General features: G+C 64.3%; 54 protein-coding genes, 1 tRNA gene and 1 pseudogene (1 of these 56 running past the window's edge). 36 read left to right on the top strand and 20 right to left on the bottom strand.

Annotated features, from left to right (window positions below):
- The 3 genes from ACT3TS_RS07010 to ACT3TS_RS07000 all read right to left on the bottom strand — a co-directional run.
- Positions 1 to 840, bottom strand: partial view of an inorganic phosphate transporter gene (locus tag ACT3TS_RS07010; RefSeq protein WP_444530784.1) — the 5' portion only. 171 nt of this gene lie to the left of the window's left edge; the window shows 840 of its 1,011 coding nt (coding positions 1-840); it begins with the start codon at positions 838 to 840; the stop codon falls past the left edge of the window.
- Between the two features lie 3 nt (positions 841 to 843).
- Positions 844 to 1,461: a DUF47 domain-containing protein gene (locus ACT3TS_RS07005; RefSeq protein WP_444530783.1), complete on the bottom strand. Its 618-nt coding sequence runs from the start codon at positions 1,459 to 1,461 to the stop codon at positions 844 to 846.
- Between the two features lie 194 nt (positions 1,462 to 1,655).
- On the bottom strand, positions 1,656 to 2,303 hold the full coding sequence (locus tag ACT3TS_RS07000; protein ID WP_444530782.1) for a hypothetical protein: 648 nt from the start codon (positions 2,301 to 2,303) through the stop codon (positions 1,656 to 1,658).
- Between the two features lie 269 nt (positions 2,304 to 2,572).
- Between ACT3TS_RS07000 and ACT3TS_RS06995 the strand changes: the two genes are divergently transcribed.
- The 8 genes and pseudogenes from ACT3TS_RS06995 to ACT3TS_RS06960 all read left to right on the top strand — a co-directional run bounded on the left by ACT3TS_RS06995 (position 2,573) and on the right by ACT3TS_RS06960 (position 7,670).
- Positions 2,573 to 2,645 (top strand) — tRNA-Lys (locus ACT3TS_RS06995).
- Between the two features lie 374 nt (positions 2,646 to 3,019).
- Positions 3,020 to 3,252, top strand: a pseudogene (locus tag ACT3TS_RS06990) (ATP-binding cassette domain-containing protein); the annotation flags it as partial.
- Positions 3,253 to 3,434: 182 nt separating this feature from the next.
- On the top strand, positions 3,435 to 3,839 hold the full coding sequence (locus ACT3TS_RS06985) for a GNAT family N-acetyltransferase (RefSeq protein WP_444530781.1): 405 nt from the start codon (positions 3,435 to 3,437) through the stop codon (positions 3,837 to 3,839).
- 20 nt (positions 3,840 to 3,859) lie between these two features.
- The gene (locus ACT3TS_RS06980; protein WP_444530780.1) at positions 3,860 to 4,228 is read left to right on the top strand and encodes a hypothetical protein; all 369 of its coding nucleotides are present in this window, start codon (positions 3,860 to 3,862) and stop codon (positions 4,226 to 4,228) included.
- 14 nt (positions 4,229 to 4,242) lie between these two features.
- A complete protein-coding gene (locus ACT3TS_RS06975) occupies positions 4,243 to 5,313 on the top strand; it encodes an LLM class flavin-dependent oxidoreductase (protein WP_444530779.1) in 1,071 nt (356 codons plus the stop codon).
- On the top strand, positions 5,310 to 5,978 hold the full coding sequence (locus tag ACT3TS_RS06970) for an NADPH-dependent F420 reductase (RefSeq protein ID WP_444530778.1): 669 nt from the start codon (positions 5,310 to 5,312) through the stop codon (positions 5,976 to 5,978). The genes ACT3TS_RS06975 and ACT3TS_RS06970 overlap by 4 nt, the downstream gene beginning before the upstream one ends.
- Before the next feature lie 34 nt (positions 5,979 to 6,012).
- Positions 6,013 to 7,251, top strand: a complete 1,239-nt coding sequence (locus tag ACT3TS_RS06965) for a glutaminase (RefSeq protein WP_444530777.1) — start codon at positions 6,013 to 6,015, stop codon at positions 7,249 to 7,251.
- A 68-nt stretch (positions 7,252 to 7,319) separates the two neighbouring features.
- Positions 7,320 to 7,670: a MerR family transcriptional regulator gene (locus ACT3TS_RS06960; RefSeq protein WP_444530776.1), complete on the top strand. Its 351-nt coding sequence runs from the start codon at positions 7,320 to 7,322 to the stop codon at positions 7,668 to 7,670.
- A gap of 66 nt (positions 7,671 to 7,736) precedes the next feature.
- Here the strand turns inward: ACT3TS_RS06960 and ACT3TS_RS06955 are convergent, their stop codons facing one another.
- Complete coding sequence (locus ACT3TS_RS06955; RefSeq protein ID WP_444530775.1) at positions 7,737 to 8,486, bottom strand: SDR family NAD(P)-dependent oxidoreductase; 750 nt, start codon at positions 8,484 to 8,486, stop codon at positions 7,737 to 7,739.
- Positions 8,487 to 8,578: 92 nt separating this feature from the next.
- Here ACT3TS_RS06955 and ACT3TS_RS06950 point away from each other — a divergent pair, with 92 nt between their 5' ends.
- The 4 genes from ACT3TS_RS06950 (at position 8,579) to ACT3TS_RS06935 (ending at position 11,674) form a co-directional block, all read left to right on the top strand.
- Positions 8,579 to 9,178, top strand: a complete 600-nt coding sequence (locus ACT3TS_RS06950; protein ID WP_444530774.1) for a TetR/AcrR family transcriptional regulator — start codon at positions 8,579 to 8,581, stop codon at positions 9,176 to 9,178.
- 302 nt (positions 9,179 to 9,480) lie between these two features.
- The gene (locus ACT3TS_RS06945) at positions 9,481 to 10,221 is read left to right on the top strand and encodes a hypothetical protein (protein ID WP_444530773.1); all 741 of its coding nucleotides are present in this window, start codon (positions 9,481 to 9,483) and stop codon (positions 10,219 to 10,221) included.
- A 63-nt stretch (positions 10,222 to 10,284) separates the two neighbouring features.
- Complete coding sequence (locus ACT3TS_RS06940; protein WP_444530772.1) at positions 10,285 to 11,286, top strand: lysostaphin resistance A-like protein; 1,002 nt, start codon at positions 10,285 to 10,287, stop codon at positions 11,284 to 11,286.
- A gap of 31 nt (positions 11,287 to 11,317) precedes the next feature.
- Positions 11,318 to 11,674 carry a TetR family transcriptional regulator gene (locus ACT3TS_RS06935; protein WP_444530771.1) on the top strand — a complete coding sequence of 119 codons (357 nt, stop codon included), beginning with the start codon at positions 11,318 to 11,320 and terminating at the stop codon, positions 11,672 to 11,674.
- Between the two features lie 56 nt (positions 11,675 to 11,730).
- Here ACT3TS_RS06935 and ACT3TS_RS06930 read toward each other — a convergent pair whose 3' ends face one another.
- Entirely contained in the window at positions 11,731 to 12,384 is a 654-nt protein-coding gene (locus ACT3TS_RS06930; RefSeq protein WP_444530770.1) for an NAD(P)H-binding protein, read from the bottom strand.
- Positions 12,385 to 12,465: 81 nt separating this feature from the next.
- Entirely contained in the window at positions 12,466 to 15,201 is a 2,736-nt protein-coding gene (locus ACT3TS_RS06925) for an ATP-binding protein (RefSeq protein ID WP_444530769.1), read from the bottom strand.
- Between the two features lie 454 nt (positions 15,202 to 15,655).
- Here ACT3TS_RS06925 and ACT3TS_RS06920 point away from each other — a divergent pair, with 454 nt between their 5' ends.
- Complete coding sequence (locus ACT3TS_RS06920) at positions 15,656 to 16,423, top strand: helix-turn-helix domain-containing protein (protein ID WP_444530768.1); 768 nt, start codon at positions 15,656 to 15,658, stop codon at positions 16,421 to 16,423.
- Positions 16,424 to 16,498: 75 nt separating this feature from the next.
- On the opposite strand, the gene ACT3TS_RS06915 is transcribed toward ACT3TS_RS06920, so the two are convergent.
- Positions 16,499 to 17,191: an NAD(P)H-dependent oxidoreductase gene (locus tag ACT3TS_RS06915; RefSeq protein WP_444530767.1), complete on the bottom strand. Its 693-nt coding sequence runs from the start codon at positions 17,189 to 17,191 to the stop codon at positions 16,499 to 16,501.
- A 12-nt stretch (positions 17,192 to 17,203) separates the two neighbouring features.
- A complete protein-coding gene (locus ACT3TS_RS06910; protein WP_444530766.1) occupies positions 17,204 to 17,338 on the bottom strand; it encodes a hypothetical protein in 135 nt (44 codons plus the stop codon).
- 973 nt (positions 17,339 to 18,311) lie between these two features.
- Between ACT3TS_RS06910 and ACT3TS_RS06905 the strand changes: the two genes are divergently transcribed.
- Genes ACT3TS_RS06905 through ACT3TS_RS06895 form a run of 3 tightly spaced genes read left to right on the top strand, consistent with a single transcriptional unit; the run spans position 18,312 to position 20,297 of the window.
- Positions 18,312 to 19,145: a hydroxymethylpyrimidine/phosphomethylpyrimidine kinase gene (locus ACT3TS_RS06905; protein WP_444530765.1), complete on the top strand. Its 834-nt coding sequence runs from the start codon at positions 18,312 to 18,314 to the stop codon at positions 19,143 to 19,145.
- Between the two features lie 54 nt (positions 19,146 to 19,199).
- Positions 19,200 to 19,535 carry a GNAT family N-acetyltransferase gene (locus ACT3TS_RS06900; protein ID WP_444530764.1) on the top strand — a complete coding sequence of 112 codons (336 nt, stop codon included), beginning with the start codon at positions 19,200 to 19,202 and terminating at the stop codon, positions 19,533 to 19,535.
- Positions 19,536 to 20,297, top strand: a complete 762-nt coding sequence (locus ACT3TS_RS06895) for an SDR family NAD(P)-dependent oxidoreductase (RefSeq protein WP_444530763.1) — start codon at positions 19,536 to 19,538, stop codon at positions 20,295 to 20,297.
- Between the two features lie 44 nt (positions 20,298 to 20,341).
- Here ACT3TS_RS06895 and ACT3TS_RS06890 read toward each other — a convergent pair whose 3' ends face one another.
- The 7 genes from ACT3TS_RS06890 to ACT3TS_RS06860 all read right to left on the bottom strand — a co-directional run bounded on the left by ACT3TS_RS06890 (position 20,342) and on the right by ACT3TS_RS06860 (position 30,532).
- Positions 20,342 to 21,946 carry an MFS transporter gene (locus ACT3TS_RS06890; protein ID WP_444530762.1) on the bottom strand — a complete coding sequence of 535 codons (1,605 nt, stop codon included), beginning with the start codon at positions 21,944 to 21,946 and terminating at the stop codon, positions 20,342 to 20,344.
- 181 nt (positions 21,947 to 22,127) lie between these two features.
- Complete coding sequence (locus tag ACT3TS_RS06885) at positions 22,128 to 22,403, bottom strand: HPr family phosphocarrier protein (protein ID WP_444530761.1); 276 nt, start codon at positions 22,401 to 22,403, stop codon at positions 22,128 to 22,130.
- Between the two features lie 64 nt (positions 22,404 to 22,467).
- On the bottom strand, positions 22,468 to 24,186 hold the full coding sequence (locus tag ACT3TS_RS06880; protein WP_444530760.1) for a phosphoenolpyruvate--protein phosphotransferase: 1,719 nt from the start codon (positions 24,184 to 24,186) through the stop codon (positions 22,468 to 22,470).
- A gap of 30 nt (positions 24,187 to 24,216) precedes the next feature.
- Positions 24,217 to 26,337: a PTS fructose transporter subunit IIABC gene (locus ACT3TS_RS06875; RefSeq protein WP_444530759.1), complete on the bottom strand. Its 2,121-nt coding sequence runs from the start codon at positions 26,335 to 26,337 to the stop codon at positions 24,217 to 24,219.
- 1 nt (position 26,338) lies between these two features.
- Positions 26,339 to 27,301 carry a 1-phosphofructokinase family hexose kinase gene (locus ACT3TS_RS06870; protein ID WP_444530758.1) on the bottom strand — a complete coding sequence of 321 codons (963 nt, stop codon included), beginning with the start codon at positions 27,299 to 27,301 and terminating at the stop codon, positions 26,339 to 26,341.
- A complete protein-coding gene (locus ACT3TS_RS06865) occupies positions 27,298 to 28,086 on the bottom strand; it encodes a DeoR/GlpR family DNA-binding transcription regulator (RefSeq protein ID WP_444530757.1) in 789 nt (262 codons plus the stop codon). Before ACT3TS_RS06865 ends, ACT3TS_RS06870 begins: the two co-directional genes overlap by 4 nt.
- A gap of 319 nt (positions 28,087 to 28,405) precedes the next feature.
- On the bottom strand, positions 28,406 to 30,532 hold the full coding sequence (locus ACT3TS_RS06860) for a PhoX family protein (RefSeq protein ID WP_444530756.1): 2,127 nt from the start codon (positions 30,530 to 30,532) through the stop codon (positions 28,406 to 28,408).
- 151 nt (positions 30,533 to 30,683) lie between these two features.
- Here ACT3TS_RS06860 and ACT3TS_RS06855 point away from each other — a divergent pair, with 151 nt between their 5' ends.
- From ACT3TS_RS06855 to ACT3TS_RS06835, 5 genes are all read left to right on the top strand, one after another.
- Complete coding sequence (locus ACT3TS_RS06855; RefSeq protein WP_444530755.1) at positions 30,684 to 31,325, top strand: alpha/beta hydrolase; 642 nt, start codon at positions 30,684 to 30,686, stop codon at positions 31,323 to 31,325.
- Between the two features lie 10 nt (positions 31,326 to 31,335).
- Entirely contained in the window at positions 31,336 to 31,569 is a 234-nt protein-coding gene (locus ACT3TS_RS06850) for a hypothetical protein (protein WP_444530754.1), read from the top strand.
- A gap of 154 nt (positions 31,570 to 31,723) precedes the next feature.
- The gene (locus tag ACT3TS_RS06845) at positions 31,724 to 32,173 is read left to right on the top strand and encodes a DUF2871 domain-containing protein (RefSeq protein WP_444530753.1); all 450 of its coding nucleotides are present in this window, start codon (positions 31,724 to 31,726) and stop codon (positions 32,171 to 32,173) included.
- Between the two features lie 195 nt (positions 32,174 to 32,368).
- The gene (locus ACT3TS_RS06840; protein WP_444530752.1) at positions 32,369 to 33,295 is read left to right on the top strand and encodes a hypothetical protein; all 927 of its coding nucleotides are present in this window, start codon (positions 32,369 to 32,371) and stop codon (positions 33,293 to 33,295) included.
- Positions 33,296 to 33,899: 604 nt separating this feature from the next.
- Positions 33,900 to 34,133: a hypothetical protein gene (locus ACT3TS_RS06835; protein ID WP_444530751.1), complete on the top strand. Its 234-nt coding sequence runs from the start codon at positions 33,900 to 33,902 to the stop codon at positions 34,131 to 34,133.
- 17 nt (positions 34,134 to 34,150) lie between these two features.
- On the opposite strand, the gene ACT3TS_RS06830 is transcribed toward ACT3TS_RS06835, so the two are convergent.
- A complete protein-coding gene (locus ACT3TS_RS06830) occupies positions 34,151 to 35,440 on the bottom strand; it encodes a DUF445 domain-containing protein (protein WP_444530750.1) in 1,290 nt (429 codons plus the stop codon).
- 22 nt (positions 35,441 to 35,462) lie between these two features.
- On the opposite strand from ACT3TS_RS06830, the gene ACT3TS_RS06825 reads away from it, so the two are divergent.
- The 4 genes from ACT3TS_RS06825 (at position 35,463) to ACT3TS_RS06810 (ending at position 39,380) form a co-directional block, all read left to right on the top strand.
- Positions 35,463 to 36,332: a glycerophosphodiester phosphodiesterase gene (locus ACT3TS_RS06825; protein WP_444530749.1), complete on the top strand. Its 870-nt coding sequence runs from the start codon at positions 35,463 to 35,465 to the stop codon at positions 36,330 to 36,332.
- A gap of 32 nt (positions 36,333 to 36,364) precedes the next feature.
- On the top strand, positions 36,365 to 38,212 hold the full coding sequence (locus tag ACT3TS_RS06820; protein WP_444530748.1) for a glycoside hydrolase family 15 protein: 1,848 nt from the start codon (positions 36,365 to 36,367) through the stop codon (positions 38,210 to 38,212).
- A gap of 68 nt (positions 38,213 to 38,280) precedes the next feature.
- Entirely contained in the window at positions 38,281 to 39,072 is a 792-nt protein-coding gene (locus tag ACT3TS_RS06815) for an AzlC family ABC transporter permease (RefSeq protein WP_444530747.1), read from the top strand.
- Positions 39,069 to 39,380 (top strand): AzlD domain-containing protein, encoded by a 312-nt coding sequence (locus ACT3TS_RS06810; protein ID WP_444530746.1) that lies wholly within the window; start codon positions 39,069 to 39,071, stop codon positions 39,378 to 39,380. The genes ACT3TS_RS06815 and ACT3TS_RS06810 overlap by 4 nt, the downstream gene beginning before the upstream one ends.
- Here ACT3TS_RS06810 and ACT3TS_RS06805 read toward each other — a convergent pair.
- A complete protein-coding gene (locus tag ACT3TS_RS06805; protein WP_444530745.1) occupies positions 39,357 to 40,148 on the bottom strand; it encodes a DUF5684 domain-containing protein in 792 nt (263 codons plus the stop codon). The genes ACT3TS_RS06810 and ACT3TS_RS06805 overlap by 24 nt on opposite strands.
- A 134-nt stretch (positions 40,149 to 40,282) precedes the next feature.
- Here ACT3TS_RS06805 and ACT3TS_RS06800 point away from each other — a divergent pair, with 134 nt between their 5' ends.
- From ACT3TS_RS06800 to ACT3TS_RS06780, 5 genes are read left to right on the top strand one after another with little or no spacing between them, the layout of a single operon-like run.
- Positions 40,283 to 40,615, top strand: a complete 333-nt coding sequence (locus ACT3TS_RS06800) for a thiamine-binding protein (protein WP_444530744.1) — start codon at positions 40,283 to 40,285, stop codon at positions 40,613 to 40,615.
- Positions 40,616 to 40,627: 12 nt separating this feature from the next.
- Positions 40,628 to 41,239, top strand: coding sequence for a glycosyltransferase (locus tag ACT3TS_RS06795; protein WP_444530743.1), 612 nt, complete (start codon positions 40,628 to 40,630; stop codon positions 41,237 to 41,239).
- Positions 41,240 to 41,293: 54 nt separating this feature from the next.
- Positions 41,294 to 41,986, top strand: a complete 693-nt coding sequence (locus ACT3TS_RS06790) for an O-methyltransferase (protein ID WP_444530742.1) — start codon at positions 41,294 to 41,296, stop codon at positions 41,984 to 41,986.
- The gene (locus ACT3TS_RS06785; RefSeq protein ID WP_444530741.1) at positions 41,983 to 42,483 is read left to right on the top strand and encodes a GNAT family N-acetyltransferase; all 501 of its coding nucleotides are present in this window, start codon (positions 41,983 to 41,985) and stop codon (positions 42,481 to 42,483) included. Before ACT3TS_RS06790 ends, ACT3TS_RS06785 begins: the two co-directional genes overlap by 4 nt.
- Positions 42,483 to 43,334, top strand: coding sequence for a spermidine synthase (locus ACT3TS_RS06780; protein WP_444530740.1), 852 nt, complete (start codon positions 42,483 to 42,485; stop codon positions 43,332 to 43,334). Before ACT3TS_RS06785 ends, ACT3TS_RS06780 begins: the two co-directional genes overlap by 1 nt.
- Positions 43,335 to 43,394: 60 nt before the next feature.
- Here ACT3TS_RS06780 and ACT3TS_RS06775 read toward each other — a convergent pair whose 3' ends face one another.
- Positions 43,395 to 44,834 carry an amino acid permease gene (locus ACT3TS_RS06775; protein WP_444530739.1) on the bottom strand — a complete coding sequence of 480 codons (1,440 nt, stop codon included), beginning with the start codon at positions 44,832 to 44,834 and terminating at the stop codon, positions 43,395 to 43,397.
- Between the two features lie 192 nt (positions 44,835 to 45,026).
- Here ACT3TS_RS06775 and ACT3TS_RS06770 point away from each other — a divergent pair, with 192 nt between their 5' ends.
- The gene (locus ACT3TS_RS06770; RefSeq protein WP_444530738.1) at positions 45,027 to 45,884 is read left to right on the top strand and encodes an IclR family transcriptional regulator; all 858 of its coding nucleotides are present in this window, start codon (positions 45,027 to 45,029) and stop codon (positions 45,882 to 45,884) included.
- Positions 45,885 to 46,023: 139 nt separating this feature from the next.
- Here the strand turns inward: ACT3TS_RS06770 and ACT3TS_RS06765 are convergent, their stop codons facing one another.
- A complete protein-coding gene (locus ACT3TS_RS06765) occupies positions 46,024 to 46,992 on the bottom strand; it encodes a hypothetical protein (RefSeq protein ID WP_444530737.1) in 969 nt (322 codons plus the stop codon).
- A 418-nt stretch (positions 46,993 to 47,410) separates the two neighbouring features.
- Between ACT3TS_RS06765 and hutH the strand changes: the two genes are divergently transcribed.
- The gene (hutH, locus tag ACT3TS_RS06760) at positions 47,411 to 48,982 is read left to right on the top strand and encodes a histidine ammonia-lyase (protein ID WP_444530736.1); all 1,572 of its coding nucleotides are present in this window, start codon (positions 47,411 to 47,413) and stop codon (positions 48,980 to 48,982) included.
- 98 nt (positions 48,983 to 49,080) lie between these two features.
- Here the strand turns inward: hutH and ACT3TS_RS06755 are convergent, their stop codons facing one another.
- Positions 49,081 to 49,392, bottom strand: coding sequence for an ArsR/SmtB family transcription factor (locus ACT3TS_RS06755; protein WP_444530735.1), 312 nt, complete (start codon positions 49,390 to 49,392; stop codon positions 49,081 to 49,083).
- A 106-nt stretch (positions 49,393 to 49,498) separates the two neighbouring features.
- On the opposite strand from ACT3TS_RS06755, the gene ACT3TS_RS06750 reads away from it, so the two are divergent.
- From ACT3TS_RS06750 to ACT3TS_RS06735, 4 genes are all read left to right on the top strand, one after another.
- A complete protein-coding gene (locus ACT3TS_RS06750) occupies positions 49,499 to 50,590 on the top strand; it encodes an NADH:flavin oxidoreductase/NADH oxidase (RefSeq protein ID WP_444530734.1) in 1,092 nt (363 codons plus the stop codon).
- Between the two features lie 52 nt (positions 50,591 to 50,642).
- A complete protein-coding gene (locus ACT3TS_RS06745) occupies positions 50,643 to 51,311 on the top strand; it encodes an NAD(P)-binding oxidoreductase (protein WP_444530733.1) in 669 nt (222 codons plus the stop codon).
- 120 nt (positions 51,312 to 51,431) lie between these two features.
- On the top strand, positions 51,432 to 53,162 hold the full coding sequence (locus ACT3TS_RS06740; protein ID WP_444530732.1) for an ABC transporter ATP-binding protein: 1,731 nt from the start codon (positions 51,432 to 51,434) through the stop codon (positions 53,160 to 53,162).
- Positions 53,162 to 55,192 carry an ABC transporter ATP-binding protein gene (locus tag ACT3TS_RS06735; RefSeq protein ID WP_444530731.1) on the top strand — a complete coding sequence of 677 codons (2,031 nt, stop codon included), beginning with the start codon at positions 53,162 to 53,164 and terminating at the stop codon, positions 55,190 to 55,192. The genes ACT3TS_RS06740 and ACT3TS_RS06735 overlap by 1 nt, the downstream gene beginning before the upstream one ends.
- The last annotated feature ends 49 nt before the right edge of the window (positions 55,193 to 55,241 follow it).

Raw genomic sequence — 55,241 nt, 5'->3', positions numbered from 1 at the left:
CAGCGGCATGTGCAGGCCGATCGCGCCAATGAACAACAGCCCCGCAGCCACCATCTGCGCCACGAAACCGCGCATGGGATCGATCCGGACGATCCGGTGCCCCAGGGTGTAGGAGATCCGCCAGCCGCCAAACAAGGTCCCGAGGGTGAGCAGCCCGGCGGTAAAAATCGGCACCCACAGTGGCATTTCCCCGGCCCCGATGGTGCCGGCCGCTATCAGCGCAAACAAGACGACCGCCGTCGTGCGCTGGCCGTCCTGGAGGCCGTGCCCAAATGCCACGGCGGCACCCGCCACCGACTGCAGCTGCCGGGTGCGCTTGTTCACCAGGTTTGGCGCGGAGTTCCGGGCCGCCCAGGACGTGGGGTAAACCGCGGCGAAACCAAGCACGAAGGCAACGACGGGGGAGACCAGCAGCGGCAGAAGCACCAGCACCAGCATGGTGTTGTTGATGCCCTCCAGCGGGGGGTGGCCCATGATGGTCGACCCCAGGGACGCCCCGACCAGCGCGCTGATCAAGGCATGCGTGGACGAGGACGGGAAGCCGCGCCACCAAAGGTACACGCCCCACAGGCTGGCCCCGACCAGCGCCGCCAGCAGCAGAATCAGCCCATTGCGCCCCGGTGGAACGGTGAACAGCTTCTCCGCAAAGACCGCCGTCAGCGGCACACTGGCCAGCGCGCCAACACAGTTGAACAGACCTGCCAGCAGGAGGGCGGCCGCAGGAGTCAGGGCGCGGGTGCGCACTGAAAGCGCGACGGCGGACGAGGCATCGCGGAAACCGTTCAGGAACGCGAATATCGCCGCAGTGACGATCACGGCACTGAGCAGGGCGGCGACCAACAGTCAGGATTCCTTGACGATGATGCTGCCGACCTGCGTGGCAACCGTCCGCATCTGGCGGCTGGCCGCCGCGAACTGGTCGGCCAGCATCCGATACTTCGTGAAGGTGGTGGCGCTGTGGGCCGCCAGCAATTCGGCAACGACGGCGCGGTGGGTGTGGTCGGCCCGCTTCGCCAGGCGCAGGACCTCCAGCCAATAGTCCTCCAGGCTGTCAAGGTCGTTCAGCGACCGCATGGCCGCGACTGTCAACTCGGCTTGGCGGGACAGGATTTCCAGCTGGTCGCTGACCCGGGCAGGAATGCGGTCAAGGGTGTACAGCTCAATGAGTTCCCCGGCGCCCGTGAGGACCTCGCTGGTCTCGTTCAGCAGCCGCCCCAGGACATACAGATCCTCGCGCGGCAGCGGGTTGATGAAGCTGGTGCGCATGGTCGTCAGGAGCGTGGCGAAACTTGCCGTGGAGGCGGCTTCGTGTTGGCGCAGCGATTCGGCCAGGGAAGAAAAGTCGGCCCGGCCGGCGCCCAGAAGCTCGGCCAGGGTGTGTGTTCCTGCGAGGGCCTGTTCGGCCATGCCGGCCAGTGCCTGAAGCCCGGCAGTCTCCTGGGGGAAAAGTCGAAGCTTCACTTTTGCGGCCTTTTTGTTGGCGGATCGAACGGGATATCCGGTTAGATTCACGGCATAAAAGTGGTGCCGAACCGGGAGCGCCTCTCGGCACTGGGCCGCTCAAAGCGGCTATAAAATGGAGCCCGGGGGTTCCACGGTTCGACACCGCTTTCAGTCTCGTACGTCTTGGCCCGACTGTCAACCGGAGCCTGTGGTTAGTCGAGTTCGCCCTTGCGCCACGACTTGGCAGCGCCCTCGAGATCTTCCGCTGTTCGCACCAACTGGTGGGCTTTTTTCGTCAGGGCGGCCGAATGCTCGGGGTGAGCGACTTCACGCTCAACAGCCAGCGTCGCCTGGCCCAGCGCAATGACCCGGCAAAACGCCGCGGAACGTTCAAGCGCAACGTCAAAATCGCCGTCGAACGCGCCGGAGAGAATGGCGTCAGCCATGACGGTGACTTCCTCGGCGCCCGGAGGCTCCGCTACACCGGCGACGGCGTTGGCGACCTGGGCTTTTTGCTGGCCCGCACGGAAGAAGACGCTGATGCCCTCGGGGTCCTGCAGCGTTGCCGCACGCAAGGCGTAGAGGCGCCAGAGCGCGCCGGGCAGGGAGCGGGCGGGGCTGGCCGCCCACATCTCGGCGATGGCCTCAAGGCCCTGCTTGTCGGCAAGTTTCACCAGGCGCTTGGTGATCTCGGGGTCGTTGCTGGCCCGGCCGCTGTGCACAAGTGCGCGGGCGGCGAGGTGGGCGGCCTCCGAGACGCGTGCGGGGTCGGTGCCACCTGCAAACGGCTCAAAGTCGGCCGGTGCAAAGGGCACTGGCTTGTGCGGTCGGGGGGCGTTGCTGACTGGTCGATCATTCATGACACGACACTACCCCCGCTGTCCGGCGTGGTCGAGAGACGCCGGGCACCGTGCGGGAATCGGTGGATTTCGGCGGGGCCTGTGTTGCGGTGCTGGGCGGTCTGGCCACTGCAGTTCTTGGGCCGGCAATTGGCCGGTTGCGACACCAGCGGAAGGGGCAGCGGCCGGAATTCGGGCCGCAATTGCGTTCTGGTGTGGACCGTGCGGTAGTCTGATATGCGTCAACTTTTGCAGGGATGAATTCATCGTTGTGCAGTTGGCATTAGGTCGGGCCTTTAGCTCAGTTGGTAGAGCATCGGACTTTTAATCCGTGGGTCGCGGGTTCGAGCCCCGCAGGGCCCACCTGTAAATAACGAAGAACCCCTGGATCCAGCCGATCCAGGGGTTCTTTTTGTTCAAAGTTGGACAATTTTGCATTCTCCGACGTGGTTGCCACGACTCCAAGTGAATCGAATAGTGGTGCTGCCCCAGTGGCGCTCCGCACACGCGCAGGAAATCGTACGGCCGAGGCGACATAATCGTCCTCCTGATCGGCACATCCTCACAGACACTCCAATACGCAGCGTCAATCGTGGTGCCTTTCCGCGCGATCGCAGCGGTTCCTCGGCTGCCTTGACCATGTGCCGACAACACACTGTGTAATTGCGACAGCGGGAACCAAGCGGATGACTTCCCGGTGCCGCAGCTCAGCACATCCAAGATATGGAGTCCAGTTCGTGATGGAAGCTAAATCCTTGATCAGGCGGTACGGCAATAAAACAGCCGTATTCAGTGTCAACTTCGTCGTCCGTCCCGGAATAAAGACGGGGCTCTTGGGCCGAACGGCACCGAAAAATCCACCATTATGCGAATGATCGTGGGGCTGGATCGCCCATCAGGTGGCTCTGTCACCGTGAACGGCAAGAGGCATGCCAATCAACGCGCCCCCCTCCCCGCGGTCGGCGGACTCACCAGGCTCGCCCCGGAGGGCGTGGCATGGGTGCGGCTGCTTGCACGACGTCCTGCCGCCGAGGGGCGCACACCGGATTTTGCACGCCTCCTGCCTATCGCGACGGTTGCACTGCTCAAGCACGATATGTGATTCGTGCCGAAGAAATGCTGAAGGCAATGTCCCAACGGAAAGGCAATCCAATGACTGAAGGAATAGCGGCAGGAATGACGGACGACACCGACGCGAGCGCCACGATCGGGGTCGAGATCGCTGACCCGATCAGCGCGTACACCGTGGCTGTCGACGGTGGAACACCGATCGGCAGGGCGGAGTATGTCGACCCTCCGGGAGCAGCTATGGAACGGATCTTCTTCCACACCGAGGTGGATGCGGCGTTCGCGGGGCGGGGCCTGGCTGCCCAGCTGCTCAAGGAGGCGCTCACGGACAGCGTTCGCGTCGGCCGAACAGTCGTGCCTGTGTGCCCGCTGTTCGCGCGCCACCTCAGCAAACACGGCGATGAGTTTGTCGCGGCCGGAGGAGCGTTCCGCACTCCGACACGCGCGGACATTGCTCTGGTCATGCGCCTCTCGCGGGACCGTTCCTGAGCGTCGGGCTGTGCGGGTGCGTGGGGCAGGTTCCGAACGTCTGGCGCTGGCTCGAAACCGGGCCCATCCGTATCAACGAAATCCCGGAGATGCCGATCGCGCAGCAGTCCATCGGCTTCATCGCCGAGACCGATGAGCAGGCCAGGGAATTGCACTGGCCGTACTGGGGGCCGGTCGTGACCCAGATTGGCCGGGAACGAGGCTTCTATCCGCCCACCAAGGAACGGTATTTGCAGGAGCTTGACGAGGGGGCGTTGTACGTCGGCGGCGTGGAGACGGTGGCGCAGAAGATGACGCGCACCGTCCGGACCAACCACCTGTCCCGCTTCGACCTGAAGTACGACGTGAGACACCTGCCACGCCAGGCGCGGACAAGACAAGGACTTTGAAGGAGTCACGCACTATGGATATTTCGAAGATCGAGTTCGGTATCGACAGTTTCGGTGATCGCCCCCGTGATGACCGCGGGGAGATCGTCTCGCACGCGCAGGCGATCCGCGCCGCGGTGGCGGAGGCGGTGCTGGCCGATCAGGTCGGCATCGACGTGGTCGCCCTGGGTGAGCATCACCGGCCGGAGTTCGCGATCTCCACTCCCGAGACGGTACTGGCAGGTATCGCGACGGCCACGAAGCGCATCCGACTCGCATCAGGGGTGACGGTGCTGTCCTCGGATGATCCCGTGCGCGTGTTCCAACGGTTCGCCACAGTTGACGCGCTCTCCAACGGTCGTGCCGAGGTGATCCTCGGGCGAGGATCGTTCACCGAGTCGTTCCCGCTGTTCGGGTACGACAGGAAGGACTATGAGGTGTTGTTCGAGGAGAAGATCGACCTGTTCCACCGGCTCCTGGACGAGACGCCGGTGACTTGGGAGGGCACAGTTCGTGCCGCCCTGCACGACGCGGATGTGTACCCGAAGACAGACTCGGGACGTCTGAAAACCTGGGTGGGGGTCGGCGGATCACCCCAGTCGGTGGTCCGTGCCGCCAACTACGGATTCCGGCTCATGCTCGCCATCATCGGCGGCGCCCCAGATCGCTTCGCGCCGTATGTGGACCTGTACCGGCGTGCGCACCAGGAGCTCGGCACGGCCGCGCATTCTGTCGGCATGCACTCGCCCGGCTTCGTCGCAGCGACTGACGAGGAAGCCAAAGAGCTGTTCTATCCCGGATATAAAGAAACTCGCGACCGGATCGGCGCCCTGCGCGGCTGGCCGCCGATCCAGTCGCGGGAGTTCGACGCCGACGTGGAGCGCGGTTCGCTGTATGTCGGCTCGGTCGAGACTGTCGCAACGAAGATCGCCCACGCGATCCGGGTGCTGGATGTGGGCCGCTTCGACATGATCTACTCCGCCGCAGGCACAGTCTCCGCATCCGCGCGGATGCGGTCGGTGGAGCTGTACGGCACGCAGGTCATCCCCCGGGTCCGTGAGCTGCTGGCAGAACGGCCCGTCGCCAAGGTAGGAGGGACACGATGACCGCGCCCATCGCCACAGTCGGGATACTCGGTGCGGGAAAGGCCGGCACGGCCTTGGCACGTCTCGCCGTCGCTGCCGGCTTCCACGTCCTCATCTCCGGCTCCGGCGACCCCGCGCGGATCGCGTTGACTACGGAGGTCATCACCCCAGGTGCGACCGCTGGGTGGCCGGCAGAGGTCGCGAAGGCCGCGGATGTGGTGATCCTCGCACTTCCGCTCAGCAAGCACCGCAGTCTCCCGATCCGGGACCTGCGAGGCAAGCTCGTTCTGGACGCGATGAACCACTGGTGGGAGGTCGACGGCCCCCGTGACACAATCGTTCCGCCCGGAAAATCTTCGAGCGAGCTCGTACAGCAGGTCCTGCCGGACGCGCGTGTCGTGAAGGCCCTGAACCATATGGGTTACCACGACCTCGAGGACGAGGTTCGTCCAGCCGGCAGCCATGGGCGCAAGGCGATTGCGATCACCGGTGACTCACTCCAGGATCTTGCCGTCGTGTCGGAGTTGATCGACGCGCTCGGATTCGACGCCGTCAAGATCGGCGACCTCGCGACGGGCGGCCTGCTCGAGCCCGGCACCCCTGCATTCGGAGCCAACGTCGGAGCTGCTGAACTGCGAGCCCTCACTGCAGGGTCTGTCCCGGCCGCGCTTGTGGACCGTTCATGATCGCGGGCGGACGAACCGTTATGGAGGAGGATGAATGCGTTCCATCGTTCCTGACTACCTGACCGATGTGCTTGGAGATGCGGAGGCGGATGTCTCTGGGGAGACGGCAGGGTACATCCCCGAACTCGCCTCTGCCGACCCCGAACGCCTCAGTGCGGTCTTCGCAACTGTCGATGGTGAGGTCTACGGCGCCGGCGACAGTGATGTCGAGTTCACGATCCAATCGATCTCAAAGCCGTTCACGTATGCATTGGCCCTTTTTGATCGAGGATTCGCCTCGGTGCTCGCCAAGGTCGGAGTCGAGCCATCAGGAGAGGCGTTCAACGAGATCTCCCTCGAAAGCGATACCGGGCGTCCCCGCAATCCGATGATCAACGCCGGTGCGATCACCACTCACTCACTGGCCGGTCCGGAGGGCCTGAATCCCGCCGAGCGCGTTGAACGCGTTGTTCAGGGGCTTTCGGCGTTCGCCGGCCGTCGGCTGAGGGTCGATGAGACGGTATGCGTCTCAGAGATGGCAAGTGCGCACCGCAACCTCGCCATCGCGCATATGCTTCGCAGCCACGGCATCCTCACCGAGGATCCGAGGGCAGTGGTGGATGGGTACATTCGCCAGTGCTCGGTACTCGTGACCACACGGGATCTTGCGATGATGGCCGCGACGCTGGCCAACCGCGGGGTGAATCCGCTCTCGAACGAGCAAGTGGTGGACCCAGCGGTGGTGCGCCAGGTCCTGAGCGTCATGGCCACGTGCGGAATGTACGACGCGGCAGGGGACTGGGCGACCCAGGCTGGCATACCTGCGAAGAGCGGCGTGGCCGGAGGGCTGATCGGCGCCCTGCCTGGCCAGCTCGGCATCGCCACCTTCTCCCCCCGGCTGGACGTGCATGGGAACAGTGTTCGCGGCGTGAAGTTGTTCGAACGTTTCTCGTCCGACATGGGACTGCATGTCATGGAGGTTCCGCCCGCTGCTCGTGCGGTGGTGCGTTCCAACCGCGTCCGCGCCGGCGTGGAAGGGATGACCCGCATCTTTCGGTTCCAGGGCGGGATCCGCTTCGCCGGAGCCGAGCGGATTGTTCGCGAGGTCCTGGAAAGCGCGCCTTCGGAACCCCGGGTGGTGCTCGACGTCTCGCTGGTGCATTCGATCGATGACGTGGCGGGGCGAATGCTCCTGGAGGTCGCGCGCCGACTCACCCTGGACGGTCACGAGGTTATATTCGTCGATCCGGAGGCGATGATGCCGGCCCCGGATCTCGGCGACGAGGAGTTTTGATGAGGCCGCGCCGGATCAGGGCGCTTGCCTGATTCGCAAACGCTCCGTGAGCGTGGGAAGGACATGAGATGCCGTGGAGTACGCGCGAACTGGCTGAGTTGGCAAGTACGACTGTCAACACCATTCGTCATTACCACCGGATGGGAATGCTCGACGAGCCAGAGCGCCGGGACAACGGATACAAGCAGTACGAGGTGCAGCATCTGGTGAGCCTCCTGCGCATCCGACGTCTCGCAGGCCTCGGCGTACCGCTGTCGCGGATGCGCAATCTTCGCACCGGAGCGGAAGGTGCGCCTCATGTGCTGCGCGACCTCGACGCCGAACTCCAAGTGTGCATCGAGCGCTTGCAGGGCGTGCGAGCAGACATCGTGGAGGTCCTCCGCCACCGGACGCCCGCAGACGGCGCTGAGCCTGCGTGAACGAGGGCGCCGCTGCAGGTGCAGGCCGCCGGTAGCGGCACCCTCCTTGTTGTCGAACCCGCCGGCTCAGATTTGGTTCACGCCCCCGTCGACCAGCACGTTTGCGCCCAGCATGAAGCTGCTGTCGGAGGATGCGAGGAAGGCTACGACGGCCGCCATCTCATCGGGGTGTGCCGTGCGTCCGATCGGGAGGGTGGCGGCCAAAGTCTCGTTGTAAGCGGCGATATTCTCCGCTCCGACGAGCTCCGCGACGCCGGAGGTATCGGACGGGCCCGGCGAGATCGCGTTGACCCGGATGCCTCGGTCTTTGAGCTCGTTCGCCCACGTCCGCGTGAAGCTGCGCAGTGCCGCCTTCGAGGCTGCGTAGGCACCCATGCTCGGCGCACCTCGGTCCGCAGAGGTGGAGACGTTGACGATCACCGATGCACCCTTGTTGAGGAGCGGGATCGCTTTCTGCACCGTGAAGACGGTGCCGGTGACGTTGATGTTGAAGACGCGACTGAGGTCATCCTCCGTGAGGTCGTCGATCGTCGCGAAGGTTGCGATGCCCGCGTTCGCAAACAGTATGTCCAGGCCCCGACCGCGGGCAGCGACCGCCTCGTACAGGCGATCGAGATCAGCGTGTTTCGTGATATCGCCGGGGACTGCCATGACGTTACGACCGATCGCGGTGACGGCCTCGTTCAACTCGTTCTCGCGGCGTCCCGTGATGAAGACATACGCACCCTCTTTCACCAGTCGCGCGGCGGTGGCGCGGCCGATGCCGTTCGTGCCGCCTCCCGTGACAACTGCGGTTTTTCCTTCGAATCTATTCACAGCGGATCTCCTCCCGTCTTTACGCACCGATCGGTGCATAAAGCACTCTAGCACTTCAGCACCGATCGGTGTCAAAATGATAGTCTGGGGTAATGGAAGAGAGTAAACGCGGACGGCCGCGTTCTTTTGATGCGGATGCGGCGCTAGAGAAGGCGCTAATCGTATTTTGGGAGCACGGCTACGAGGGGGCAAGTCTCACGATGCTCACCGAGGCCATGGGTATTTCCCGTAAGAGCATGTATGCCGCGTTCGGCAACAAGGAGGAGCTGTTCCTCAAAGTTCTGGAATGCTACGAACGTGGACCGGGTGCGTACGTGCGGGAGTCGGTGCGCGAACCCACCGCGCGCGAGGTTGCCAGGGCGTTCCTCGATGGCGCGGTGCACGCCGGCACTCAGGCGGGCCGACCCGCCGGGTGCCTGGGCGTGCGCGCAGCGCTCGCCGTTGGGGCTGCCGGGCAGTCCGTGCAGAGCGTCCTTACGGTGTGGCGCGCCCAGAGTCAGGCTGACTTGCGGGAGCGATTCCAGCAGGCCGCCGACGAGGGTGATTTACCCGTCGATGCCGATGTTGACATGATCGCTCGCTACCTCACGACGATCGCTGACGGCGTGTCAGTGCAGGCTGCCGGCGGAGCATCTCGTGCCGCCCTGCGGCGCGTTGTCGACGTGGCACTCCTGCACTGGCCGCTGGGCTGAAGGCGTGGCAGGTTGCCGCTGACTACTCGCCTGCGTCGAGCAGGGGGCGTGGGCGCAGTAATTGGCGCGCCTGATCACAACCCCCGCCCGGAAGCTCTCGCCTTCGGTGGCGCCGACCTGAAGTTGCAGTCTGTGGCGCACTCACCCGCTTTTGCGGGTCCAGCTACGAGAGCCCCGAGGGGTGCTCTTGGGCGGGGTCCGACGGTGGGGTGTTTTGTGCGCGCGACTTGTGAGGAATTGGAGCTTGACCATGTGCTGGGAACATAGCGTGGACTCCATGTGTGGAGCGCAGGGGAATGCGCATGACGCAGGCAAGTATCCACCAAAACGCTGTATCGGCGATTGGGTTGATCGAAAGGAATGAGCACATGCTGAGCGATCGCCAGCGTCGAGAGGGCGCAAAGCGTACGCATGCCGGTGACGGGCGGCCACTCGAGCCGTTTCGCTGGTGGCACCTGCTCTCCGGGCGGAAGCTGCTCCTACTGCCGCTCGTCCACGCAGACGGCAGCCGTGCTGGCTACGTCGTCGACGTCCGAGTGTCCGGCAAGCAGGCCCGAGAGAACGACATGAACCTGTCCGACGGCATGGTCCACCTGTACCTCGATGGTCGGCACCATGCCGCGTCGCCCCTGCCCGCTGTCATGCCCGTCGAAGGGGGCGTGATCGAGGTGTCCCTGGGATCGGCCGGACTACGACGTGCCCAGTATCTGCCGGACGGGGCAGCCGCCCAACGACTGATTCCGCACCCGAAGACAGCGATCGGCCGCAGGCTCCGTTTTGATCGAGATCATCCCGCGCTCAGCCGACTGTTGGGCGCAATCTCGATCGTCGTGCTTGTGGTCGGCGTGGGGGTGAACGGGGTACAGCTGCTGGAGGTTCTCTCTGGGATTCCGCCGGTCGCCGAGCACTTCGGGCATTTCGACTCGCCGCTGGACCTCCCGCTCTGGCTCAACATTGCACTGGGGTTCGGAGCCGGCCTCGCAGCCACTGAACGTGCGCTCCGACTGAAGTTCCACTGGCTGCTCGACGCCTTCGGCACCTGAGCACCTACGTCAATCCACCACATGTCCGCTAAATATTCATTCGATTCGGAAGGAACCAACATCATGAACCAGCGCACGAACATAATTCCGCCCGACGTTGAGTACCACCGTGTACTCGCTGGAGAGAAGCGACGAATCGGTCGCGGCATCCTCGCGATCATGCTCCTAATCGGCGGGATGATGTTCTTCAGCCTCGTCCTTGCGGCCATTGCAGCAGCAGTGAACGCCGCAATGGGCGTAGACGGCCCTGCAGCGAACAACCCCCTGATTTACGCGACGGGGATGCTCTCGCTCGCGTTGCTCATTCCCTGGAGCATGCTGATTCAGCGTTGGCTCTACGGAGTGAAGGGGGCGTCGCTGCACTCGGTGGTCTCGTGGTTCCGGTTCGACATCTTCGGGCGGGCGCTGGTTATCATTCTTCCGGCGTGGCTCGTCTACATAGGCGTGCAATACCTGGCGCCGGGGTCGGTGCCGGAGGGCATCGCCTGGACGAATACGAACGTTCTCCTGTTCATCCTTGCCACGCTGCTACTCACCCCGTTCCAGGCTGCGGGTGAGGAGTACGGTTTCCGCGGGCTGATCTTCCGTGTCGCAGGCGGGTGGGCGCGCGGAGCACGGTCGGGCCTCGTCGTCGGCATCCTGGTCTCGGCTGTGGCTTTCGCGTTCATCCACTTATCGACCGACCCGTGGTTGAACGTCCACTACGTCATCTTTGCCGTCGGGACCGCTTTGATCACCTGGCGCACCGGCGGCATCGAGATCGCCGTGGTGCTGCACGCGGGGATCAACACGCTTGTCTTGATGATGGAAGCTGCGCTGCGCCAAGATTTCCAAGCCGCGGTGGATCGCTCCGCGGGCGTAGGAGAGATTTCGATGATCCTCGCGCCCGCCCTCGTCATTATCCTCACGACCGTGGTGGCGTTTATCATCACTTGGCGCCGCGGACCGGCCCGAACACCCGCCCTGCCCAGCCAGGACGGCGAGGGGAACCCCGCTCGTTCGGGGATGGATACTCCGCTAGGGCGAACTGCGGCGCCAGAAGAGACTGGCGCGCGGACAAACTAAAAACCTAGTACAGCGTAACGGGAGGCATCAGATGGAAGCTCGTCCACCGGAAGGTCCGAGCAGCCGCTACAAGATCCTCTGGGCCGCGGCGACGATGCTGGGAGGGGACTCGGCGACGACGCCGAGCGTTCGGGCGGTCGCTGTACGGGCAGGGGTAAGCGCCGGGTCCGTGCAGCATCACTTTCCCACACAGCGCGAGCTGATGGACGAGGTGCTTATCCTGGTCTACGACACCGTGCTTCAAGCGAAAGGGAGCTGCTCCGTCGTATCGAGTACTGCCTCACGGTCCTTCAGAAGGAGGGCTCGCTCGCGCAGGCGCTTCCTGCCGAGACATCGCTGCTCCCAACCGAGCTCGAAGTGCTGCGAATGGCTGCCGATTACGTGCTGAACGAGCAACCGCCTTCTGAAGCGCCGTTATAGGAGTCGCCGCGCTCCCGGGAGTGATCAGATTCGGATGTTGTCGAGCACGGCCTCCGGGATCGCCGTGCTTCCGGTGTTGAGCTCGAGGATCTGGCGGCGAATTCGGTCCTCGTAGACGATCTCGGCGAGTGTCGCAGCGACGTCCTCACGGCTGATCTCATCGTGCAGCTCAGCCGGTCCCATCGACACGCGTCCTCGACCGGGTGCGTCCGTCAGCAGCGATGGCCGGAGGATCACCCAGTCGAGATCGGTGCGGGTCAGCGACACCTCCGCGCGCTTCTTCACGGCGAAGTAGTACTCGACGTCTTGTTCGAGGTCGCGTTCCCGCCACGACCCGGGAAGCACCGAGACGAGGATGAGGCGTCGAACGCCCGCGATGCGCGCCGCCTCGGACGCTCGCTCCACTCCGTCGCCGTCGATCGCGGTCGTGACGTCTCGCTGGCCTCCGTTGGAGCCTGCGCTGTAGACGATCACGTCGTGCCCGGTGAACATCTCGGCGAGTTCGTCGACAGTTGGTGCTGCCAGATCGCCTATGACGGTCCGGATTCCGAGGCCGTCGAGTGCATCTCGCTGTTTCGCTGTCCGAACGAGGCCAAACACGCCATCGCCGTTCGCGTCGAGCCGTCGAGCGAGCAGCCCTCCGACCGCGCCGGTGATGCCCACCAGGAATGCTCGCATCTGTTACCGCCTTCTGTTGGCCGTCGTAATCGCGTCAACAATGAGGAAGGTGAACAGATTCCACACGACGTTCCGCTCGCATCAGGCGAGCTGCAGCTCCTTGAGCTGTCTGCGGGACGAGATATCGAGCTTCCGGAAGATGTTCCGCAGGTGGGATTCGATCGTGCGTGGGCTCAAGAACAGCTGCGTACCTACCTCCCGCGACGTTGCGCCGGTGGCCACCAATCGCGCGATGTGCAGTTCCTGAGCGGTGAGTTCGTCGCTCCGGCGGGCAGTCCGCTTTCGTGGATGCTCGCCAGTAGCATGCAGCTCACGGGCGGCTCGGGCGGCGAAAGCCTCGACGCCCATTTCGGTCAGGAGTTCGTGGGCGGTGCGGAGCTGGCCGCGAGCATCCTGACGGCGCCCTTCCCGCCGTAGCCATTCGCCGTAAACCAGATGAGCTCGAGCGGCTTCACGAGCGGTTCTCGACCCACTTAGATGCGTGATTGCATCAAGATAGTACTCCTCTGCGGCAGCACCGGTGATGGTCAAGGCGCGGGAACGCGCCTCAAGCCCGAGGCCCCATGCCGTACCAGAGGCACGGACTCGCGAACTGAGACGCTCAAGGGCGCGGGCCGCGCTCTCTTGGTCGCCTGCGCGAACGGACGCCTCGATCATCTCGGGCAAGCCGATGATGCTGAGCGAAAGCTCGCCAGAGGCACACGTCTTCGCCGCAGCACTTTGTGCGAGCGAATATTCGCCGAGCCCGTTATAAAGCACGGCGCTTGCATAGTGTGCCAATGCTGCTTCTCCGCTTCCCTCAGGGATGCGCTCGTCACGGAGTGTAAGGTCATTTTCCTCTGCGACGACGGCTCGGTCACCGCGCCAAGCGGCCAGGATCGCTCGGGTATGACGCAGCTGAAACGCGCCAGTCGCTTCAGTGATTATCCCGGCCTCGGCGCCCAGCTCTTCCGCACGGGCGATCTTTCCGCTGAACGTCAAGATGTGGGCATGGAAAACTAATGCGGCGGGCAGTCTTGCCAGCGCCCCCGTACTGCGCGACAAAGCGACGTCGTATTCGGCGAGCTGATGAGCTCGTTCCTCATCGAGGATTCCGACCGCAAGTCGGCTTGCCAGCCAAAGCCACGGCTGGCTGCCATCCTCCAGAACGGTGCCCTTGCTGATTGACTGGCTCAGCGCGTCCAACGCCACCCTCAAACTCGGAGTGCCCGCCTCGACTCCGCGCGCAATCGTCACCGCGAGGCCGTCAAGTAGCAGATCTACCGGCCGGGGAGGCTCGACAGCCGGCGCGGCGAGAGCGTTCTCGGCAATGATCACCACCTCAGGCAGGCCATTGATAATCGCTGCATCCAGTGCGTGCAGATACGTTTCACGAGACAGCGCCGGGTCGAATGAAGCAAGCGTCGCAGCGGCATCTACCAGCATTTTCGGCACCTCTGCACCCTGAGTGAGGTGGAACGCGATCTGGGCGCGCAGCAGTTCGACTCGAGCGCGCGCCGGCGCGTCGAGAGATCCACCCTCAGCGATCGCGAGCAGATCCAACGCCGGCTCAGATGCGCCGGCCCTGTGCAGCGCTTGCGCCGCTTCTAGCGCGCGCCGTGTTCGATCGGCGCCATCAGGGGTGAGTTCCGTCGACCGCCGCAGGAATGCGCCAGCAGCGGCATAGCCGCCGCGAGCACGCGCCCGCTCCGCCGAGCGTTCCAGCTCCGCAGCGACCTCCTCGTCAACCCCCAACACGGACTGAGCTCGATGCCACGCGCGGCGGTCGGGGTCGAGGGCGGCGTCAGTGGCGGCGGCCAATGCGCCATGCACTCGGCGACGACTCGCCGCATCCGCGGCCCGATACACGGCTGAGCGCACCAGAGGGTGGCGAAATCTCACCCGAGAATCGATCTCAATCAGTCCGGCGGCTTCTGCCGGTGCGGTGGACTCCGCCGCCACGCCAAGTTCGGTGGTCGCACGCAATAGCAGACCCGGGTCTCCTGTCGGTTCGGCCGCGGCGGCGAGCAGTAGCAACTGAGTCGCCTCGGGCAAGCCGCTCGAGCGACGTTGGAATCCGCGCTCGACGCGACCGGGGACATCCGATAGATCCGGCAGTTCGAATCTGCCCGCAAGCCGAGCAGCCGGACCGTCCGTCGGCAGCTCCAGGAGAGCAAGAGGGTTGCCCCTCGCCTCTGCGATGATCCGTTCGCGCACCTCGTCGTCGAGTGGTGCCCGGACAGCCATGTCCAACAGCTGCCGTGCCGAAGCGAGGTCGAGCCCTGTCAGCTGCAGCTGCGGCAAGCCAGCGAAGACGCTCGGACCGCCGCTGACATCACGCACCCCGAACACAACCGCCAGCCGCTCGGCATCAAGACGCCGCGCCACGAATGCCACAACTTCAGCAGAAGCCTGGTCCAGCCACTGGGCGTCATCAATGAGACAGAGCAGCGGCCCCTGTTCGGCGGCCTCGGCAATCAGGTTGAGAGTGGCGAGTCCGACGAGGAACCTGTCCGGTGGGGGACCGCTGCGTGTCCCCAGAGCGACCCCGAGGGCTGTCTGCTGGGGGTCGGGCAGGGCGTTAATGTACTCGAGGAACGGAGCGCAGAACTGATGAAGTCCAGCGAATGTGAACTGCGTCTCCGACTCGACGCCGGTCGAAAACTCCACGCGGAATCGGGAGGCAATCGCCATATCGCGGAGATGCTCCAGCAGTGCCGTCTTGCCAATCCCCGCCTCGCCAAGCACGACGAGCACCCCGCTGCGTCCGGCTCGCGCCTCGACCAGCAGCTGTTCGAACTCGCGGCGCTCCTGGCCCCTACCCAAAAGCTTCGACACGTCTGCTCCCAATCGCGCATAGTCAGTTCTCGCAACCGAACTATGTGGTCACCACACCAGTATTCCGTATGCACGCGGCAGTGGTGCCGGAACCGAGACACAAGTCGTCTCGACATTCGCCCACGCGAAGCAGCTACGCAGTACAGGCAGCGGCCAGCACACATCTCAGTACTTTGTACCGACGCGAGGCCACTCCATCCGTATGAGAATTAAAGACACCAACGCATCGAATGAAGGAAAAGATATGGGACAGCTCGAATATCTGGCAAAAACCGCTACCGCGGGTCGGCTGTCCGTCCTGCGGAATTCCGATCAGGAAAGAGCTCCTCGACCGCATTCCGACGGCACGGGGATGCCGCTTGAGGACTCCAGCAGCCTTGCAGCTACGCTCGGCTCCATCATGCTTAGCCTGAGTATCGACGGCAATAGGACTCCCCGGTTAGGAGCATGAATCGTGGCATGGAGTACGCGTGAACTTGCCGAACTGGCAGGGACGACGGTAAACACAATCCGACATTTCGAACGGGTCGGCCTGATGGCCGAGCCGGAACGGAAATACAACGGATACAAGCAGTACGGCGTTCAGGAGCTGGTATGCCTGCTACGGATCCTGCGACTGTCTGGACTCGGTGTGCCGTTGGCGAAGATCGCCGTTGTCAGTGCGGGCGGACAGAGCGCACGGCCGCTACTGCAGGAGCAGAGTGCGGAACTGGCGGCGCGCATCGGGCAAATGCGGCAGGCCCGCGACGATATAGCGGCGATTCTGCTTCATGACGCGCCGCCAGACTCACCCACCGGCTTCGTATCTGTCGCGTCCCGGCTGTCGGAGTCGGACATCTCGCTCCTCCATATCGCGAATCAGTTGTACGACGAGGAGGCGATGACTGATCTACGGCGGATGACGGAGCTGGAGGAAAACGGTGGGGAGGTCGGGAAAGAGATCGACACACTCCCGGCAGACGCGGACGAGGTGACGAGGCATCGGCTTGCAGCCCGTCTCGCACCGACCCTTGTTCAGCACCTGGTGGATTACCCCTGGTTGGCGAACCCAGCCAAACACCTCTCAAAGAGCGAACGCGTGACGCGGCTGACTTTCGCCGAAGCACTCCCGGCGCTGTACAACCCTGCGCAGCTCGATGTGCTTGCGCGTGCCGGACAGCTCGCACAAGAGCAGATGCAAGATGATGACCGAATGAGTGATGCAGTCGAGCGTTCAGCCTGACTACGTAACCAGGCCCAAATCAGTGCCAAGGCCCAATGCGATGGTACGTATCAGGCGGCCAGCCGTTCGTCGCGTCTAAGCGACGTTCTTGGGGATCTGATCGCCGTGTGCGCGGCGCCGTTCCAGGTGCTCGGCCTTTGCATGGCGCACCGTTGGGTCCGGCGCGGCAAATGACTGTCCGATCGTGCGCGCCCGCTCTAGCCCGGCCTCTCGCGTGGCGGAGTTGTGGTCGCCTTCCACGTCGTAGATGAGATGACTCTCGACGTCGTCGATGCCGCAGTACGCGAAGATGCCCACGTCCAACTGTGTGCGCATCGCCTCGTCGTAGCCGTACTTCTCGTAGGTGTGCTCTTTGGAGCCGCCGATACCGATGAGGACTGTCGGTATCGGCGGCAAGAGCCCGTCGACTGCAGCCCTACCGCGATCTTTGACCCCTGTGCCGTACTGGTACGCCCAGCCTGTTGTGAACACGCGCTCGATCCACCCCTTCATCAGTGCCGGCATCGACCACCAATAGACGGGAAAGACGAACGCGAGCCTGTCAGCCTGTTCGACCCTTCGATGCATCTCTTCGATCCCGGGTGGGACAGGACCACCCCAGAAGTGGTCGTGGTCCTCCGCGGTGAAACGCGGGTCGAATCGCTCTCGGTGCAGGTCCAGCACATCGATCGTATGTCCTGCCTGCTCGAGCGGACCATGGAAGGAATCCATGACTGCGGCGGGGTACCTATTGCGGAAAGGGTGGGAGAAGACGGTCAGAATATGCACGCTGGGCTCCGTTTACGGGTCTTGAGGGAATGGAGGAGTTGAGCGCTCGACGACGAACAGTGTCGCTACCGTCCAAGCTGCGGTGATCTCGAACTGGCCAAAGACCGGTTCGGCCTCATTGATGATTCGCTCTCGTGTGCTCGTCATACGACCAAAGTAACACGATCATTTTTCATCGGAGGAGCGACGCTGGGGGAGGGTTGACGCTGTGCCAGGGACAAGGTTTAGTATGACCGGCAGGCAGACCCAAGGGCACCCAGACCCGGATGGGGAACGATCCGATCGCTATGCCCTGCAGGCACTTACCGGCCGGATTTTTCGGGGTTGACCGTGTTCCAGGGACACGGTATCTACTGGTTGGAACATCGACGAAATTGACGTACCAACCAGAGAGGAACGACAACCATGACCCCTCTAGAGCAACTCATCCGGAATTTCCAAGAGCTGGTCGCCCAAGTGCCCGAGGTCGTTCAACCGTTCGTCGTGATGCTCGCCGGAGCCATTCCGTTCATTGAAGGTGAAGGGGCGTCGATGATTGGCATTGCCGGCGGACTGAATCCGATCATCACGGGCATCGCCGCCGCGGCAGGGAACTTTCTCTGCGTCCTTGTGGTCGTCGCTCTCACCTCACGCGCGCGTACCGCCGTGGTGGATCGCCGATCAGTGCGCGTCGGCACAACGGGGGCAGTCGGGGACGCGTTCGACGACGTCCCCGTCCAACCTGAGTCCAAGGGCCGCCAGCGGTTGAAAGGTGGGTTCTGCGATTCGGCGTACCTGGAGCGAGCCTCCTCGGTCCGTTGGCCATCCCCACGCAGTTCACCTCCGCGATCCTCGTGGCCGGTGGCACTCCACGGGCCTGGGTGTTGCTCTGGCAGGCCGTGGCAATCGTGCTCTGGACGACCGCGGCGACAGTAGCGCTCTGGGCCGCCCTCACGCACCTCGTTGGTATCTGAGAATGTGCGCGGTGCCAGTACTGGGGCGCCCGACTGTGGATGGCTCACGGACGCTCTGCCGGCAGAGCACAGCACATCCTGAGGTTGGGGCGCAGGTCCGCCCAGAGCTGAACGCACCGCAGTAACAGCAACATTGGCAGGTCCGTCCAAGGTGGCAAGATAGTTCCATGACAACAATTGCCCCCGCACTTGCCCTGACCATCGCCGGATCCGAAGCGACTGGCGGTGCCGGTGCCCAGGCCGACCTCAAAACGTTCCAGGAGCTGGGCGTCTTCGGCATTGTGAACCTGACCTGCATCGTCTCCTTTGACCCCAAGGACAACTGGAACCACCGCTTTGTCCCCGTGGACCAGCAGGTCATTGCGGACCAGCTGGAAGCCACAACGGCCGCCTACGGCAAAAACTCCGGCGCACCCTCCACGTTGGACACGGTCAAGCTCGGCATGATGGGCAGCCCCGCCACGATCAGCACGGTGGAAACCGCGCTCAAGGCCGCCGCCTTCAAGAATGTCGTGCTTGACCCGGTCTTGATCTGCAAGGGCCAGGAGCCCGGCCACGCCTTGGACACCGACCAGGCGTTGAAGGCTCAGCTCCTGCCGCTGGCCACGTTCGTCACGCCCAACCACTTTGAGGCCGAGTCGCTCTCCGGGATGGCCATCAACAATGTTGAGGACCTGAAGGCGGCCGCCCGCAAAATCCACGAGATCAGTGGTGCCGCAGTCCTCGCCAAGGGCGGGGTGCGGCTGGAAGGGGCAGACGCCGTCGACGTCTTCTTTGATGGGGAAACCCTTGAGGTCCTCAGTGCACCCAAGGTTGGCGAGGTGGCTGTCTCCGGCGCAGGTTGCTCGCTGGCCGCCGCCGTGACGGCCGAGCTTGCCAAGGGGGCGACGCCGTTGGAGGCCGCCCGCACGGCGAAGGCATTTGTCACCACGGGCATCAAGAACCGGGTCACATCCGGAGCGCCGTTCACAGCTTTGTGGCAGGGCGGCGCCGGCGCATAGGGGCATGGCTGGAAGGCTGTTGCCAGCACCTGCTCAGTGTGCCAAGCTCACTTTATGAGTGTGAATGCAGCCCAAGCTTCCGACCCCTTCGACGCCACAGTGCGGATGACCCGCAACGATGCCCGGCACCGGTACGAACTTTTCGCGGCCGACGAACTGGCCGTTGTCATCACGTTCAAGGAACTGCCGGGGCACACCGACCTCCTCCACACGATTGCCCAGCCTGGCTTCGACGGCCGCGGCCTGGCCAAAGTGCTTGCCCGCTATGCGCTCGACGACGTGGTGGCATCGGGCAAGCGGATCATCCCGCACTGCCCGTATGTCGCACGGTTCATTGAAAAGCATCCGGAACTGTACACGCAGTACACCGACGTCCCCGAGGAGGCCTAGATGGAACGCCCCACAGCGCTCATCACGGGAGCCACGTCCGGTCTGGGGGCCGAGTTTGCCCAGCAGCTGGGCCGGTCCCAGCACGACCTGGTGCTGGTGGCCAGGGACACCGCCCGGCTGGAGGCCAAGGCCGTACGGCTGCGGACAGACTTTGGTGTGCGGGTTGAGGTGCTGCCGGCGGACTTGATAACGGACGACGGCGTTGCTTCCGTCAGTGCCAGGCTGGCGGACCCTGCGCGGCCGGTTTCCGTGTTGGTCAACAACGCCGGTTTCAGCCTGGTCAGCGCCTTTGAAAAGAACACGGCGGCGGACGAGGCGGCGCACCTGCGCATCCTGGCCCAAACCCCCATGGAACTCATGCATGCCGTGCTGCCCGGAATGCTGGCACGCGGCACCGGACGGATCGTCAACATTTCAAGCGTTTCGGCGTTCATTCCCCGGGGCAGCTACGGCGCAGCCAAGGCGTGGCTGACAAGCTTCAGCCGTTTCGCCAACCTGCGGTACGGACCCAAGGGTGTGCAGGTGACGGCCGTGTGTCCGGGATTTGTGCACACCGAGTTCCACGAACGCATGGGCGCCAACATGGGCCGGGTGAAATCCTGGATGTGGCTCAACGCCGACCAAGTCGTGCGCGAGGGGCTGGCTGACAACGCGGCAGGCAAGGCGGTCTCCATCCCGTCGCGGCGCTATGCAACGCTCATGGGGCTGGCCCGGCTTGTCCCGGACAGGCTCGCGGCGTCGGCAGGCAACCGCGGCCGCTGACAGCACCTGCGCCATCGCGAAGGCGGGCGGCCGATTGCCGGGAACTAGTCGCCGTTGTCGGGCCGGCCCACCGTGATCGGGATGCCTGTGCCCGGGGTCGCCGGTTCATAGGTCTCGTCGAAGGGCAGGTAGTCCATGTCCAGCAGCGGGTTGGCATCCTGTTGGGCCACCAGTTCCCGCGCTTCTTCCTCGGTGGCCACGCTCGGCATGGAGCCCGGGAGGGGCTTCCGGGCAGATTCACGCAGGAAGTAGATGCCGATTGCGCCAATCGTGGACGTCAGCATCAGATAGTAGGCGGGCATCATCTGATTGCCGGTGAGGGTGATCAGGCCCTTCATGACGAAGGGGGCGGTGCCGCCAAAGATCGCCACGGCAAAGTTGTACGAGATGCCCATGCCGCCGTAGCGGCTGGATGTCGGGAACAATGCCGGCAGCGCCGAGGCCAGGTTTGACACGTAGAACGTGACGGGGAAGGCGATCAACGCCAGCCCGAGCAGTGTGGTCCAAACGGGACCCACGGCAATGAGCATGAAGGCAGGGGTGGCCAGCACCACTGTGCTGATCGCGCCAACCCACAGCACGGGACGGCGGCCGATCCTGTCGGAGAGACGTCCGGCCAGCGGTATGCACACGGCCATCGCGACCAGGATGGGGATGGTGAGTATCGTTCCGTGAATCTCGTCGTAGCCCATGGAATCGGTCAAATATGTTGGCATGTAGGACGTGAGTGCGTAACCCGCGGTGTTGGCTGCTGCCACAAGGATCATGGCGAGCAGGACTTGGCGCCAGTACACCTTGACCAGGTGGACGGGGCCGTTTGAAGTGTCCTCGTCACCGGCGGCAGCGGACTTGGACTTCTCCTCGTTGGCGTCCAAGGTCGCCTGGAACTGGGGGGACTCTTCGATCTTCATGCGGAAGTACACTGCAATGAGACCCAGGGGACCCGCAACCAGGAACGGCAGGCGCCAGCCCCACTGTTCCATGGCGTCCTGGCCAAGGGTCAGCTGGAGGATGGAGACCAGGGCGGCGCCGATGGCGAAGCCCATGTAGCTGCCTAGGTCCAGGATGCTGGCAAAGTAGCCGCGCCGCTTGTCTGGGGCATATTCGCTGACGAACGTGGTGGCACCAGCGTATTCACCGCCGGTGGAGAAGCCTTGAATGAGCTTGACCACCACAAGCAGCACGGCGGCCCAGATGCCTATTTGGGTGTATCCGGGCAGCAGGCCGACGGCGAACGTCGAGGCGGCCATGACGATCAGCGTTATGGCGAGCACCTTCTGCCGCCCAATTTTGTCGCCCATCCAACCAAAGACAACGCCGCCGAGTGGGCGGGCCAGGAAGGTGGCTGCGAAGGTGCCGAGTAAAAATAGTGTCCGGACGTCCGGGTCGGCTTCCGGCAGGAACACCGGGCCCATGGTGCCGATCAAGTATCCGAAGACACCGACGTCGTACCATTCCATGGTGTTTCCGACTACGGTGCCGCCGAGGGCCTTTTTGAGCATCGGCCCATTGACAACATTTACGTCGTCGACGCCCAGGCGGCGCTTCTTGAGTTTGGGCATGCGGGGTTTCTTGAGCCGGGCGGCCTGTCGGTCTCCGGTGTCCTTAACACCTGAATCCGGTTGAGTCATGCTTCGGTCTTTGGGCATTTGTTCATCCCCTTAAGGAGGTCATTTGCTTGCGACTTACTGCTGCATCGCTACGGGCAGACCTGAAATTCTAGCAGATGGGACATTTTGTACCTTCGGAGGGCACTCTGTCAAGCAGCAAAAAACCCCGCCATCACGCCCGAAAATGGGCGCGACACGGGGTTCTGCGGCAGGGGGTGAATCAGGCGTCGTGGTTGGTTTCCAGGATGCCCGCGAGAGCCTCCAGCGCGTCGGCTGCCGAGTCATCTTCGGTGCGCAGCACGACGGCCTCGCCGTGCTCCACGCCGAGGCTCATCAGGGCAAGCATGCTGTCGGCATCCACTGCCTCTTCGATGGGCTCGCCGACGCGGGCAATTGTCACTTCCGCATCCAGTTCGCCGGCGGCTTCGGCAAAGATCGAGGCGGGGCGGGCGTGCAGTCCAACGGTGCTGGCAATGATGGCGGTGCGTTCAATCATGGGGTGCTCCTAAAGTTGTGTGGTTGTTGTGATGTGTTCGTTGGCCGGTGCGGCCGGGAGGTTTTTAGAGGCCCAGTTCGGCCAGGGCGGGCAGCCCGGCACGGACAAGCTCGCGGGCTTCGGCGGCCGACGACGCGGCAACCGCCCTGTAGGCCAGCTGGCGCGCCTGGGGCAGGGTGACGGTGCGCAGGACGGCGCTGACGGCCGGAAGCGCCCGGGGCGTCATCGACAGCGACGTCACGCCCAGGCCTGCGAGCACGACGGCGAGGGCGGGGTCCGCTGCAGACTCTCCGCACACGCCCACCGGCTTGGGCTGTGAGTCCTCCACGGCCAGTGAGCCTGAATGCCTGGCCTGGGCAATGGCGCCTTCAACAGTTGCCTGGATCAAGGCCAGGACGGCCGGCTGCCACGGGTCGTTCAGTGTCGCCAGCGGGCCCAGCTGCCTGTCGGCCGCCATGGTGTATTGCGTGAGGTCGTTGGTGCCCAGGCTGGCAAATTCCACGTGGTCCAGCAGGTGCCGGGCGGTGAGTGCTGCGGAGGGGACCTCCACCATGACGCCCGGTGTGTGCAGGTCAACCGCCTGGCACATGGCTGCGAAGTCGGCGGCTTCGGCGGGCGTGGAGATCATGGGGGCCATGACCCACACCACCGTCTGGGATTGCGCGGCGGCGTCGGCAATGGCCGCGAGCTGGCGGGCAAGCACTCCCGGGGTGGTGGTGTCGGTGCGGTAGCCGCGGACGCCCAGGGCCGGGTTTGGTTCGGTGGCATCCGTCAGGAAGGGCAATGGCTTGTCCGCCCCGGCATCCAGGGTCCGGACAACAACCTTCTGCCCGGGAAACGCGTCAAAGACGCCCTTGTAGGCAGCAACCTGGTCGTCGTGGCTCGGCTCGGTGGTGTTGCCGAGGAAGCAGAATTCGGTGCGCAGCAGGCCGACGCCCTGGGCGTTGGCCGCGGCCGCCTCGAGCGCGTCCTTGGCTCCGCCAACGTTTGCCAGAAGGGGCAGCAGCGTGCCGTCGGCAAGCTGTCCGCTGCCGTCGAAGACGCTCAGCAGTGAGGCTTGTTTCTGCCACAGGGCCACCGCTTCTTGTTCCGATTCGCCGGGCTCGGTGCTGACCACGCCGGAGGAGCCGTCAACGAATACCTGCCCGCCGTCCACCAACCCGGACACGCCCGCAGCAGCCACGACGGCCGGCAGGCCCAGTGCCCGGGCAATGATGGCCGTGTGGGACTGGGGGCCGCCGCCGGCGGTGACCAGGGCAATGACCTTTTCGGGGTCCAGCGTGGCCGTGTCGGCCGGGGCCAGGTCCTCCGCCACCAGGATGAACGGTTCTGCCGAGTCGGGGATTTCCGGTGCGGGAACGCCGCGCAACACGGCAATGATGCGGGACTTTACGTCAAGGACGTCATGGGACCGCTCGGCCATCATGCCGCCAAGCTTTATCAGTGTCTCCGCCACAGATTCGCCCGCCTCCCAGATGGCCCGTTCGGTGGATGTGCCGGTCTTGACGAGCTTGATGGCGGCCTTGATCAGCATCGGGTCGGTGGCCATCAGGGCAGTCGCCTCCAAGACCTCCTTGCCGGCGCCCTCCGCACGTGCGGCACGCTCGAGCAGCTGGGCCTTGACTGTTGCCCCGGCGTCCTTGATGGTTGCAGCGGCGGCTTCGGGCGTCGTCGAACTTTCCAACTTTTCGCCAACGGGAGGTTCGGCCAACGCTGCCGGCATGTGCCGGACCGGGCCAATGACACGGCCCCGGAAGACGCCGACTCCAACAAAGTTTTGCACGGGTGCTCCTTCGAAAATCATGGTCAGAACCTAGGCGTCCTGGTGTGCGGGCTGCGCTGTTGCAAGGGTATCAACGGGCTTGCGAACGGCCCAGCGTTTCAGCGCAACCACTGCGAAACCGGCCACGATGGTGCCCGCCAGGATGGAAACTACGAACATGACGACGTTGCCGATGGCGAAGAACACGAAGATTCCTCCATGCGGAGCCTGCGAGGTTACGTGGAAGGCCATGGTCAAGGCGCCGGTCAGTGCCCCGCCCAACATGGAGGCGGGGATGACGCGCAGAGGATCGGCGGCCGCGAACGGGATGGCACCTTCGGTGATGAACGAGGCGCCGAGGAGCCAGGCAGCCTTGCCGTTCTCACGCTCGGCCAGGGAGAAGCGCTTCTTGTCGAGCACGGTGGCCAGCGCCATCGCCAGCGGCGGGACCATGCCCGCGGCCATGACGGTTGCCATGATTTCCCACGGCGCCTGGCTGGCAATGCTGCCCGCACCGAGCCCGGCAACGGCGAATGCGTAGGCCACCTTGTTGACGGGGCCGCCCAGGTCAAAACACATCATGAGGCCAAGGATGATGCCAAGCACGACGGCGGAGGTTCCGGTCATGCCCGTCAGCCAGCTGTTCAAGCCGTCGGAGAGCGCGGCGATGGGTGCACCCAGGAACAGGAGCATGGCACCGGAGGCGATGATGGACCCCAGCAGCGGAATGATCACGACGGGCATGAGGCCGCGCAACCAGCGGGGCACCTTCCAGCTGCCAATCCAGTAGGCGGCGAGGCCGGCCAGGATGCCGCCCACCAGGCCGCCCAGGAAGCCGGCGCCCATGAACACGGCAATCGCGCCGGCCGTGAAGCCGGGGGCGATGCCTGGCCGGTCGGCGATGCCGAACGCAATGTAGCCTGCCAGCGCAGGCACCAGGAAGCTCATGGACAGGTTGCCGATGGTGAACGCCACGGCACCCAGGTAGGCGCCGAGCGGACCCAATGCCTGTGACGGGAAGTCCGTGGGCAGGTTGGCCAGGCTGTTGGTTGTCAGGATCTTGTCCGCGAAGTCGGGGATCTGGAAACCGCCGAGCAGGAACCCGAGTGCGATCAGCAGGCCACCACCGGCCACGAACGGGATCATGTAGCTGACACCGGTCAGCAGCACCTTCTTGATCTTGGCGCCCAGGCTTTCACTGGAGGATTCGGACTTCCGGTCGGCGGCTTCCTCCGCGCCAAAGTGCGGCACCCGGTGGGCGTTCGGGTTGTCGGAGGCGGCAACAGCTTCCTGGACCATCTTGGCCGGTTCGTCAATGCCGCGCTTCACAGGCGAGCTGACGAGGGGCTTGCCGGCAAAGCGTTCCTTGCCGCGAACGTCAACGTCGACGGCAAAAATGACTGCATCCGCGGCGGCAATGACTGCCGGATCCAGCGGTGTCACGGCGCCGGAACCCTGCGTCTCAACCTGCAGGTCAACACCGGCCTCCTGTGCCGCGGCGACAAGTGAATCGGCGGCCATGTAGGTGTGGGCGATCCCCGTGGGGCACGCCGTTACGGCAACGATCCGCTTCGGGCGGGGCGGCTCAACCGAAGCGGAGGCTGCGCCGCTTCCCGCGGAACCGGCGATGGGGGGCCGGGTGTGGTCGGGCACCGCGGAGCGGGCGGGACCCCCATCGCCGGTGGAGCCGGGAGCGGCTGTTGCCGTGGCCGGCTTTGGCTTGTCGGCAAGCGCGTCGTCCACGAGGGCGACGATGTCGGCCGGGGTTGCTGCTGCGCGCAGGGCTGCCGTGAAGTCCTTCTTGATGAGGGAGCGGGCCAGCTTGGAGAGCAGCTTCAGGTGGGCGTTGTCGGCGCCTGCGGGGGCGGCGATGAAGAAGACGATGTCGGCCGGGCCGTCCTTGGCGCCGAAGTCGACAGCAGGGTTCAGCCGGGCCATGGCCAGTGTTGGTTCCAGCACTGCCTCGGAGCGGCAGTGCGGGATGGCGATGCCGCCGGGAACGCCGGTGGCGGTTTTTTGTTCGCGGGCCAGGGCGTCGGCGAACAAGCCGGCAACTTCGGAGGCTCGGCCGGTTTTTGCAATGAGTTCGGCCAGATTGCGGATGACGGAGGTGGTGTCCGTGCCAAGATTGGCATCCAGGAGCACCAGATCGGTGGTGATGAGGGTGGTCATGTCAGATCTCTTCGACTGAGGCCAGAGCCGTCACGGTGACGGCGGCGGGGGTGGTTTGTGCGAGGGACGGAACCATGGTTCCGGGGAGGGAAGCTGCGGCCGCCCCATGGGCCACTGCTTGCTGCAGGCACACTTCGGGGGCATCCCCGCGGAGTGTTCCCAACAGATATCCGGACAGGGCGGAATCGCCCGCACCGACTGTGCTTTTAGCTTCAATGGCAGGGCCGCGCCCGTGCCAGCTGCCGCTTCCCGTCACCAGGACGGCACCCTTGGAACCAAGCGTGGCCAGGACGGTGCCAACGCCCCTCCGGACGAGGGACATTGATGCACTCGCCGCCAGGGAGGGGTCTGCCTCGATGGCTGCTCCGTGCGAGATCCCTGTCAGTTCGGCAAGTTCTTCGCCGTTGGGTTTGAGCAGGTCCGGTGCCGAGCGCAGGCATTCACGCAGCGGCGCACCGGAAGAATCAACAGCAATTTTAGGGGCGTCCGTGCCGTAGGCGGCACGGACGGCATCGATCACGACGGCGTAAAAATCGTCGGGGACTCCGGGCGGCAGCGAGCCGGCCAGGACCAGCCAGGATGCGCCGTCGGACTTTTCAACCGTCAGCTCCAGCAAGGCCGCGAGCTGCACGGCCGAGAGCACCGGGCCCGGTTCGTTGACCTTGGTGGTGGTGCCGTCGGGTTCGGTGATGGCCACATTGCTGCGCAGGGCCGCCCCGATCGGGAGGGTCAGGTGCGGGATCTGCTCCGCGGACAGGGCCCGGACGACGGCGTCATCCGCGTCGCCGGGCAGCAGTGCGAGGGAGTGGATTCCTGAGGCGGACAGGGCGCGGACAATGTTCACGCCCTTGCCGCCCGGGTGCTGGGAAGCTGCGGTGGCACGCTGGACCTCGCCGCGTTCCAAGGCTGCCGCGAGTTCGATGGTCCGGTCCAGGCTCGGGTTGGGCGTCAGTGTGAGGATCATGCGATCACGATTTCCACACCCGCAGCGGACAGTGCTGCCGCAAGTTCGGTGGATGGTTCGGCGGTGGTGATCAAGGTGTCGATCTCCTCAAGGGTTGCAAAGCGGACGAGTGTTTCGGCGCCGAGTTTGGAGGCGTCGGCCACCACCACGACCTGCCTGGCCGCCCGGACCATGGCGGTCTTGGTTGCCGCCTCCACGGGGTCGGGAGTGCTCAAGCCAAAGTCGGCGTGGATGCCGTTGGTGCCAATGAAGGCGATGTCGGGGCGGAGCGCACTGAGCTGCTCGGTGGCGCGGGCACCCACGACGGCGCTGGTCAAACCCCTGACGCGCCCGCCGACTATGTCCAGCAGCAGGTGCTTGTTGGTGCTCAACGATGCGGCGGTGGGGAGCGAGTTGGTAATGACAAGCAGTTCATCGCCGGCGTTGGCGGGTGCCCAGCCGGCAAGGCGTTCGGCCAGTGCGGCAGTGGTGGTGCCGGAGTCCAGCAGGATCGAGGCGGTCGGGGCGTTGGGCACGAGTGCCAAGGCGGCCGTGGCTATGCGCTGCTTCTCGTCCAGCCGCTGGCTCTGGCGTTCCGTGAGGCTCAGTTCGGAGCGGGTGAGTCCTTCGGGGCCGACGGCGCCGCCGTGGACCCGGCGCAGCTGCCCGGAGATTTCCAGTGCCGCGAGGTCTCGGCGGACCGTCTCCTGGGTGATGGAGAACAGTTCGGCCAATTCATTGACACCCACCCGTCCCTGGGCGGCGACGAGTTCGGCGATCCTTTGGTGCCGTTCCTCCGCAAACATGCCGGTTCCTTCCGCAGCGTCCCTGGTGCGTGACGGGTGTCACAAGATCTTGAATAACACGACTCTATCTGCGTTTATCTTTGTTTGTCAATCCAATTCCCACATAAACAAAGAATCACGGGCTGGGGTGAGCGTCGGACACAGCGCGCCGCTGCGCGCCATTGCGTGGCTGCGGGAGGGGCCGCAGGTCGACGTCAACGCGAAAACCCGCGGCGAGGGTGGAATGGTGCCACCGTCGCCGCGGGCCGCGGACATGCCGTTCTCGGCCGTCGGCCGGGAGCGGCGCTGGTTCGCGCGACTGCCGGCCGATGGCTGCTGTCTAGTTGTTTTTGCCGTTGTTTCCCTTGCCCGGGCCCTTGCCTGCGCCCTTGCCTGCGCCCTCCGGGAAGATCTGGACGATGGACGGCCGCGGCGCGCGCACCTGGCCGGGTGCCGGCGTCGAACCTTCAGCCACGTAGTCCGGGAAGAGCGAATTGAGTTGCGTGTACGACCCGTCCTCGCCCGGGTGCTGCACGGCCACATAAACGAGGGATTCGTCGTCGTGGACGACAGGCCCGCAGGTCTCGGCGTTGCGCGGCATGGAGGCGAACTGCTGGACATTGCCGCGGTTGGCGCCTTCCAGACCAACCTTGAACAGGCCGTCGTTGTAGCCAATGACCGACGGCGCCCCGTCAGTGGAGATCCACAGGTTGCCCTGGCTGTCGAAGGCCAGGTTGTCGGGGCAGGAGATGGGGCTGACGTTCTCCGTCGGGAAGCCGCTGAAATACGTTTCCGTATTCTTGGCCGGGTCTCCGCAGAGCATCAGCAGGTTCCAGTTGAAGGTGGTGGCGGTTGAATCGTCGTGGTCCTCGGTGATCTCCACGACGTGGCCGTCACGGTTCTCGGTGCGGGGGTTGGTCTCGTCGGCAACAGCCTGTCCTGGCAGTCCGCGCTTGGTGTTGTTGGTGCAGGCCACGTAAACCTTGCCCGTCTGCAGGTTGGGCTCCACGTCCTCGCAGCGGTCCATCTTGGTGGCGCCGGCCTTGTCGGCGGCCAGACGGGTGTGGACAAGCACCTCCTGGACGCTCATGCCGGCAATGGCGCTCTTGCCGTTGCGGACGAGCGGCAGCCAGCTTCCGGAACCGTCAAACGCGCCGTCGGAGGGGACCGTTCCGGAACCGTCGATCTCCGTGGCCGAGTTGCCGGTGAACTGTGCGACGTAGAGGTCGCCCTCGGTCAGGAGGGTCATGTTGTGGGCCTTGTTGTTCTTCTTGTATTTGTTCCTGGAAACAAACTTGTACAGGTAGTCAAAGCGCTCGTCGTCACCGGAGTAGGCAACCACCTTGCCGTTGGTGGCGATGATGACGTTGGCGCCCTCGTGCTTGAAGCGGCCAAGGCTGGTGTGTTTTTTCGGGGTGGAGTGCGGATCTTCCGGGTCAATCTCGACGATGTAGCCGAAGCGGTTGGGTTCGTTGCGGTAGTCCTCGCCGCGGGCGTCAAAACGCGGGTCGTCCAGTTCCCAGCCCATGCCGGTGGCGCTGTCGCCGAGGCCGTAGCGGAGGTCCTCGGCGCTGGTGCCGTTGGTGCGGAAGAAACCGTTGAAGTTTTCCTCGCCGGAGAGAATGGTTCCCCACGGCGTGGTGCCGCCGGAACAGTTGCCCAACGTGCCAAGGACGATGGTGCCGGTGGGATCCGCGGCAGTCTTGACAAAGTCCGTGCCGGCCAGCGGACCTGTCAGTTCAAATTCCGTGTCAGCGGTGATGCGGCGGTTCAGCCCGCCGCCACGGATGTAGCTCCACGGCTGCCCCTTCTTCTGGCGTTCCAGCTCCACCACGGTCATGCCGACGGCGTTGCGGAAGATATTGCGGCGCTCTGCCTCCTCGGCGGCTGAGGCCGCGGCGGCCGGGAACATGATCTGCGGGTTGACGTATTCGTGGTTGCAGATCAACAGGCCCTTCTTGCCGTTGGGCTGGCGCAGGATTTCCGTGTAGTCGTTGTTGTAGCCGAACTGGCCGGCCTGCGCGGCAGCGCCCTGCCGCGCGAAGTCAAAATCGGGGGCGTCGGCGAAAATTGGATCGCCCCAGCGGATGATGGGGGACCAGCTGAAGCCTTCCGGCACGTTGAAGGTGTCCACGGCTGCGTCCACGGGCTGAATCGGGGCAAAGCCAAACTTGCTGCCCTGGCCGTTGTTGCCAGCGCCGTTGTGTCCGTTGTTGCCCCTGCCCTGATTGCCCTTGCCGTTGTTGCCCTGCACCATGACGGCGGCGCTCAGGGCGCCGGCCAGGCCGATGCCCAGCGCCGAGCGGCGGGAAAATTCCGTCGAGGCGATGTCGCGGAAGTAGCTGTTGGTGGAGGTGTTGCACACGGCTTTGGAGCACGCGTTGTCGCATTTGAGGCTGCAGGTGACGGCGCTGCGCTTTCCGCGGGTGTGGCCGAGCATGGGCAGGAGTTTCTTCAGATCGTTCATGGAAAACCTTCCATCGATGGGTGCGTTGGGCACCACAGTCGCAGTCCGGGGCGACGAAAAGGCGTGGAATGGTTGAACTGCAGGTTAACTCCGCACCAACCGTGCGGTTCGGTGCCCGGCACGCAGGCCTGCCCGTGGGTAGTCTTGCCCCATGGATACCGTTGTGTGGTCCCGGCCGGCGGACGAACGCGCGGGCACCCCGTTGTTGTTGCTGCTGCACGGCTATGGATCGGATGAAAGCCGCATGGCGGCGCTCTTTAAGGACCTGCCCAAGGGGTTCACCTGTGCAGCTCCGAGGGCGCCCAAGAACATCTCGGGCGACTACGGATGGTTTCTCCTTGACTACTTCCTGGCCAACGACTTCGCGGAGGTCGTGGGGGCGGCCACCACCGTCCTGAGCTGGCTTGACACGGTCATGGCGGACTACAAATTCAGCTCGGTGTCGGTGCTGGGCTACTCACAGGGCATGGCCATGGGGACCACACTGCTGCGGCTCCGTCCCCAGGCGTTCACTGCCGCCGTCGGCCTGTCAGGCTTTGCACTGCACAACGAACTGCTCGCAGCCATGGAACCACTGACGCACCGGGTCCCGTTTTACTGGGCCCGCGACCCCGCCGACCTTGTCATCAACCCGGATGCCACCGCGTTCACGGCGGAGTGGCTTGCCGCCAACACCGAACTTAGCGAGGCACGCTACGACGGCATGAGGCACAATACCCGCGCCGACGAGCTGGCTGACGTGTCGTCGTTTCTGACCGGTCACGTGCCGGGATCCTTCGTGCCCCGGGGGTAGGCTGTGCCGCATGGGAAACAAAGCTGGCGGATTTGAATTCACCACGGCGCGCAATGGCGAGGTGTACATCACCCACCACGGCCACAGCGCCGCGACACTGCGCGGTGAAACGGCGCGAAATTTCCTGGCGGACGCCGAAAATACCGATCCCCAGGCCCTGATGGCCCGGCTCACCGGAAACTACCGGTACGGCAACGAGCGCACGGCCAAAAATCACCCGCGCAACACTTCGTCCGGCCGTTGACGGCCCCCGCCCAACAGCACCGCGCTGCCCTTGACGGCCCCCGCCCAACCGCACGGCGTCCCGAAGTCAACCAAACGGTTGATGGCCCGGGCCCTGGCCCATCCTAGGCTGGAAGCAAAGGCCCGCACCGGGGCCCTGCAGCAAAGGAAACCTCATGAAGAAGCTCTTTTATTCAGCATTCGGCTACATGGTCATCGGCGTCCTGTCCGGCTTGTTTTACCGCGAGTTCACCAAGGGCAAGGATTTCACCGGATTCACCCAGCTCTCAGTGGTCCACACACACCTGCTCACCCTGGGCTTCGTGGTCCTGTTGATCGTGCTGGTCCTGGAAAAACTGTTCACGCTGAGCAAATCACGGCTGTTCAAATGGTTCTTCTGGACCTACAACGCCGGCCTGGTCCTCACGGCAGCCATCATGGTTGTCCACGGGATGATGCAGGTCAACGGCACCACCGACGTTTCCGCCGCCATTCCCGGCATCGCCGGCCTGGGCCACATTCTGTTGAGCGCCGGCATGGTCTTCCTTTTCCTCGCCCTGCGCACCCGCCTCTTTGGCCCCGCAGTGAAGCACGACGCCGAGACTTCAGCAGCGCTCGCAGGCTGACCTCCCAGCGGTGCTGGGAATGGGGCCGGCGTTGGCACGGTGGTTCGGCCACCGTCGACGCGGGCCCCATTCGCCGCTGTGTACTACCGCAGTGTTCTCCCGCTGTGTTCACCTGCTGTGTTCTCCTACAGTGAAAGGCAGGCTCCTGTCAGGGCTGGCAGTTACCCTTGAGGCACAGACAGCGGAGGAGAAGTGATGGCACGCAAAGATCTCAACCACGTGGGGACGACGCCCGCACCCGGCTTCGCGAAGTCGGCAGGCAGGGCCAACCCTGCCGTGGAAATGGCGGCAGGGGCGGCCTTCGACAAACAAGGCAAGCCAACGCCCGCGGTTCACAATTTGCTGCTCAAGGCCGTCGAGGTCCAGCGTCCGCTGGTGCTGGCGAACCTGCGGCGGCTGCGCAAGCGCCACCCGCACGCGACTGCCTTCGAGCTGAGCCAGCGATTGGAGCGGGACTTCCTCAACGGTGTGAGCGGCGGCGGGGCCGCCATTGGCGCCACTGCCATCATCCCTGGTGTGGGCACCGTGGCGGCACTGTCCATTTCCGCGGCCGCCACGGTGGTGTTCCTGGAAGCGACGGCACTGTACGCCCAGTCCATCGCAGAACTGCACGGCGTCCGGCTGCAGGACCCCGAAAGCGCGCAACTGACAGTCATGGCGATCATTTTGGGTGAGGAGGGCCAGGCCATGTTGGCTGGCTTGACAGGACACGCGCTGGGGACAGGGAAGACTCCCATGCAGGCGTGGGGCAAGACCGTCAGCAAGAGCCTCCCGCTGACCACCGTCAAGGGGCTGCTGGCCCCCATGCAAAAAATGTTTCTGAAGAAGATGGCCGTCAAGGGCAGCGCCTCGGTGGTGGGCAAGGCGCTGCCGTTTGGCATCGGCGCAGCCGTGGGCGGCGTAGGCAACTACATGATGGGCAAGGCAGTCATCACATCGGCCAACCGGGCTTTTGGCCCCGCACCCATGATGATTCCGCAGGAGCTGCAGGCCGAGCTGGAAGCAACAGCCAAGCCCCCGAAAGCTGTGAAGCAGGCCAAAGCTGTGAAGCCGCCCAAGGCCGTGAAGGGGCCCAAGCCTCCGCGCGGCCGCAGGCGGGACGAATCCAAAAAGCAGCCCTAAGCATCAGCCCTGAACGCTGGTCCCACAACAGCAGCCCTGCACGTTACCGTGCGGGGCTGCTGTTTTCCCTGCCCTGGGCTCTGGGGAGGGATATCAGCTGAAGGTGCTGTTGAAGGTCTTGGATTAGAGGGTCAGGCACTCTGTATAGGTATGAGTGTTGAAACGGCTGGAGCCTGCCGATGGGCCGGAGCATGTTACTTGAGCGCTGGCGTGCGGCCAGCATGGACCGCGGCTGAAAAGTGGCCCGCGACTGGTTGATTCCGGAAATTCGTGACGTCGCCGGCGCCGTTGAGGCCCCGCCGACACTGTCGCGGCTGGCCGGGGCCCTGGGCAGTGCCCGCTCGGCCCAAGGCGTTGGCTTGGCCGAAACCATGATGGATTTCCGGGTGTTCCTTGACGTTGCCTCCCTTGTCCCCGACACGGAGGCCCTGCAGGAGTTGGCGGTGTCGTGGGTGCAGGAGGGTGTTTTCTGCCAACCGTTTTCCTGTACCGATGTGGTGACGGGGCTGTCAACGCCGGAGCATTTTTTGCGCGGGCTTCACGATGCGGCACACGGGGGTGGGACTGCCTCACGATCGGTTCTGGCCAGTCTTGAACTTCAGCCATGCCGGGGCGGACGCTGGCGTATCTGCCCAAGCGCGCGGAGATCCTCATCCTGGTGGACGATCCCGGCACGGATCTGGCCATGGTCCAGGAGGTCCAACAAAAGATGGACAAACTGCGTGCCGGGGTCTTGAGCCCCACCACGCCCACGCTGCGCCCACTGCCCGCGTCCGAACGCGAATTCATGCAGCTTGGCTTAAAAATTCGGCAGAGCGTGGACAACTCCCCGGGCTGAAACTGCCAGGGCTGGCATTATCCGAACACGAGTGTCGCGACCGTGAAGATCACCACGCCGGCGAGCGAACCAACCACCGTGCCGTTGATGCGAATAAACTGCAGATCCTTGCCCACCTGAAGCTCGATCTTCTGGCTTGTTTCTTCGGCATCCCAGTGTTCGACCGTTTCGGTGATCAAGGACGTGATCTCGTGCTTGTACGTGCCCACGAGGTAGGCGGCGGCATCTGAAATCCACTTGTTGGCTTTGGCTGCCAGCTCGGTGTCCTCAACAAGGCGGGTGCCGAACTCCTGCACGGCTGCCGTGAATTTCAGCCGCAGCTCGGAGTTGGGATCCTCAGCGGCCTCCGTGAGTGCCGACTTGATGGTTTCCCAGGTGCGCCCCGCCAATTCGCGGACCTCCGGATCGCCCAGGACCTGCGCCTTGATGGCTTCGGCCTTCGCGATCATGGCCGGATCATGCTGGAGTTCCTGCGCGAGGTCCTTCAGGTAGCTGTCCAGCTGGAGGCGGACCTCGTGGTGTGGGTCATCCTGCACCGCGCGGGCAAACTTGTAAATCTCGTTGTAGATCTTGTCGCCCACCAGGCCGTCAACGAATTGCGGCACCCAGCTGGGGGACCGGTCCGAGACCAAGCCGCTGATGGTTGTGTGGTTGGCGCGGATCCAGGTTGTCGAGCGGTCAACCAGCAGATCCACCAGGGCGTGATGGTGTCCCTCGGCGAAGATCCGCTCGGCGAGTTTTCCGATGGGCGGACCCCACGGCGGCTCCAGCACATGCTTGCGGACCATTGACTCGATGACGTCCTTGACGTCGTCGTCCTTGAGGACAGCCATCGCACCCCGCAAGGCGGCGGCACCCTCGGTTGCGACGCGTTCAGCGCTTGCCGGCTTGGCCAGCCAAGTTCCGACTTTTTGCGCAATTTTCGTGGTGGCCAGCTTCTGGGCGACAACCGTTTCGGAGAGGAAATTGGTTTCCACAAACTCCGCCAGGGACGCGCCGATCTCATCCTTGCGGTTGGGGATGATGGCCGTGTGCGGAATCTTGATCCCCATGGGGTGCTTGAACAGGGCCGTGACGGCAAACCAGTCGGCGAGGGCACCGACCATGCCACCCTCGGCAGCCGCCCGGACATAGGACAGCCAGGGGAATTGGTGTTCGAGGGCAAAGGCGAAGCAGAAAACGACGGCCATGAACAGCAGCAGCCCCAGCGCAATGTTCTTCATGCGCCGCAGGGCCGCGGCCTTTTCACTGTCGGGGTGCGGTACTGGTGGGGTGCCGCTCGGGCCAAGCTGTTGTGTCTGCGCCATGAAGTAAGCGTAGCGTGGTGCCATGACCGTTCAGATCTACGCCCACCGCGGGTCAAGCGAGGCGTTTGCCGAACACACCCGCGCCGCTTATTTGCAGGCACTTGCCGACGGCGCCGACGGCGTCGAGTGCGACCTCCACCTCACGGCGGATGGTGAACTTGTGCTCCTGCACGACGACGACGTGGACAGGACCTCCAACGGCACCGGGGCGGTGAAGGAGCTGACGCTTGCCGAACTGCGCCGACTGGATTTCAGTTCCTGGCACGGTTCGGCGATCCCGAGCGGCTACGGCACCACCGCCACACAATTGCTGACGCTTCCGGAATTGCTGGAGATTCTTGACACGGCGGGCAGGCCAGTCGGCTTGGCCATTGAATTCAAATATGGCGCCGTTTTCAACGAGGCGCTGATTGAGGCCACACTTAAAACGCTGCGCAGCCATGGCTGGTCCGCGGAGAACCCCACCGCCGGCAACGCCCTGGTGTCCTTCATGAGCTTCCACCCCGACGCGGTGAAATATTTGGCGGAGCGGGTGCCTGCCGACCAGCTCTGCCAGCTTTTGGAGGACGTTGACGTTGAGGGCGTGCGGGAGACACTGGAAGTGGGCCCGATTGCCGGCTACACGGTTGCGTTCCTGATGCGCCGCGCCATGGCTGAGGGTGAGCAGCTGCTGGACGACGGCGTGGCCGGACTCGCCGGTCCCGGCGTCGAGTATCTTCGGGCGAACCCTGAAAAGGTCGCGACATGGGTTGGCAGCGGCCGGGCCCTGCGAGTTTGGACCGTGGACACGGCAGCTGAACTGCAGACGTGCCTGGCCGCCGGGGTGGCGCAGGTAACGACCAACAAGCCCCGGGAGATCCAATCATTCCTTGCCGCTGAGCGGGCCGTGTAGCGGCTCGTGGCACCATGTGGTTGCATTGAACCATGGCATCGCGAATTGAAGATTATGCACTCCTTTCAGATCTGCACACAGGCGCCCTGATCGGCCGGGATGGAAGCATCGACTGGCTGTGTTTTCCGCGCTTTGATTCACCCGCGGTTTTCACCGCCTTGCTGGGCACGGCGGACCATGGACGTTGGTTGATGGCCCCCACGCACGCGGAGGCGGCTGTTTCGCACCGTTCATATCGTGGCAGTTCCTTTGTGCTCGAGACGCTGTGGGAAACGCCCGAGGGATCCGCGCGCATCACCGACTTCATGCCCGTGGGAGACCGCCGGGCCTCCATTGTGCGCCGCATTGAGGGGCTGGGCGGCAGCATTGAATTTGGCCAGGTGATCACGGTCCGCCCGGGGTACGGCAAGGTGCTGCCGTGGGTTCGGCGGGTGACGGAGACCGACGGCACCGAGGCCATCGTTGCCGTTGCCGGACCGGACGCACTGGTGCTGCGCGGGGACAAGCTGCCCCACGCCGTCGGACGTCAGCACAGCGGCTCCTTTACCGTCCGGGCCGGGGAGCGGGTGGAACAGGAACTGACCTGGTATCCCTCGCACCGGCCGGTTCCCACCGCCATCGACATTGAACTGGCGTTGGAGCAAACGTGCGCCTACTGGGAAGCCTGGGCCGCGCGGTACAACCAGGACGGCAAGTATGCGGACCTGGTGGAGCGTTCCTTGCTGGTGCTGCGGGCGCTGACGCATGAAGACACCGGCGGCATTGTGGCCGCCCCGACCACGTCCCTGCCGGAGGATTTTGGTGGCGCACGGAACTGGGATTACAGGTTCTGCTGGTTGCGGGACGCGGCCCTGACACTTGAGGCAATGCTCACCCACGGGTATGCCGATGAAGCCTTGAAATGGCGCGACTGGCTGTTGCGGGCGGTGGCCGGGGATCCCGAGGACCTGCAGATCATGTACGGGCTGTCAGGTGAGCGGGACCTGGCCGAGGCCGAGCTGACCCACCTGCCCGGCTACGAGGGGGCACTGCCGGTGCGCATCGGCAATGGGGCGGTGGGCCAATACCAGGCCGACGTCGTGGGTGAAGTTTTGGTGGCACTTGAGAAGCTGCGGCTTGCAGGCGGCCATGAAGACCACTTCTCCTGGCCGCTGCAACAGGCCATGCTCGGGTTCATTGAAAAGCATTTGGCGGCGAAGGACCACGGCATCTGGGAAATGCGCGGGGACCTGCTGCACTTCACCCATTCCCGCGTCATGATGTGGGCGGCCTTCGACTGTGCCGTCCGGGCGGTGCGCAACCACGGATTGGCCGGACCGGTGGAACGGTGGGAAGAAATCCGGGAACAGCTGCACGCTGAAATCATGGAACATGGCTTCAACAAGGAACTGAACACTTTCACGCAGACGTATGGTGGGACGGCCACCGATGCTTCGCTGCTTGTCATCCCGCAGGTGGGGTTTGTGCCGTACGGTTCCCCCGAAATGTTGGGCACGGTGGCCGCGTTGGAAAAGGAACTGGTCGATGAGCACGGGCTGATTCTGCGCTACCAGACGGCGACCGGCCTGGACGGGCTGGCTCCGGGGGAGCACCCTTTCCTTGCCTGCTCGTTCTGGCTCGTGGAACAGTATGCACACACGGGTCGGCGGGCCGACGCTTTCGCCCTCATGGACACCTTGGTGGGGCTTGCCAACGACGTCGGATTGCTCAGCGAGGAGTACGACATGGTTCAGGGCAGGATGGCGGGAAACTTCCCGCAGGCCTTCTCCCATCTGGCCCTGGTCCGTGCCGCCGACGCACTGCACGGGACCGAAAACCTCAGCCTGTCCGACGAGCCCATCGACACCAACACCATGCCCATCGCCATTCTCCAGAGCTGACAGGTGCTCCTGCCCCGGGAATTTCTGGCGTGGAGGCCTGCCGGGAAATCGCATGAAAACACGGGGAAATGAAACTTAAGGATTCACCGGCCGCCAAAATTGGCGCCTCGATCGCCATCGCCACCGGCCTGTACGGGGTGTCCTTTGGTGCGCTCTCAGTGGCGTCGGGCCTGACGTTTTGGCAGACGATGGTGCTGAGCCTGCTGCTGTTCAGCGGAGGTTCGCAATTTGCGTTCATCGGAGTGGTTGCCGCCGGCGGCACCGGTGTGGCTGCCATGAGTGCCTCAGCGCTGTTGGGCATCCGCAACGGCGTTTACGGCATGCAGTTGAACGCGCTGCTGCGCCCCACGGGCTGGCGTCGTTTTGCTGCCGCCCACGTCACCATTGACGAATCGACGGCAACGGCCACCGGCCAAACGGATCCGGACGAACAAAAGCGCGGGTTCTGGGTGGCCGGCGTTGGGATCTTCGTGCTGTGGAACATCATGACTGCCGTCGGGGCCGTGCTTGGCGACGCCTTGGGCGATCCCAAGCAGTGGGGGCTCGACGGGGCCGCGGTGGCGGCATTCCTGGGGTTGCTTTGGCCGCGGATCAAGGCCTTCCAGCCCGCGGCGATCGCCGTGGTCTGCGCCGTGGTGACCCTGCTGGCGGTGCCGTTGGTGCCGCCGGGGGTGCCCATCCTGGTCGCGGCGCTGGTGGCGGGGCTGATCGGCTGGTTCCGGCGCGGCGGGACCCCCGACCATGCGCCCGGCCATGTGGATGACGGCATGGAACCCGACATTGATCCTTACCGGAACGACGCCGCCGGTGCTGAGGCTGCCAGGTCTGACGCGGCCGGTATTGAGGGGGAGAACGCATGAGCATGTGGGTTTGGCTGCTGGTGGCTGCCGTGATTGGGTACGCAACAAAACTGCTGGGCTACCTGGTGCCCGCGAAGGTCTTGGCGAATCCGCGGATGTCGCGGGTGGCTGGGACCCTGACCATCGGGCTTCTGGCGTCGCTGACCATTGTCAATGCGGCGGCAAGCGGCACATCCGTGGTGCTGGATGCGCGCATTGGCGCCTTGGTGGCGGCCGCGATTGCGCTCTGGTTCAAGGCACCTTTTTTGGTGGTGGTCCTTGCCGGCGCCGCGGCCGCCGCCGGATTACGGCTGCTGGGCTGGCCCTGAGCCGTACTGTGCGTTGGGATCCTGCTGGCCGTACTGTGGCTGCTGACCTTGTTGCGGCTGGCCGTACTGTGCGTTCGGGTCCTGCTGGCCGTACTGGGGCTGATTGTATTGGGTCTGCCCGGCGGGAGGTGCAGGCGGCTGGCCGTAGCTTTGCGGCTGCTGACCTTGGAACTGTTGGCCGTACTGTGCGTTGGGGTCCTGCCCGTACTGCTGCTGTCCGTATGCCTGCTGTCCGTATTGCTGCTGGGCATATGGCTGGCCGTACTGCTGGGCGTACATCTTCTGCTCGGGAGAGACGTAGGCCGGGCCCAGGTACTTGGCCTGGCCGTAGGAGAGCATTGCAGCAAACACGATGGGGACGAATATCAGGCCAACCGTGTAGGCAGTGTCCTTGCCGAACGACTTGGCAAGGTCATTGATGGTGATGATCGTCCAATAGATTCCGGCATAAGGAATGAATTGAAGCCAAAAGCTTGACTCGGGCCGGCCCGCAATCTTCACCATGATCCAGGTGTTGTAGAAAGGCACAAAAGCGGCCCATTTCGGGTGGCCTGCCTTGCCAAAAAGACCCGCCCAGGCGAAGCCGCTGGCCAGCCAGATAACCACGAATATGAGGGCATAGATGCCCATGATGACGGCAAACAAACCCATGGTGGCGGAAGGGTCCATGGTGCTGTCGCCGTAGGAGGGGTCCCCATAGTAATTGTCGTCGTAGCTGTTAAGGGGAAGCCCCAAAGGGCGGGGCAGGGCAATAAGGGAAGAAAGCATGGGTCAACGTTATCTGCACCCATGGGCATAACCCAATGGGGTGAACTGCCCATAATGGAAGAAGCACCGCGGCTGGGCCTGAACCCAGTCAAGAATCAGCCAACAATCAGTCAGCATAATAAGAGGAGACCATCATGATCGTGGCATTTTCAGTGGCACCCAGCGGAACACCCACGGACGCACCCGCCGGAACAGGCGACGACGCTTCCGTCCACACAGCCGTCGCCGCAGCGGTAAAGGTTGTCCGCGAGTCGGGGCTGCCCAACAACACAAGTTCCATGTTCACCGAAATTGAGGGCGAATGGGATGAGGTCATGGACGTCGTGAAGCGCGCCACGGAGGCTGTGGCCCGCTATGGTTCCCGGGTCTCGCTGGTTCTGAAGGCCGACATTCGACCCGGCCACACCGGTGAACTCAGTGGCAAGGTGGCCAGGCTGGAAGGTGCGCTCGACACGCTTGGTGACTGACCGGCGTCGAACGTGTCCGATGCGCTGAAGGCCGGCTGCGTGGCCCGGGCCCGGGATCTTCAAAGGTGGTCATCGGCAGCCTGGCTGGACTGGGCCGCCGACGGGGAATGGACCGAACCGGCCGGAGCACGGCCGCTGGTGCTGGTCGCCATGTCCTCGACCTTCCAAAATCAGGTGGAGTGCCTGCAACGGATCACTGACGCGCTCGGAACCCTTCCCGTGCGGGGCATAGTCACCACGGGCCCGGCGGTACGGGTGGATCAGCTCCGTGTTCCGGCCAATGTTTCGGTGCTGGCCTCCGCACCGCACAGCGAGATCATGCGGCACGCCGACCTTGTCATCACCCACGGCGGCCACGGCACCGTGGTCAAGGCACTTGCTGCCGGGTTGCCGCTGGTCCTTCTCCACCATGGACGCGACCAGGCGGACAACGCCGTTCGGGTGACGTCCCGCGGAGCCGGAATCACAGTGTCGCGTCGTGCGGCCGCCCCAAAAATTGCCCGGGCTGTCGCCACCGTTCTGGACTCACCGGCTTACACGATGGCCGCGCAGGAGCTGGGTCTGGCGGTCGCGCATGACGCGGCCACCAGCACCGCCCTGCTTCTGGACGCGCTGGAAGATTAAACACTGCCGAATTCAGCCCTGTCGGAGCCGGCGAAACCGTCCTACGCTGGGCTCATGGTTGAGCATCAGCGCAGGCCCGGTTGGGCGGAGGTTGAGGATTTCTTGTCCGCCACGCTCGTGCAGGGCGGGACGGAAATGGCTGCCGTGATCGAGAGCATCGACGCCGCCGGCATGCCGCGGATCGAGGTGGCACCCACTGCGGGGAAGCTGCTCATGCTGCTGGTGCGGATCCAGGGCGCACGGCGGGTGCTGGAAATCGGCACCCTGGCCGGTTTCAGCACCATCTGGCTGGCCCGCGGAATGCCCGACGGCGGCCACGTCACCACCTGCGAATACCTGCCCGAACACGCGGCCGTGGCCAGGCGCAATCTCGATGTGGCAGGCGTTGGATCCATGGTCGACATTCGTGTGGGGGCGGCACTGGACACACTGCCCACGCTGCTTGGCGGAGAACCGTACGACTTTGTCTTCATCGACGCCGACAAGTCGAACAACGTGAACTACCTGAAATGGGCGCTGAAACTTACCCGGCCCGGCAGTGTGATCGTCATGGACAACGTGATTTGGGAAGGCACCATCCTGGACCCGGATGCCGACCCCGACGCCGGCGCCATCCGGGCCGCGCTGGAATTCATGGGCGCCAGCCCGTTGTTGGACGCAACCGCAATCCAGACCGCCGGGTCGAAGGGCTGGGACGGGTTCGCGATCGCCGTCGTGCGGCAGGGCTCGGCTACTCTGGGGGAGTGACTATTCTTCTGCGCCCCGCCACCGCCGACGACGCCGAGGACGTGATGCGCCTGCACCTGCACTGCCACGAGGAAGCGTACGGCCGGCACCTGCCACCGGAATTTTTCGCCATGCGCAGGGAGACACTGCCCGGACGGGTGGAGACCCTTCGCAAGGGAATCGCCGCCGGGCATATTCCCATGTTGGCATGCGACGACGAAGGCTTGGTCGGGGTGGCCGCCGCCGGTCCTGCGCGTGACGCCGATGCGCCCGCACCGGTCGAACTGGGGCTGATTTACACCCTCGCACGGGTTCACGGCAGCGGCGCCGGGCAGCTGCTCCTCGACGCTGTGATCGGCAAACAGGCCGCCTGCCTGTGGGTCCTTGAAGACAACCCCCGGGCGCATGCCTTTTATGCAAGGAATGGTTTTGTCCTGGACGGTGTGCGCAAGCTGATGCCGGCGCAGTGGAGCAGCTTGCCCGAGGTTCGGATGGTCCGCACGGGTGTGGGTGCCTGATGGGCCGCAAGCGACCAGCAAAGAATGTGGTTCTTGAACCGGAGGCATCCGGCAAGGGACCTGTGGCGGGAACCTTCCAAACTGACACCGGCATGGCTGAGCTGATTCCCGACGGCGACAACCCCAACGGCTGGCTGCTCATGCTCAACGGCGTCCAAAGTTCCCATGTGGACCTGGCGGATCCGCTGCGTCTTGAGTTTGAATACATGCGCTGGATCGTGGCGCTTGTGGAAGATCGCTGGCCCTCCACCGAGAAGCTGCGCACCTTGAGTCTCGGTGGGGCCGCTTGTTCCATGCCCCGTTACCTGGTGGCGGCCTATCCAAACTCCCGCAATGTGGTGGTGGAGATTGACGGCAAGCTGGCCAACCATGTCCGTGACTGGTTTGACCTGCCACGCGCACCCCTGCTGAAAATCCGGGTCGGGGAGGCCCGTCAGGTCACCGAATCACTGACCGAGGCCAGCCGCGACTTGATCATCCGGGACGTCTTCGCCGGGGCCAAGACACCGCACGCGCTGACCACTGCCGAGTTCACCGCGGCAGCACGGAAGGTGCTCGCGCCCGGCGGTGCCTATGTTGTGAACTGCGGTGACTCCCCGTCCCTGTCCACGGCGCGCCGGGAATCTGCCACGATCGCCGCGGCCTTCAAACACACGGCCATCATCGCCGATCCGCCCATGCTCAAGGGCCGCCGCTCGGGCAACATCATCATCGCCGGAAGTGATGCACCCCTGGGGGACGGTGCCGGCCTGCCGCGGAAACTGCTCGGCGGCGCCATGCCGGCACAGCTCTGGGACGACGCCAGGGTCCGCGACTTCGGGCGCAGCGCCGTGGTGCTGACCGACGCCTAGCCGCGCGGGTCGCCTAGTCGCGCCGACGTCGGGTGAGTCCGGCGGCAGGCGGGCCGGCAATCAGGGGCGGGTGGCCGACGTCGTACTTTGGGCAGCTGCCGCAGCGCTTGATTCATCCACCAGCACGGCGCGGTCCAGGCCCTTGCCGCGGACCCACAGCTTGAACGCAACGGCCAGCAGCACCAGCCAAATGCCGCCGACATACAGGGCAACCCGGGTGTCGGGGTAGATGCCCAGCAGCACGATCACACCCAGCATGAACGCGCCGGTCAGGATCGAGGCGAGGGGCCAGAGGGGAACGGGGAAGTCTGACGGGGCCAGCTGTTTGCGGGCGATCTGCCGCTTCATGGCCACGTGGGAGGCCAGGATCATCAGCCACACCCACACCGTGGCAAAGGTGGCGATCGAGGCGATGAGCAGGAAGACGTCCTCGGGGATGGTGGCGTTCAGGACCACGCCCACCAGCAGCACCCCTGTCATAAGGACAACTGTCATCCACGGCACGCCCGAGCGGGAGATTTTACCGAAGACAGCGGGCGCATGGCCCTGCTGGGAGAGCCCGAACAGGACCCGGCCGGCGCCAAAGATGTCGGAGTTGACGGCGGAGAGCGCCGCGGTGATGACCACGGCATTGAGGATGTGTGCGGCGAGGGGGATGCCCAGGGAATCGAAAATTTGCACGAACGGGCTGGTCTCGCCGGTGATTTCCTGCCACGGGATCAAGGCCATGAGCACGCCGATTGTCAGTACGTAAAACAACAGGATGCGCAGGGGGACGGTATTTACCGCCGCGGGGATCGACTTGCCCGGGTTCGCTGCCTCGCCGGCCGTTACACCGATGGTTTCAATGCCGCCAAAGGCAAACATGACGACGGCGAACGCGGCCAAAAGCCCCACCCAGCCGTTGGGCATGAAGCCGCCATGGTCCACCAGGTTCCCGAGTCCCGGGACGGCTTCGCCGCCTTCCATGTGGAAGCCAAAGACGATGATGGCCGCGCCGCCGGCGATCATGGCGATGATGGCCGAGACCTTGACCAGGGAGAACCAAAACTCCAGTTCGCCAAACACCTTCACGCTGAGCAGGTTGATGGCGGCCAGGAAAAAGATGATGGCCAGCACCCAGATCCACCGCGGGACGTCCTGGAACCAGAAGCCCATGTAAATGCTGAAGGCCGTGACGTCGGCAATGGCAACAATGGCCATTTCAAAGACATAGGTCCAGCCCGTGATGAAGCCCGCCAGGGGGCCGAGGTAGCGGCTGGCGTATTGGCCAAACGAGCCCGAAACGGGGTGGCGGACGGCGAGTTCGCCCAAGGCCCGCATCACCATGAACACTGCAGCGCCGGCAATGATGTATGCCAGCAAAACTGCCGGCCCGGCCTTTTGGATGGCACTGGAAGAGCCATAGAACAAGCCGGTGCCGATGGCTGAACCCAACGCCATGAAGCGGATGTGGCGGGCGTTCAAGCCACGGGTCAGGACAGGTCCCTTGGAGTTCATGCGTGAGCTTTCTAACACTGCGTGCCGGGTGGACTGCGCCACATGTGGCGCACATTGGGTGGCGGGGATCACTCTTATGGGTGTCTTTTGGCCATTTTCGCGGTGCTGCACCCGCAGAATCCGGTATTTCAGACGGCAATATTCTATAGTGTGGGCACGGTGATTGCGATGCCGGAACTATCCTGAGGTGCCATGACAATTCCTGAACGGACTCACTCCGATGCTGCGCCCGCTGGTGCTGCGCCCGCTGGTGCTGCGCGGCGGGCTGCAAAAGCGCCGTCCAAGGTGCCGGCGGCGGAAAACACCCTGCGCATTTTGAAATTGCTGTCGTCCAAGCGGGGGCCGCTGGCGGCGTCGACCATTGCCACAACCCTGGAACTTCCGCGTTCCAGTGTTTACCACCTGCTCGGCGTCATGGAGCAAAGCGGCTTTGTCATGCACCTCCACGAAGAACAGCGGTACGGACTTGGTGTTGCCGCCTTTGAGCTCAGCAGCGCCTACTCACGGCAGGAGCCGTTGTCCCGCCTGGGCCGGCCGTTGCTGGCCACGCTGGTGGACAAGGTGGGTGAAAGCGCCCATTTGGCCGTCATGCACGGCCGCGACGTCCTCTACATCGTCGAAGAGCGGGCCAAGAACCGACCCTCCCTGGTGACCGACGTCGGGGTGCGGCTGCCCAGCCACCTCACAGCCAGCGGCCGTGCGATCCTGGCCGCCCTGCCAAAATCCCAGGTCAGGGCCCTGTACCCGAACGCTGCGGCGTTCAGTTCGCGCACTGAAGTGCCCGACCCCATCGGCAAATACTCAACGCTGTCCGCGCACCTCGACCAGGTGCGGATCCGCGGCTACTCCACCGAGCATGGTGAGGTCACCGACGGTTTTGGTTCCGTTGCCGCGGCCGTCACCGACCACCTCGGCTGGCCCGTTGCTGCCGTGGCCGTCACGTTCTTGGAAGAAAAGGTGCCGGTTGAGACGTGGCCGGACCTGGCCCGGCGCGTGGAGAAAGTCGCCCAGGACCTGTCTGTGCGGATTTACGGCCGCCGCGAAGGATAATTCCGGCCCTTTCCTCCGGCCGCGATAGCGGCCCGGGGAGCGGCAGCGGCTCCGGGGTAGTTGTTACCATGCGACGCCGGTCTACCGGGCGCGTTTGGCAACCACTACCCCTACGCTTGCTGGATGTGTCGGGGTCATGTCAGCCGGTCTTTTTTGATGGCAAGCCGGCTTCATGGAGAATTCGCACGAGCCTGCGGCTGTCCTTCAGGTCATCCCAAACCCACCGCACCACGTTGTAGCCTTTGGCGCGCAGCCTGTCCTCACGATTCTTCTCTTCCACCACGACTTGGGAGGGTGTCTTTCCCCTCAGGTATCTCTGGGCTGAATACTTTTCGAAGCCGTCGAACTCGCCGAGTGTCTTGTATTCCTCCCAATCAAAGTCTGGCAGGCCGATGAATCCCCGGCTGTCGGAGAATCGAACCTGCAGTGCGGGAGATGGGAATCCGTGTTCAATCATGATGGCCCGGCTGAAGGATTCGCCTGGCGACCCGGAAAGTGGGTCGGCGACGCTGAGCACACGCTCAACACGGTGGCGCTGGGTCCTGTAGGGAAGCACGCTGCTGGCTGCAACTACGTCGTCGGCAGTGAAGAAGCGCTGCTGGTCCATGGGGTAGTCACCGAGCAATTTTTGCTGCAGGAGCTTATCCATGGACGGCAAGGCTCCGGTGAGAGGCAGGCGAACGGCAAGGTCCCGGGCGGTTTGGGGCGGCGGCGTCAGCAGCATGCCGAACATCTGCCAGGGCGGAGGGTCCCCTTCAAGGCCACTGATACGCCGGACGCCGCGGTTGCTTTGGCCGCCGTTCTTGCCGGGCGGGACAACTGTCTGTACATCCTCGGGGACACCGATGACGGGCAGGCCCATGATCTGGGCCGCGGATTCACGGGCAAAGACGGGAGGGGTTTCGGCGGATTCGTGGACAGCCTGAATGTGGACTCGATATTTTTCCCAGGGTTTGAGTGCTTCCCAAACCTCTGTGGGAAGGTAAAGGCCCCGACGAACCCGCTTCAATTTTCCGGACTCAGCTTGCCGGGCAAGCCGTCGGGCTGAGTCCTCGTCGGCGAATTTACTTGCCGGCGTAATAAAAGGTGGAACTTGAAAGCTGCTCATCGTCTCATCGTGGGACGAAGGGCTCTTGAGTGACAGGCCCAACGGACGGAATGTGGATAGCGGGGGGACGTGCATGGGCTGTGGAGGAACCAACGGGATCAATCCGGGAGCCACCCGCCGATTCGGGGGTAGTTGTTACCAAATGCGCACGGTCTACCGGCCGCTTTTGGCAACAACTACCCCCGACCTTGCTGGGAGTGTCCACGACGGGGTCGCAGGGCAACAACTACCCCCGTCCGCCGGTGCGGGTGTTGGCTGGCAATGCCCCACATGTGTAGTTGCGTCGAGGGCTGGAGGAAATGGAGCCCAAGCGGAGCGTGTCTGGAATCCCGGACAGCATGCCGTGGATGGTGCTGAATTCGGTGCGGTTAAGCGGAATAGTGGGAGGCAAGAGCACCGCAACACAAAGGATTCCACCATGACCGCCACCGTACTGTCCCAAGAAGTCACCCTTTCCTCCTCAGGCGTCACGCCCGAGGATGTCATCGCCGTCGCCCGCCACGATGCCAAGGTGGTGATCAGCGCGGAGGCGCTGGCCGGCGTCGAACGGGTCAGGGAACACATCGAGAAACTGGCGCACTCCGAAACACCTGCCTACGGCATCTCCACCGGGTTCGGCGCGCTGGCCAACCGGCACATCCCGGCCGACATGCGCACCCAGCTGCAAAAATCGCTCATCCGCAGCCACTCCGCCGGCATGGGTCCGGCCGTGGAGCGAGAGGTGGTGCGTGCCCTGATGTTCCTGCGCGCCAAGACGCTGGCCAGCGGCCGGACCGGCGTGCGCCCCGTGGTTGTGCAGACCATGGTGGACGTGCTCAACGCCGGCATCACACCCGTGGTCCGTGAATTCGGCTCGCTGGGCTGCTCCGGCGACCTCGCACCGCTCTCCCACTGCGCGCTGGTGCTCATGGGCGAGGGCGAAGCTGCCGGCCCCGACGGCGTTGTAAAACCCGTCCCCGAACTGCTCGCCGCCGCCGGCATCACACCCATCGAACTCGCCGAAAAGGAGGGTTTGGCGCTGGTCAACGGCACCGACGGGATGCTCGGCATGCTCCTGATGGCCATCGCCGACCTGAAAATGCTGCTTACGACGGCGGACATCACCGCCGCGCTCAGCGTCGAGGGCCTTCTGGGCACCGACCAGGTGTTCGTGCCCGAACTGCACATGGAACTGCGCCCGCATCCCGGCCAGGCCGCCAGTGCCGACAACATGCTGCGCGTGCTGGCCAATTCGCCCATCGTGGCCTCGCACCGGGTGGGCGATTCCCGCGTCCAGGACGCCTATTCGCTGCGCTGCGCCCCCCAGGTTGCCGGCGCTGCCCGCGACACCGTTGACCACGCGCTCATGGTTGCCACCCGCGAGCTTGCCGCCGCGATCGACAATCCCGTGGTGCTGCCTGATGGCCGGGTCTCCTCCAACGGCAACTTCCACGGCGCCCCGGTGGCCTATGTGCTGGACTTCCTCGCGATCGTTTCCGCGGACGTTGCCTCCATCGCCGAGCGCCGCACCGACCGCATGCTCGACCCCGCCCGCTCGCACGGCCTGCCCGCCTTCCTGGCCGGCGATCCCGGCGTGGACTCGGGCCTGATGATCGCCCAGTACACGCAGGCCGGCCTCGTCTCAGACTCCAAGCGCCTGGCCGTTCCCGCCTCCGTTGACTCCATCCCCAGCTCCGCCATGCAGGAGGACCACGTGTCCATGGGCTGGCACGCCGCCCGCAAGTTGCGCCGATCCGTGGAAAATCTGCGCCGCGTCCTCGCCATCGAATTGGTCACCGCAACCCGTGCCATTGACATGCGCACTGCCATGTCCGACGGCGAACTGGTCCCCGGCCCGGCTGGCGCGGCTGTGCTCGAGGTGCTTCGGGCGACAGTGCAGGGGCCGGGCTCGGACAGGTTCCTCTCGCCCGAGCTGGAGGAAGCCGACCGCCTCGTGGGCTCCGGCGCCATCCGTGCCGCAGCCGAGCAGGCAACAGGTCCGCTGAACTAGTCCCCACGCCCTCCCACCGCTCGTACCTCGCGGCGGGGCCCTCGGGCGTGTGGGCCCATTACGGTGGGGCCCCTCGCAGGCGTAGGCCCCGCCGCGGGTCAGGCTGCCGCGAGGACGGCGTCGAGCAGCCCGGGGAACCGCACGCTCAAGTCCGTGGTGCGGAGGCTGTTGAGAATCTTCGTCCCCTGATATTGCTGGGAGATCACGCCGGCCTCGCGCAACACCCGGAAGTGGTGGGTGGAGGTGGACTTGCTCACCGGCAGCTCGAATTCGATGCACGCCTGGTCGTCGTGGCCGCCGGCCAGCTGCGCCACGATCGTGCGTCGAACCGGGTCGGCCAGGGCGGACAGGATGGTGTCCAGATTCATCTGCCCGGGCGTGGGATGCTCAAGGCTGCGTGCAGGACCCATGGTGTGTTGCGCTCCTTTGCGAGGCGTTTGCTTGTACGAGTTTCATCATACTACGATGGGCCACGTACTAAGAAGATGACGCGCCAACTTTTGGGAGATCCCCCGCATGACTGAGCTGTTCGAGCCACTGACCGTCCGTGGCACCACCATCCCGAATCGCGTCTGGATGTCACCGATGTGCACCTATTCGGCAGTCTCCGATGGTTCGGATGTGGCAGCGCCCAACGATTTCCATCTGGCTCACTACGCTGCCCGCGCCGCTGGCGGCGTTGGACTTGCCATGGTGGAGGCCACCGGCGTGCTGCCCGAAGGGCGCATCTCGCCCTACGATCTGGGAGTCTGGGCCGATTCCCAGATCCCCGCCCACCGGCGGCTGGCCAACGCCATCGCGAATGCCGGGGCGGTACCCGGAATCCAGCTGGCCCACGCCGGGCGCAAGGCTTCGATGGAGCGCCCGTGGCTTGGCGGCGGCCCCGTTGCCGCGGATGCGGGCGGCTGGCCCGTCGTCGGACCCAGTGCGATTGCCTTTCCGGGGTATCCGGAACCTGCCGCCATGACCGTGGCGGACATCGAGGGCGTGGTTGCGGCCTGGGCGAACGCGGCCCGGCGCGCGCAGGAAGCTGGCTACGAAGTGGTGGAAATCCACGCCGCCCATGGCTACCTGCTGCATTCCTTCCTGTCGCCACTGAGCAACAACCGCACAGACAACTATGGTGGCAGCCTCGAAAACCGGGCCCGCATTGTCCTTGAGGTGCTCGACGCCGTGCGCAGCGTTTGGCCCGAGGACAAGCCGATGTTCCTGCGCATCTCCACCACCGACTGGGTGGCTGAGTATGTCGACGATGGCAGGGAGGCGTGGGAGCTGGAGGATTCAATCGTGCTTTCGCGCTGGGCGCGTGAGCATGGCGCGGACTTGATCGATGCCTCCTCGGGAGCCTTGGTGCCGGCCAAGATTCCGCACCGCGAGGATTACCAAACCCGGAATGCCGCACTGTTGCGGGCCGCAAGCGGAACGTTGGTGGCCGCCGTCGGACGTATTGCTGATCCCGCAGTTGCCCAGGAATTGCTGGCCAATGGCTCGGCCGACGCCGTATTCATCGGCCGGGCGCTGTTGCGTGACGCCTCGTGGGCCAACAACGCCGCGTCCGCCCTGGGGGCCAGGGGCCGCTTCATTCCGCAGTACGACTACGCGGTCTAAACTGCAGCCCAAACTGCGGGCACATCCACATCCTCACGACGGAAGGCACAAAATGCGAGTATTTCAGATTGGCGCGGCCGGCGGGGTCGGTGCACGGCTGGCCGGCATCCTGCACGCACGCGGGGACGAATCCAGCGGCATGCACCGCAACCCGGCACAGGCGGACGCGGTCCGGGCCACCGGGGCGACACCGGTGCCGGGCGACCTCATCGCGGACAGTGTGGGGGAGTTGGCGGAGAAGATGCGCGGGCATGACGCCGTGGTCTTTTCCGCCGGGGCCCACGGCACGGGCGTGGACCAGACAACGCTGATCGACGGCAAGGGCTTGGAGAAGTCCGCGGACGCTGCAGTTCTTGCAGGAATTTCCCGGTTCATCCTTGTCTCGGCCTTTCCCGAGTCGGAACGGGACGCGGGACTGGGTGCGGGCTATGAACACTACATGCGTGTCAAGAAGCAGGCCGACGTGTATTTGGCCCGCACGAATCTCGACTGGCTCATCGTCCGGCCCGGAATGCTCAGCAATGATCCCGGGGACGGATTTGTCGCCGCGGGACCGGCCATTGAGTACGGGGTGGTTCGGCGGGACAACGTGGCGGCCTTCCTTGGCGCCGCGCTTCAGGAGCCACAACTGAACCGGGCCATCGTGGAACTGACCGACGGCGACTTGCCGGTTCGGGACGCCGTGGCAGGTCTGCTCCGGCAGGGTCGAAAACACCTCTGAAACCGGGGCGGCGAAAGAACCATTGGGGAACTGTTTTTCACTGTTGCCAGACCGTGGCGGGGCGTGCATAATGTTCGAAGATAACTAAACTTCAAACATCTATTCGAATCGGATTCCCCCGTGAAACTTTTTCGGCTGGCCATCAGCCATGCGCGGCCCTATTGGGCGTGGGTTGTTGCCGTCCTGGTCCTGCAGCTCATTTCCACCCTTGCGGCCCTGTACCTGCCCAGCCTCAACGCCCAGATCATCGACCAGGGCATCGCCAAGGGTGACACCGACTTCATCTGGTCAACGGGCGTGACCATGATTGTTGTTTGCTTTGTGCAGGTCGCCGCCGCAATTGGCGGCATCTACTTTGGTGCCCGCACGGCCATGGCCATAGGACGCGACCTGCGCCGCGAGGTGTACTACCGGGTCAACGCCCTTGGTGCCCTGGACGTCAGCCGGTTCGGCACGGCGACGCTGATCACACGCAACACCAACGACGTCCAGCAGGTGCAGATGCTGGTGCTGATGGCACTGAATTTCATGGTGTCAACCCCCATCATGTGCATCGGCGGGATCGTGATGGCCCTGCGCGAAGACGTGGGGCTGTCCTGGCTGCTGTGGGTGTCGGTGCCGCTGCTGTTCATTGTGGTCGGCTTCCTTGTCGTGCGGCTGCTGCCGCTGTTCCGCGAAATGCAGGACCGCATCGACACCGTCAACGGCGTCCTGCGCGAACAAATTGTCGGCATCAGGGTCATTCGGGCGTTTGTTCGAGAGAAGTACGAAGCCGAACGCTACCGCGACGCCAACCTGAAACTGACCCGCGTTTCGGTGCGGGTGGGCAACTTGTTTGTGCTCATGTTCCCGCTGATCATGATGATCCTGCACCTGGCCACCGCCGCCGTGCTGTGGTTTGGCGGCCAGCGCGTGGATGCCGGACAAATGCAGATCGGCTCGCTGACGGCGTTCCTGCAGTACCTCCTGCAGATCCTCGTGGCCGTGATGATGGGTGTATTCATGGTCATGATGATTCCCCGCGCAGCCATCTCGGCCGAGCGCCTGGACGACGTGCTGACTGCGGAACCCAGCCTCGTCGTCCCGAAGGGCACAGCGTCACCCGAGAGCCACGCCGTCGAATTTTCAGCGGTGTCCTTTGGTTACCCCGGCGCCGAACGCCCGGTGTTGAACAACGTGAGCTTCACCGCCCGCCAGGGACAGACGACGGCGATCGTCGGCTCAACCGGTTCGGGCAAGTCCACGCTGCTGAACCTGATTCCGCGGCTTTTCGACCCGCAGGACGGCACGGTGCGCATTGGCGGTGTGGATGTCAGCGAGCTCAGCCGGCCGCAAATGGCGAAACTGGTGGGGTTGGTGCCGCAGAAACCGTACCTGTTCTCGGGAACCGTGGCCTCCAACCTGAAATTTGGCCGCCCCGAGGCCAACGACGACGAGCTGTGGGAGGCGCTGCGCGTGGCCCAGGCAAAGGATTTTGTGGGGGAGAAGCCCAAGCAGCTCGACACCCCCATCGCCCAGGGCGGCACCAACGTTTCAGGCGGGCAGCGGCAGCGGCTGTGCATCGCCCGGGCGCTGGCCTCGCGTCCGCGGATCTTCCTGTTCGACGATTCCTTCTCGGCCCTTGACGTGGCCACCGACCAGCGGCTGCGGGAATCCCTGCATGCCGCCACCACGGGTGCAACAGTGATCATCGTGGCCCAGCGCATCTCAACCATCCGGGAGGCCGACCACATCATTGTGCTGGACAACGGTGAAATCGTGGGCGCCGGCACGCATGACGACCTGCTGGAAGAAAATGACACGTACCGCGAAATTGTTGAATCGCAGCTGAGCGTTGAGGGAGTCGCCTGATGGCGCGCAAGAGCAAGTCCGCGGAGTCCCCGCAGCAGGCGCCGGAGATCGACGCCATTGAAGAGGAGCTCATCCCCGAGTACAAGCCCTCCGAGTCTGACGGGGACATGTTTGGCGGGGCGCCCGCCAAGAAAGCCGAGCATTTCTGGCCCTCGGTGAAGCGGCTCGTTGGCCTGGTGCGCCCGGAGCGTGTCATGTTCTCGGTCGTGATCGCCCTGGTGGCCGCCTCGGTGGTCCTGACAGTCATTGCGCCGAAGATCCTCGGTGCGGCCATGGACGTCATCTTCAACGGCGTGATTGGCTCGCAACTGCCCGCGGGGGTCCCGCTGGAGACGCTGGTGGAGGCGCAGCGGGCGGCCGGCAACAACCAATTTGCCGACATGCTGGCGAAGGCGGACCTTGTTCCCGGCGCCGGCATCGACTTTGTTGAACTGAGCCGGCTCATTGTCATTGTGCTGGCACTGTACATGGTTGCCTCGACGCTCATGTGGCTGCAGGGCTACCTGTTGAACGCCCTGGTCATGCGCGTGGTGTTCCGCCTGCGCGAGGACATTGAGCGCAAGCTCAACCGGCTGCCGCTGGGCTACTTCGACACCCGGCAGCGCGGGGACTTGATGTCCCGGGTGACGAACGACGTCGACAATATCCAGGCTGCCCTGCAACAGGCTTTCTCGCAACTGGTGCAATCCGCCCTGACAGTCATTGGCATTGGCGTGATGATGTTCATCGTGTCCTGGCAGCTGGCCTTGATCGCGCTCATCGCGCTCCCGCTCTCGGCCGTGATTGCCGGTGTGATCGGCACGCGCTCGCAGAAGCTCTTTGCCGCGCAGTGGAAGCACACAGGTTCCCTCAACGGCCACATCGAGGAGACGTTCTCGGGGCTGGAACTTGTCCGCGCCTACGGCCGTGACGAGGAGATGTTGGCCGAGTTTGACGAGCGCAACGAACACCTGTTCAAGGCCTCCTTTGGTGCACAGTTTGTCTCCGGCATGATCATGCCGGCCATGCAGTTCGTCTCCTACCTCTCCTACGTGCTGGTCGCCGTCGTCGGTGGCGTGCGCGTGGCAACCGGCGGGATGACCCTGGGCGACGCTACGGCGTTCATCCAGTACTCGCGCGAATTCTCCCAGCCCATTGGTGAGATGGCGGGCATTGCCAACATGATCCAGTCCGGCGTGGCATCGGCTGAGCGGACCTTTGAAATCCTCGACGCCGACGAGCAGGAAGCCGAGGAGGGCTCGGATCTGCTGCCCGAGCGGACCGACGGCCACGTGCGCTTTGAGGACGTCTCGTTCAGCTACGATCCGGAAACCCCGCTCATCAACGACGTGTCCCTGACGGTGGAACCGGGACAGACAGTGGCCATTGTCGGTCCCACCGGAGCCGGCAAGACCACGCTCGTGAACCTTGTCATGCGCTTTTACGAGGTCACCGGCGGGCGGATCCTGCTCGACGGCGTCGACACCCGTGCGCTGTCCCGCGAGCAGGTCAGGTCGCAGGTTGGCATGGTGCTCCAGGACGCCTGGTTGTTTGAGGGCACCATCCGCGAGAACATCCGCTACGGGCGCCTCGACGCCACCGACGAGGAGATCGTTGCGGCGGCCGAGGCCACCATGGTTGACAGGTTCGTCCGGCAGCTGCCCGACGGCTACGACACGGTGATCGACGCCGACGGCGGCACGGTCTCGGCCGGTGAACGGCAGCTGCTCACCATCGCCCGCGCCTTCATTGCCCAGCCGTCGCTGTTGATCCTGGACGAGGCCACGTCCTCGGTGGACACCCGCACGGAGCTGCTGGTCCAACACGCCATGGCGGCACTGCGCACGGACCGGACCTCGTTTGTGATTGCGCACAGGCTCTCCACCATTCGCGACGCCCACGCCATCCTGGTCATGGAGGACGGTGACATCGTCGAACACGGCACGCACGAGGAGCTCCTCGCCCGCCGCGGCGCCTACTACAGGCTCTACAAGACCCAATTCCAGGGTGGCCACGACCTGGACGACGAGGTCGCTGCCGAGGTGCACTGATGGTCGCGGCTCGGCCGCGAACGGACGGTGGCCGAGCCGCAATCCCACC

It is taken from the genome of Specibacter sp. AOP5-B1-6, from assembly GCF_052376555.1.
Taxonomy (GTDB): Bacteria; Actinomycetota; Actinomycetes; order Actinomycetales; family Micrococcaceae; genus Specibacter.
This window is presented reverse-complemented; position numbering and strand designations above follow the sequence as displayed.

What these genes read in the sequence shown, in the direction of transcription:
- ACT3TS_RS06755 (WP_444530735.1), bottom strand. Translation starts at nt 49,392, where the DNA reads ATGGGTCCTGCACGCAGCCTTGAGCATCCCACGCCCGGGCAGATGAAT.
- ACT3TS_RS06820 (WP_444530748.1), top strand. Translation starts at nt 36,365, where the DNA reads ATGGCATCGCGAATTGAAGATTATGCACTCCTTTCAGATCTGCACACA.
- ACT3TS_RS06950 (WP_444530774.1), top strand. Translation starts at nt 8,579, where the DNA reads ATGGAAGAGAGTAAACGCGGACGGCCGCGTTCTTTTGATGCGGATGCG.
- ACT3TS_RS06775 (WP_444530739.1), bottom strand. Translation starts at nt 44,834, where the DNA reads ATGAACTCCAAGGGACCTGTCCTGACCCGTGGCTTGAACGCCCGCCAC.
- ACT3TS_RS06970 (WP_444530778.1), top strand. Translation starts at nt 5,310, where the DNA reads ATGACCGCGCCCATCGCCACAGTCGGGATACTCGGTGCGGGAAAGGCC.
- ACT3TS_RS06900 (WP_444530764.1), top strand. Translation starts at nt 19,200, where the DNA reads ATGAGTGTGAATGCAGCCCAAGCTTCCGACCCCTTCGACGCCACAGTG.
- ACT3TS_RS06845 (WP_444530753.1), top strand. Translation starts at nt 31,724, where the DNA reads ATGAAGAAGCTCTTTTATTCAGCATTCGGCTACATGGTCATCGGCGTC.
- ACT3TS_RS06965 (WP_444530777.1), top strand. Translation starts at nt 6,013, where the DNA reads ATGCGTTCCATCGTTCCTGACTACCTGACCGATGTGCTTGGAGATGCG.
- ACT3TS_RS06865 (WP_444530757.1), bottom strand. Translation starts at nt 28,086, where the DNA reads ATGTTTGCGGAGGAACGGCACCAAAGGATCGCCGAACTCGTCGCCGCC.
- ACT3TS_RS06805 (WP_444530745.1), bottom strand. Translation starts at nt 40,148, where the DNA reads ATGCTTTCTTCCCTTATTGCCCTGCCCCGCCCTTTGGGGCTTCCCCTT.
- ACT3TS_RS06835 (WP_444530751.1), top strand. Translation starts at nt 33,900, where the DNA reads ATGCCGGGGCGGACGCTGGCGTATCTGCCCAAGCGCGCGGAGATCCTC.
- ACT3TS_RS06960 (WP_444530776.1), top strand. Translation starts at nt 7,320, where the DNA reads ATGCCGTGGAGTACGCGCGAACTGGCTGAGTTGGCAAGTACGACTGTC.
- ACT3TS_RS06885 (WP_444530761.1), bottom strand. Translation starts at nt 22,403, where the DNA reads ATGATTGAACGCACCGCCATCATTGCCAGCACCGTTGGACTGCACGCC.
- ACT3TS_RS06770 (WP_444530738.1), top strand. Translation starts at nt 45,027, where the DNA reads ATGACAATTCCTGAACGGACTCACTCCGATGCTGCGCCCGCTGGTGCT.
- ACT3TS_RS06890 (WP_444530762.1), bottom strand. Translation starts at nt 21,946, where the DNA reads ATGCCCAAAGACCGAAGCATGACTCAACCGGATTCAGGTGTTAAGGAC.
- ACT3TS_RS06810 (WP_444530746.1), top strand. Translation starts at nt 39,069, where the DNA reads ATGAGCATGTGGGTTTGGCTGCTGGTGGCTGCCGTGATTGGGTACGCA.
- ACT3TS_RS06875 (WP_444530759.1), bottom strand. Translation starts at nt 26,337, where the DNA reads ATGACCACCCTCATCACCACCGATCTGGTGCTCCTGGATGCCAATCTT.
- ACT3TS_RS06815 (WP_444530747.1), top strand. Translation starts at nt 38,281, where the DNA reads ATGAAACTTAAGGATTCACCGGCCGCCAAAATTGGCGCCTCGATCGCC.
- ACT3TS_RS06945 (WP_444530773.1), top strand. Translation starts at nt 9,481, where the DNA reads ATGACGCAGGCAAGTATCCACCAAAACGCTGTATCGGCGATTGGGTTG.
- ACT3TS_RS06870 (WP_444530758.1), bottom strand. Translation starts at nt 27,301, where the DNA reads ATGATCCTCACACTGACGCCCAACCCGAGCCTGGACCGGACCATCGAA.
- ACT3TS_RS06840 (WP_444530752.1), top strand. Translation starts at nt 32,369, where the DNA reads ATGGCACGCAAAGATCTCAACCACGTGGGGACGACGCCCGCACCCGGC.
- ACT3TS_RS06830 (WP_444530750.1), bottom strand. Translation starts at nt 35,440, where the DNA reads ATGGCGCAGACACAACAGCTTGGCCCGAGCGGCACCCCACCAGTACCG.
- hutH (WP_444530736.1), top strand. Translation starts at nt 47,411, where the DNA reads ATGACCGCCACCGTACTGTCCCAAGAAGTCACCCTTTCCTCCTCAGGC.
- ACT3TS_RS06735 (WP_444530731.1), top strand. Translation starts at nt 53,162, where the DNA reads ATGGCGCGCAAGAGCAAGTCCGCGGAGTCCCCGCAGCAGGCGCCGGAG.
- ACT3TS_RS06825 (WP_444530749.1), top strand. Translation starts at nt 35,463, where the DNA reads ATGACCGTTCAGATCTACGCCCACCGCGGGTCAAGCGAGGCGTTTGCC.
- ACT3TS_RS07000 (WP_444530782.1), bottom strand. Translation starts at nt 2,303, where the DNA reads ATGAATGATCGACCAGTCAGCAACGCCCCCCGACCGCACAAGCCAGTG.
- ACT3TS_RS06745 (WP_444530733.1), top strand. Translation starts at nt 50,643, where the DNA reads ATGCGAGTATTTCAGATTGGCGCGGCCGGCGGGGTCGGTGCACGGCTG.
- ACT3TS_RS06940 (WP_444530772.1), top strand. Translation starts at nt 10,285, where the DNA reads ATGAACCAGCGCACGAACATAATTCCGCCCGACGTTGAGTACCACCGT.
- ACT3TS_RS06930 (WP_444530770.1), bottom strand. Translation starts at nt 12,384, where the DNA reads ATGCGAGCATTCCTGGTGGGCATCACCGGCGCGGTCGGAGGGCTGCTC.
- ACT3TS_RS06855 (WP_444530755.1), top strand. Translation starts at nt 30,684, where the DNA reads ATGGATACCGTTGTGTGGTCCCGGCCGGCGGACGAACGCGCGGGCACC.
- ACT3TS_RS06860 (WP_444530756.1), bottom strand. Translation starts at nt 30,532, where the DNA reads ATGAACGATCTGAAGAAACTCCTGCCCATGCTCGGCCACACCCGCGGA.
- ACT3TS_RS06895 (WP_444530763.1), top strand. Translation starts at nt 19,536, where the DNA reads ATGGAACGCCCCACAGCGCTCATCACGGGAGCCACGTCCGGTCTGGGG.
- ACT3TS_RS06850 (WP_444530754.1), top strand. Translation starts at nt 31,336, where the DNA reads ATGGGAAACAAAGCTGGCGGATTTGAATTCACCACGGCGCGCAATGGC.
- ACT3TS_RS06910 (WP_444530766.1), bottom strand. Translation starts at nt 17,338, where the DNA reads ATGACGAGCACACGAGAGCGAATCATCAATGAGGCCGAACCGGTCTTT.
- ACT3TS_RS06985 (WP_444530781.1), top strand. Translation starts at nt 3,435, where the DNA reads ATGACTGAAGGAATAGCGGCAGGAATGACGGACGACACCGACGCGAGC.
- ACT3TS_RS06765 (WP_444530737.1), bottom strand. Translation starts at nt 46,992, where the DNA reads ATGAGCAGCTTTCAAGTTCCACCTTTTATTACGCCGGCAAGTAAATTC.
- ACT3TS_RS06905 (WP_444530765.1), top strand. Translation starts at nt 18,312, where the DNA reads ATGACAACAATTGCCCCCGCACTTGCCCTGACCATCGCCGGATCCGAA.
- ACT3TS_RS06780 (WP_444530740.1), top strand. Translation starts at nt 42,483, where the DNA reads ATGGGCCGCAAGCGACCAGCAAAGAATGTGGTTCTTGAACCGGAGGCA.
- ACT3TS_RS06975 (WP_444530779.1), top strand. Translation starts at nt 4,243, where the DNA reads ATGGATATTTCGAAGATCGAGTTCGGTATCGACAGTTTCGGTGATCGC.
- ACT3TS_RS06800 (WP_444530744.1), top strand. Translation starts at nt 40,283, where the DNA reads ATGATCGTGGCATTTTCAGTGGCACCCAGCGGAACACCCACGGACGCA.
- ACT3TS_RS06750 (WP_444530734.1), top strand. Translation starts at nt 49,499, where the DNA reads ATGACTGAGCTGTTCGAGCCACTGACCGTCCGTGGCACCACCATCCCG.
- ACT3TS_RS06935 (WP_444530771.1), top strand. Translation starts at nt 11,318, where the DNA reads ATGGAAGCTCGTCCACCGGAAGGTCCGAGCAGCCGCTACAAGATCCTC.
- ACT3TS_RS06790 (WP_444530742.1), top strand. Translation starts at nt 41,294, where the DNA reads ATGGTTGAGCATCAGCGCAGGCCCGGTTGGGCGGAGGTTGAGGATTTC.